51 protein-coding genes, 3 tRNA genes and 2 pseudogenes (2 of these 56 cut by a window edge) are annotated in these 57,671 nt (G+C 34.1%); 25 read left to right on the top strand and 31 right to left on the bottom strand.

The genetic code is table 11. The features are described from left to right. Positions 1–532, top strand: the 3' portion of a protein-coding gene (locus phytr_RS00695; protein ID WP_106873976.1) for a hypothetical protein. The gene continues 176 nt to the left of window position 1, outside the view; 532 of the gene's 708 nt are visible here — the last part of the coding sequence; its start codon lies off the left edge, out of view; its stop codon occupies positions 530–532. 593 nt (positions 533–1,125) lie between these two features. On the opposite strand, the gene phytr_RS00690 is transcribed toward phytr_RS00695, so the two are convergent. Together phytr_RS00690 and phytr_RS00685 are read right to left on the bottom strand one after the other, a co-directional pair. Further along, positions 1,126–3,219 (bottom strand): ankyrin repeat domain-containing protein, encoded by a 2,094-nt coding sequence (locus phytr_RS00690; protein WP_106873975.1) that lies wholly within the window; start codon positions 3,217–3,219, stop codon positions 1,126–1,128. 186 nt (positions 3,220–3,405) lie between these two features. Then, a complete protein-coding gene (locus phytr_RS00685) occupies positions 3,406–4,935 on the bottom strand; it encodes a YifB family Mg chelatase-like AAA ATPase (RefSeq protein ID WP_106873974.1) in 1,530 nt (509 codons plus the stop codon). 93 nt (positions 4,936–5,028) lie between these two features. On the opposite strand from phytr_RS00685, the gene phytr_RS00680 reads away from it, so the two are divergent. The 5 genes from phytr_RS00680 to phytr_RS00660 all read left to right on the top strand — a co-directional run bounded on the left by phytr_RS00680 (position 5,029) and on the right by phytr_RS00660 (position 10,188). Next, complete coding sequence (locus tag phytr_RS00680; RefSeq protein ID WP_106873973.1) at positions 5,029–5,391, top strand: DUF2628 domain-containing protein; 363 nt, start codon at positions 5,029–5,031, stop codon at positions 5,389–5,391. Next, positions 5,384–5,728 carry an HIT domain-containing protein gene (locus phytr_RS00675; RefSeq protein WP_106873972.1) on the top strand — a complete coding sequence of 115 codons (345 nt, stop codon included), beginning with the start codon at positions 5,384–5,386 and terminating at the stop codon, positions 5,726–5,728. The genes phytr_RS00680 and phytr_RS00675 overlap by 8 nt, the downstream gene beginning before the upstream one ends. Before the next feature lie 2 nt (positions 5,729–5,730). Continuing rightward, positions 5,731–6,723, top strand: a complete 993-nt coding sequence (gene asd, locus phytr_RS00670) for an aspartate-semialdehyde dehydrogenase (protein WP_106873971.1) — start codon at positions 5,731–5,733, stop codon at positions 6,721–6,723. A gap of 131 nt (positions 6,724–6,854) precedes the next feature. Next, complete coding sequence (locus tag phytr_RS00665) at positions 6,855–8,615, top strand: type I secretion system permease/ATPase (RefSeq protein WP_106873970.1); 1,761 nt, start codon at positions 6,855–6,857, stop codon at positions 8,613–8,615. A 4-nt stretch (positions 8,616–8,619) separates the two neighbouring features. Further along, positions 8,620–10,188: an HlyD family type I secretion periplasmic adaptor subunit gene (locus phytr_RS00660; protein WP_106873969.1), complete on the top strand. Its 1,569-nt coding sequence runs from the start codon at positions 8,620–8,622 to the stop codon at positions 10,186–10,188. 172 nt (positions 10,189–10,360) lie between these two features. On the opposite strand, the gene phytr_RS00655 is transcribed toward phytr_RS00660, so the two are convergent. Continuing rightward, positions 10,361–11,188 (bottom strand): hypothetical protein, encoded by an 828-nt coding sequence (locus tag phytr_RS00655; protein WP_106873968.1) that lies wholly within the window; start codon positions 11,186–11,188, stop codon positions 10,361–10,363. Between the two features lie 216 nt (positions 11,189–11,404). On the opposite strand from phytr_RS00655, the gene phytr_RS00650 reads away from it, so the two are divergent. Then, positions 11,405–11,479, top strand: a tRNA-Gly gene (locus phytr_RS00650). Between the two features lie 78 nt (positions 11,480–11,557). On the opposite strand, the gene phytr_RS00645 is transcribed toward phytr_RS00650, so the two are convergent. Next, the gene (locus phytr_RS00645; RefSeq protein ID WP_106873967.1) at positions 11,558–12,799 is read right to left on the bottom strand and encodes a polyhydroxyalkanoate depolymerase; all 1,242 of its coding nucleotides are present in this window, start codon (positions 12,797–12,799) and stop codon (positions 11,558–11,560) included. 453 nt (positions 12,800–13,252) lie between these two features. Between phytr_RS00645 and phytr_RS00640 the strand changes: the two genes are divergently transcribed. Both phytr_RS00640 and phytr_RS00635 read left to right on the top strand, forming a co-directional pair. After that, positions 13,253–13,846: an SCO family protein gene (locus phytr_RS00640; protein WP_106873966.1), complete on the top strand. Its 594-nt coding sequence runs from the start codon at positions 13,253–13,255 to the stop codon at positions 13,844–13,846. Positions 13,847–13,848: 2 nt separating this feature from the next. After that, complete coding sequence (locus phytr_RS00635) at positions 13,849–14,532, top strand: inositol monophosphatase family protein (protein WP_106873965.1); 684 nt, start codon at positions 13,849–13,851, stop codon at positions 14,530–14,532. Between the two features lie 77 nt (positions 14,533–14,609). Here phytr_RS00635 and phytr_RS00630 read toward each other — a convergent pair whose 3' ends face one another. Further along, a complete protein-coding gene (locus phytr_RS00630; RefSeq protein ID WP_106873964.1) occupies positions 14,610–14,951 on the bottom strand; it encodes a hypothetical protein in 342 nt (113 codons plus the stop codon). Between the two features lie 204 nt (positions 14,952–15,155). On the opposite strand from phytr_RS00630, the gene phytr_RS00625 reads away from it, so the two are divergent. After that, on the top strand, positions 15,156–15,575 hold the full coding sequence (locus phytr_RS00625) for a hypothetical protein (protein WP_106873963.1): 420 nt from the start codon (positions 15,156–15,158) through the stop codon (positions 15,573–15,575). 65 nt (positions 15,576–15,640) lie between these two features. Here phytr_RS00625 and phytr_RS00620 read toward each other — a convergent pair whose 3' ends face one another. The 9 genes from phytr_RS00620 to phytr_RS00580 form a co-directional block, all read right to left on the bottom strand. Next, on the bottom strand, positions 15,641–18,286 hold the full coding sequence (locus phytr_RS00620) for a hypothetical protein (RefSeq protein WP_158706811.1): 2,646 nt from the start codon (positions 18,284–18,286) through the stop codon (positions 15,641–15,643). 237 nt (positions 18,287–18,523) lie between these two features. Beyond that, on the bottom strand, positions 18,524–19,075 hold the full coding sequence (frr, locus tag phytr_RS00615) for a ribosome recycling factor (RefSeq protein WP_106873961.1): 552 nt from the start codon (positions 19,073–19,075) through the stop codon (positions 18,524–18,526). Between the two features lie 2 nt (positions 19,076–19,077). Continuing rightward, on the bottom strand, positions 19,078–19,782 hold the full coding sequence (gene pyrH / locus phytr_RS00610; protein ID WP_106873960.1) for a UMP kinase: 705 nt from the start codon (positions 19,780–19,782) through the stop codon (positions 19,078–19,080). A 28-nt stretch (positions 19,783–19,810) separates the two neighbouring features. Further along, positions 19,811–21,361: a hypothetical protein gene (locus phytr_RS00605; RefSeq protein ID WP_106873959.1), complete on the bottom strand. Its 1,551-nt coding sequence runs from the start codon at positions 21,359–21,361 to the stop codon at positions 19,811–19,813. Continuing rightward, a complete protein-coding gene (locus phytr_RS00600; protein ID WP_106873958.1) occupies positions 21,333–21,791 on the bottom strand; it encodes a PopZ family protein in 459 nt (152 codons plus the stop codon). Before phytr_RS00600 ends, phytr_RS00605 begins: the two co-directional genes overlap by 29 nt. A 2-nt stretch (positions 21,792–21,793) precedes the next feature. Further along, positions 21,794–23,170: a TolC family protein gene (locus phytr_RS00595; RefSeq protein ID WP_158706810.1), complete on the bottom strand. Its 1,377-nt coding sequence runs from the start codon at positions 23,168–23,170 to the stop codon at positions 21,794–21,796. 164 nt (positions 23,171–23,334) lie between these two features. Next, positions 23,335–23,673 (bottom strand): frataxin domain-containing protein, encoded by a 339-nt coding sequence (locus phytr_RS00590; RefSeq protein ID WP_106873956.1) that lies wholly within the window; start codon positions 23,671–23,673, stop codon positions 23,335–23,337. A gap of 13 nt (positions 23,674–23,686) precedes the next feature. Then, positions 23,687–23,762: transfer RNA gene (locus phytr_RS00585), tRNA-Thr, on the bottom strand. Continuing rightward, complete coding sequence (locus phytr_RS00580) at positions 23,753–25,231, bottom strand: Npt1/Npt2 family nucleotide transporter (RefSeq protein ID WP_267895094.1); 1,479 nt, start codon at positions 25,229–25,231, stop codon at positions 23,753–23,755. Before phytr_RS00580 ends, phytr_RS00585 begins: the two co-directional genes overlap by 10 nt. 202 nt (positions 25,232–25,433) lie before the next feature. Between phytr_RS00580 and phytr_RS00575 the strand changes: the two genes are divergently transcribed. Then, on the top strand, positions 25,434–26,033 hold the full coding sequence (locus phytr_RS00575; protein ID WP_106873954.1) for a hypothetical protein: 600 nt from the start codon (positions 25,434–25,436) through the stop codon (positions 26,031–26,033). Between the two features lie 124 nt (positions 26,034–26,157). Next, positions 26,158–26,889: a peptidoglycan-associated lipoprotein Pal gene (gene pal / locus phytr_RS00570; protein WP_106873953.1), complete on the top strand. Its 732-nt coding sequence runs from the start codon at positions 26,158–26,160 to the stop codon at positions 26,887–26,889. A gap of 338 nt (positions 26,890–27,227) precedes the next feature. On the opposite strand, the pseudogene phytr_RS06560 reads toward pal, so the two are convergent. From phytr_RS06560 to phytr_RS06510, 5 genes and pseudogenes are all read right to left on the bottom strand, one after another. After that, positions 27,228–27,509: pseudogene (locus phytr_RS06560) on the bottom strand (IS481 family transposase); the annotation flags it as partial. A 153-nt stretch (positions 27,510–27,662) separates the two neighbouring features. Further along, positions 27,663–29,012 carry an ankyrin repeat domain-containing protein gene (locus tag phytr_RS00560; RefSeq protein ID WP_106873952.1) on the bottom strand — a complete coding sequence of 450 codons (1,350 nt, stop codon included), beginning with the start codon at positions 29,010–29,012 and terminating at the stop codon, positions 27,663–27,665. A gap of 80 nt (positions 29,013–29,092) precedes the next feature. Further along, positions 29,093–30,508, bottom strand: a complete 1,416-nt coding sequence (locus tag phytr_RS00555) for a nucleic acid/nucleotide deaminase domain-containing protein (protein ID WP_106873951.1) — start codon at positions 30,506–30,508, stop codon at positions 29,093–29,095. A gap of 3 nt (positions 30,509–30,511) precedes the next feature. After that, positions 30,512–31,366, bottom strand: a complete 855-nt coding sequence (locus tag phytr_RS00550) for an ankyrin repeat domain-containing protein (RefSeq protein ID WP_106873950.1) — start codon at positions 31,364–31,366, stop codon at positions 30,512–30,514. Between the two features lie 194 nt (positions 31,367–31,560). Further along, positions 31,561–31,710 (bottom strand): annotated as a pseudogene (locus phytr_RS06510) (IS1 family transposase); the annotation flags it as partial. Between the two features lie 632 nt (positions 31,711–32,342). Between phytr_RS06510 and phytr_RS00545 the strand changes: the two are divergent. Beyond that, complete coding sequence (locus phytr_RS00545; RefSeq protein WP_106873949.1) at positions 32,343–33,011, top strand: outer membrane protein; 669 nt, start codon at positions 32,343–32,345, stop codon at positions 33,009–33,011. 785 nt (positions 33,012–33,796) lie between these two features. Continuing rightward, positions 33,797–34,252: a hypothetical protein gene (locus tag phytr_RS00540; protein ID WP_106873948.1), complete on the top strand. Its 456-nt coding sequence runs from the start codon at positions 33,797–33,799 to the stop codon at positions 34,250–34,252. A 320-nt stretch (positions 34,253–34,572) separates the two neighbouring features. On the opposite strand, the gene dnaQ is transcribed toward phytr_RS00540, so the two are convergent. From dnaQ to grxC, 4 genes are read right to left on the bottom strand one after another with little or no spacing between them, the layout of a single operon-like run. After that, on the bottom strand, positions 34,573–35,265 hold the full coding sequence (dnaQ, locus tag phytr_RS00535; protein ID WP_106873947.1) for a DNA polymerase III subunit epsilon: 693 nt from the start codon (positions 35,263–35,265) through the stop codon (positions 34,573–34,575). Positions 35,266–35,278: 13 nt separating this feature from the next. Next, positions 35,279–36,043: a signal peptidase I gene (gene lepB, locus phytr_RS00530; RefSeq protein ID WP_106873946.1), complete on the bottom strand. Its 765-nt coding sequence runs from the start codon at positions 36,041–36,043 to the stop codon at positions 35,279–35,281. Next, complete coding sequence (gene ppdK / locus phytr_RS00525; protein ID WP_106873945.1) at positions 36,033–38,627, bottom strand: pyruvate, phosphate dikinase; 2,595 nt, start codon at positions 38,625–38,627, stop codon at positions 36,033–36,035. The genes lepB and ppdK overlap by 11 nt, the downstream gene beginning before the upstream one ends. Before the next feature lie 2 nt (positions 38,628–38,629). After that, positions 38,630–38,926 (bottom strand): glutaredoxin 3, encoded by a 297-nt coding sequence (gene grxC, locus phytr_RS00520; protein ID WP_106875021.1) that lies wholly within the window; start codon positions 38,924–38,926, stop codon positions 38,630–38,632. 178 nt (positions 38,927–39,104) lie between these two features. Between grxC and dcd the strand changes: the two genes are divergently transcribed. From dcd to phytr_RS00505, 3 genes are all read left to right on the top strand, one after another. Beyond that, a complete protein-coding gene (dcd, locus tag phytr_RS00515) occupies positions 39,105–39,674 on the top strand; it encodes a dCTP deaminase (RefSeq protein WP_106873944.1) in 570 nt (189 codons plus the stop codon). A gap of 2 nt (positions 39,675–39,676) precedes the next feature. Then, complete coding sequence (gene secB, locus phytr_RS00510; RefSeq protein ID WP_106873943.1) at positions 39,677–40,153, top strand: protein-export chaperone SecB; 477 nt, start codon at positions 39,677–39,679, stop codon at positions 40,151–40,153. A gap of 515 nt (positions 40,154–40,668) precedes the next feature. Then, on the top strand, positions 40,669–41,781 hold the full coding sequence (locus phytr_RS00505) for an ankyrin repeat domain-containing protein (RefSeq protein WP_106873942.1): 1,113 nt from the start codon (positions 40,669–40,671) through the stop codon (positions 41,779–41,781). 263 nt (positions 41,782–42,044) lie between these two features. Here phytr_RS00505 and phytr_RS00500 read toward each other — a convergent pair whose 3' ends face one another. Genes phytr_RS00500 through phytr_RS00490 form a run of 3 tightly spaced genes read right to left on the bottom strand, consistent with a single transcriptional unit; the run spans position 42,045 to position 45,979 of the window. Further along, complete coding sequence (locus tag phytr_RS00500; protein ID WP_106873941.1) at positions 42,045–43,127, bottom strand: Rpn family recombination-promoting nuclease/putative transposase; 1,083 nt, start codon at positions 43,125–43,127, stop codon at positions 42,045–42,047. Then, entirely contained in the window at positions 43,128–44,843 is a 1,716-nt protein-coding gene (gene argS, locus phytr_RS00495; protein ID WP_106873940.1) for an arginine--tRNA ligase, read from the bottom strand. Further along, positions 44,840–45,979 (bottom strand): deoxyguanosinetriphosphate triphosphohydrolase, encoded by a 1,140-nt coding sequence (locus phytr_RS00490; protein WP_106873939.1) that lies wholly within the window; start codon positions 45,977–45,979, stop codon positions 44,840–44,842. The genes argS and phytr_RS00490 overlap by 4 nt, the downstream gene beginning before the upstream one ends. 57 nt (positions 45,980–46,036) lie before the next feature. On the opposite strand from phytr_RS00490, the gene phytr_RS00485 reads away from it, so the two are divergent. From phytr_RS00485 to phytr_RS00460, 6 genes are all read left to right on the top strand, one after another. Next, positions 46,037–46,366, top strand: coding sequence for a HesB/IscA family protein (locus phytr_RS00485; RefSeq protein WP_106873938.1), 330 nt, complete (start codon positions 46,037–46,039; stop codon positions 46,364–46,366). Between the two features lie 3 nt (positions 46,367–46,369). Continuing rightward, positions 46,370–47,092, top strand: a complete 723-nt coding sequence (gene kdsB / locus phytr_RS00480) for a 3-deoxy-manno-octulosonate cytidylyltransferase (protein WP_106873937.1) — start codon at positions 46,370–46,372, stop codon at positions 47,090–47,092. Between the two features lie 71 nt (positions 47,093–47,163). Further along, positions 47,164–48,915, top strand: coding sequence for a monovalent cation:proton antiporter-2 (CPA2) family protein (locus phytr_RS00475; RefSeq protein ID WP_106873936.1), 1,752 nt, complete (start codon positions 47,164–47,166; stop codon positions 48,913–48,915). Next, positions 48,887–49,405, top strand: a complete 519-nt coding sequence (locus tag phytr_RS00470) for an SH3 domain-containing protein (RefSeq protein ID WP_106873935.1) — start codon at positions 48,887–48,889, stop codon at positions 49,403–49,405. Before phytr_RS00475 ends, phytr_RS00470 begins: the two co-directional genes overlap by 29 nt. After that, positions 49,399–50,028 (top strand): CatB-related O-acetyltransferase, encoded by a 630-nt coding sequence (locus tag phytr_RS00465; RefSeq protein WP_106873934.1) that lies wholly within the window; start codon positions 49,399–49,401, stop codon positions 50,026–50,028. Before phytr_RS00470 ends, phytr_RS00465 begins: the two co-directional genes overlap by 7 nt. A gap of 122 nt (positions 50,029–50,150) precedes the next feature. Further along, on the top strand, positions 50,151–51,632 hold the full coding sequence (locus phytr_RS00460) for an ankyrin repeat domain-containing protein (protein WP_106873933.1): 1,482 nt from the start codon (positions 50,151–50,153) through the stop codon (positions 51,630–51,632). A gap of 157 nt (positions 51,633–51,789) precedes the next feature. Here phytr_RS00460 and phytr_RS00455 read toward each other — a convergent pair whose 3' ends face one another. From phytr_RS00455 to phytr_RS00445, 3 genes are all read right to left on the bottom strand, one after another. Further along, positions 51,790–53,115 carry a hypothetical protein gene (locus tag phytr_RS00455; RefSeq protein WP_106873932.1) on the bottom strand — a complete coding sequence of 442 codons (1,326 nt, stop codon included), beginning with the start codon at positions 53,113–53,115 and terminating at the stop codon, positions 51,790–51,792. Positions 53,116–53,128: 13 nt separating this feature from the next. Then, positions 53,129–53,833 carry a hypothetical protein gene (locus phytr_RS00450; protein WP_106873931.1) on the bottom strand — a complete coding sequence of 235 codons (705 nt, stop codon included), beginning with the start codon at positions 53,831–53,833 and terminating at the stop codon, positions 53,129–53,131. A gap of 166 nt (positions 53,834–53,999) precedes the next feature. Further along, positions 54,000–54,998, bottom strand: a complete 999-nt coding sequence (locus phytr_RS00445; RefSeq protein WP_106873930.1) for a hypothetical protein — start codon at positions 54,996–54,998, stop codon at positions 54,000–54,002. A 136-nt stretch (positions 54,999–55,134) separates the two neighbouring features. On the opposite strand from phytr_RS00445, the gene phytr_RS00440 reads away from it, so the two are divergent. Both phytr_RS00440 and phytr_RS00435 read left to right on the top strand, forming a co-directional pair. After that, positions 55,135–55,224: transfer RNA gene (locus tag phytr_RS00440), tRNA-Ser, on the top strand. Positions 55,225–55,227: 3 nt separating this feature from the next. Next, complete coding sequence (locus tag phytr_RS00435) at positions 55,228–55,899, top strand: RlmE family RNA methyltransferase (protein ID WP_106873929.1); 672 nt, start codon at positions 55,228–55,230, stop codon at positions 55,897–55,899. A 9-nt stretch (positions 55,900–55,908) separates the two neighbouring features. Here phytr_RS00435 and phytr_RS00430 read toward each other — a convergent pair whose 3' ends face one another. Together phytr_RS00430 and dacB are read right to left on the bottom strand one after the other, a co-directional pair. Further along, a complete protein-coding gene (locus phytr_RS00430) occupies positions 55,909–56,916 on the bottom strand; it encodes a hypothetical protein (protein ID WP_106873928.1) in 1,008 nt (335 codons plus the stop codon). A 102-nt stretch (positions 56,917–57,018) separates the two neighbouring features. After that, positions 57,019–57,671, bottom strand: the 3' portion of a protein-coding gene (gene dacB / locus phytr_RS00425) for a D-alanyl-D-alanine carboxypeptidase/D-alanyl-D-alanine endopeptidase (RefSeq protein ID WP_106873927.1). It continues 598 nt past the right edge of the window; only the last 653 of its 1,251 coding nucleotides appear in the window; the start codon falls outside the window, past its right edge — the gene reads right to left on this strand; the stop codon is at positions 57,019–57,021.

Genomic DNA, 57,671 nt, shown 5'->3' with positions numbered 1-57,671 from the left:
AGAGTTCCATATAAAATTTCTCAACCTTACCATTGGCGCTCATACATATTGGCTTGTAACAGACTGTAATTTTAATCCTTTAATTGAATATCATGGCATGGCGATTAAAGCAGAAGCGCCTCAAAAGGCACTTGTAATATCTGGTGGGACCTTTTTGGAGAATGGTGACTTAGTAAAGGTGTTTAGACACTCACATGCAGGCGCAGATAATGTATTAACCTATAGAAAAGCGCACAATATTTTTGAATCCCATAGTCTGTATAATAAAGCCCAACCTTTCAGAGTAGTGACGAGCGAGAGAGAAGAAGTGATTAATATAATAGAGTCCTTCGAAAGGTCAGGATCAATATGGAATAGCAAAACTATAGAATATAATATACTTGGAGGAGAATATAATATATTTGGAGGAAATTCTAATAATACCCGCAAGGTATCTAACAGCAATGGTGTTACGTTTACATTAGGATGCTTGGCTGTGATATCCAACCAGATTCGATGGATCGTCTCTCTAGTCATTTTGCCCCCGGTCTAGAAAATAAATGCGCGTTATTAACCGATAATACTGATTCGGGTATAGATTTAGCTGGTCATGATTCAGAATTTAGCTGGTGATGATTCAGAATATATTTCTTAGAGCTTATCTGAATACTGATTATCTAATTCTGTCGCATCTGTTTTTAGTTTTGTGTTTTGCCACATAATGTAAGATTTTAGAAAAACTATGCGGCCATTAATATAGCAAAATTCTCAAAAGTAGAAACGTTATTATCCGAACCAATAATCTGTTTTTTCTGTATCATACGAACAATACTTAACAAAGAGTTTAAAGAGAAATGGATTAATAAAATCACCGAAAATCCTAAATCTCTCAATAGCAAGGGAAAATAGTTACTGCTTCACCCTATACTCCATCTGCCTGTAGTGTAGCGCCTCGCTAATATGACTACTATTAACCACATCTATATATTTCACTATTCCAGCTATCAGCCTCACGCCATTATAAGGTCTTTTAAATGGCCTGTAGGCTATTTATTGAAGCAAAAATCATTTATGCCTCTACATCAATACATAATGATCTTTGTAGGAATACAGCCACTACCCCACTAGTTTTAGGTCGCACTTCTCCTATAAATCCAAATCTAGCCCCTCATCATTTTGTCCCGCAAGGATAACGGCAATATGTTCATCTAAATCTAGGGCTAAAAGGCTATCATTAACCATATTTTTTTCACCTATCTCATGATTATGTATTTCTAATCCCTTATCTCGTTCTTCTCTACTTAGTTTTATCTTTTTATTTGGACGCTCTTCATTTGTAGCTTCATTTAAAGTATCTCGCGATAGTTCCTCTGGATGTTCTAATAATGTCATTTGATGTATATTGTCTTCTTTCAGCTTGGGAAGGGATTCGTCAACATTCTTCCATAGGTTTTTTAACATACCATCCGATAAAGAAGGAGTAAGTTTAGTATTTTCTTTCAATTTATTTAGCTCTAAACATATCTCTATCTGCTTTTTCTTATCCAGAATGTCTGAAGTTATATCGTCTTGAGCTTGCGTAATACACCGAACCAATAAGCTAAACTGAGAAGAAAGCTTCTCTTGACTTATAAATACCTTAGCTCCATCCTGAACATGATCTTGTACTGAAGCAGAAATAGTATTTGCTATCAAAGTAATTTTTTCTGCATTACTACAAATATTTAAAATATCATCTTTTTGTTCTAAAAAAGTTCTCAAATCCTCAAAATCTATGTCAGCACCCCCAAGGATTAATCTTTTTATTACTGCTTTATGGTTATTCTTAAATGCAATATTTAGAGGAGTTGCACCATCTAAGTTTCGTATATTAAGGTCAGCTTCACACTCTTTTAAGCATTGTATCGCTGCACTACGATCATTTTCTGCAGACCAATGTGTAGGAGTGTACCCATTATTGCTTCTAGCATTAACGTCAGCTCCAAAACTCTTTAAGCATCTTATGGTCGCAATATGACCAATAAGTGCCGCTCCACAGATAGGGGTAATTCCTGCGTTTTCTTTCACATTCACATCAACTCCACGTGCTGTTAAGAAAAATATTGCATCAATATGGCCATTGAGAGCAGCATAATGTATAGGAGTAACTCCTTTATTATCTTTCGCATTAACATCAGCTCCTAATTCTGTCAAGCATTGCATTACCTCAATATGACCATTCAGAGCAGCACGGTGTATAGGCGTAGTGCCCTCATCATCTTTCTCATTAACATCAGCTTTACATTCTTTCACTAAATACTTTATTACCTCAACCTCTCTACATTCAACAGCCTTGTGCAAACCTGTTTTATTCTCTCTACCTTGACAGCTTTCTAAATACCCTATTATTTCAATATGACTATTGACCTTAGCAAGATCCAGAGGTGTACGCCCTTCATTATTTTTTACACTAATATAAGCTCCAAATTTTATTAACTGTTTTAGCACCTCAATATGACCATGTTGGGCAGCCAAATGCAATGGAGTGCATCCTGCATCATCTTTCGCATTGAAATCAGCTCCGAATCTTTCCGAGCAGAGTGCTTCGTTAACATAACCATATTTAGCAGCTACATGCATAACTGTACTCCCTACATTATCTTTAACATTAACATCAGCTCCAAATCTTCCTAAGCAGAGAGCTACACCAATATGACCATATTGAACAGCCACATGCAACGGAGTGAGTCCCATATAATCTTTTGCACTGAAATCAGCTCTCAATATTTCTAAGCAGCGAATTGAATTGATGTTACCATATTTAGCAGCCACATGCAGCGGAGCGCTTCCTGTATCATCTTTTGCATCAACATTAGCCCCAGAGCTTTTTAAGTGTTTTATCATTAAAGTAATAGGAGCATTTACCCCAAAATGCATAGGCGTACATCCTGTATTATTTTTTGCATTAACATCAGCTCCAAATTTTGTTAAGCATTTTGCTGCCTTAATAAGATTATATTGAGCGGCTACATGCAACGGTGTACATCCCATATCATCAATCGCATTAACATCAACATTAAATTTCCGTATTAAACATTCTATCATTTCCGCTTTGCCATACCGCGTCGCAAAATGCAAAACACTTTTACCCTGATCATCTTTTAGTTGTGTAATATCACCCACTCTTTTTATTACCTTCTCCAATGAATCAATTTTTCTACTTTTTATTGCACTAGAAACCTTTTGAAATATATTATCCATTTTTAAATCTTAATTCGTTTTTAATTATATTCTAGCAAATAATGTGAAATATTAATAATAACAATATTAGATGTTTTAGTTATCAAGATCCGTTTAAATAATATTTGAATCTAATTTATCCAAAAATGAAAGAACCTTAAACCAATTATTCCAAGATTCTATTTGAAAAATTTAAAAATAAACCCTCTATGACTGCTTCATCCTATACTCCATTTGACGATAGTGCAGGGCTTCACTAATATGGCTACTATTGACGGTATCCGTCCCCTCTAAATCGGCTATAGTTCTAGCTACGCGCATTATTCTATTATACGCTCTCATAGACAATTTAAACTTATTTGCCGCGTTGTTTAATAAATTCTCTGCCACACTATCTGGAGCTGCAAATATTTTTAAAGCTTCACCCTCTAATTTTGCATTAGACCTAACCGAATACTTTGCATAACGCTCTTGCTGCATTTGCCTTACAGCTTTAACCCTGGCCGCGATTTTTGCAGAACTTTCAGCATTTTCTTCCATTTGTACTCCATAATTCGTAATTGCAGGAACAGATACGTGTATATCAAAACGATCCATAATTGGACCTGATATCTTGAGCTGGTAATCCATCGCACACGAAGGTGCCCTTCTACATGCTTTATCGACATCCTCAACATAACCGCATTTACAAGGATTCATAGCAGCTACAAGCTGAAAGTTTGATGGATACCTCACGTGTGAATCGACCCGCGAGATTAAAACACTACCGGTCTCTATTGGCTGCCTAAGACTATCAATAACAGCTTTTGGAAATTCTGGCAATTCATCTAAAAACAATACACCATTATGGGCCAAAGAGATTTCTCCAGGCTTTACCTTGCGAGATACTCCTCCTCCAACCATTGCAGCCATAGAACATGAATGATGGGGCGCTCTGAAGGGTCTATTATAATTAAGAGCTCCATCATTAATGATTCCTGCAATGCTAGAAATTATACTGCACTCTAATACTTCTTCTGCCGTCATTAATGGCAAAAGCCCCGGCAAGGCTGCTGCAAGCATAGATTTACCAGTACCAGGGGCTCCAAACATCAACAAATTATGTCCACCCGCAGCCGTAATCTCTAGAGCTCTTTTTGCAGCCTCTTGCCCCCTAATATTTGCAATATCTGGGTAGGTTGCTTGATCAAACTCATTACTTCCACCCACTTCAGGCTGATTTAGAACCGCCGTACCTTTGAAGTGATTGACCAACTCGAGTAAATTTTTAGGGGCTAAAATATCTTTATTACCCGACCATGCAGCTTCCTTACCATTAGCATAAGGACAAATTAATCCTTTGCCATTACCATTGGCGGCAATAGCTGTTGGCAATACGCCAGAAATTGGCAATAACCCACCTTCTAAAGATAACTCTCCAACAATCAAATAATCCCTTATCTCATCTTTAGGCAAAATGTCAAACCCAGCTAAAATTGCACATGCTATAGGTAAATCAAAATGACTTCCTTCTTTAATTAAATCAGCTGGAGCTAGATTTATGAGTATTTTCTTAGCTGGCAAGGAAAGACCAAAAGAATTTAGCGCAGCGCGTACCCTTTCTTTGGATTCAGAAATTGTTTTATCCGCAAGACCTACGATTGTAAAAGAAGGAAGACCGGAGGTAATTTGAAGCTGCACATCGACTTCTGTAACTTCTATGCCGTTAAAAGCAACACTTAGAGTATGAACTATCATCTGTTTTTTAAGAGAATTTTTGCAAAGTTTGTCAATTTATAGTATTATCTAGGCAGTATATTATAAGTTTATATAAATATCAAAAACCTATTAATGAAAATATTTGCGATATATTGTAGCAAATTCGATAAGAACCATATAATCCCGATTCAAGAAGGATTCAGTTTTTCTGCGCTCATCTTTGGTATATTCTGGGCCATATATTACCGTATTTGGACAGCAGTCATAGTAACATTTTTAATAGCCGTTATTTGTACCTTTTTTACTTCACAATTAGGTGGCACCGCTTGCTTTTTTTTAAATAATTTAATGATGCTCGTCTATGGCTTTTTCGGTCAAGACATGCTAGCTTATAAATTATCCAATCAGTATTACTTTGCAGATATAGTTCTTGCCTACAATGAAGAAGAAGCTGAAGTAAAGTATCGCAATTATCAATACCATCGATATGTATGATTCAAATAACGTCTTTGCAAAAATCATTAAAGGCGAAATAAGTGCAAATAAGATATACGAAGATCAAAACGTCATAGCATTTTATGATCTCTATCCAGTTGCCCCCACGCATGTTTTAATAATACCTAAAAAGCAATATAAGGACTATAAAGACTTCGCAGAAAATGCTCCAAAAGAAGAAGTAGCTGATTTTTTTATTAAAGTAAATCATGTAGCTGACCTCTTGAAATTAGAATCATATAGACTAATTACAAATTATGGAAGCCGTAGTGGGCAGAGCGTTTTTCACTTTCATGTTCACATTATAGGAGGCCAGCAAATTACTAACCTAATTTAATTATGACGAAAAAATATAACGTGGCGGTTGTAGGAGCAAGTGGAGCGGTAGGAAAAGAGACCTTAGAAATACTTGCCGAACGCAAATTTCCAATTAACAAAATTTTTGCTATAGCCTCAGATAACTCTTTGGGCAAAAAAATAAGCTTTGGCGATGAAAGTCTGCATATAGACATGATAGACGATATAAACTGGGATGAAATCGATATTATCTTTACCGCCGCTGGGTCTAAAGTAACAAATATCATTACGAGCAAGAACCTATCCAAGGCGATTATTATTGATAAGACTTCAGTATACCGGCTTGATGAACAAGTGCCATTAGTAGTACCAGAAGTAAATGCTAATTACATAAGATTTTATAAAAAGAAGAACATTATTTCTAACCCAAATTGCTGCGTTATACCATTAGCTTTAACTCTACAACCCTTATCTAAAGTCTCTCCAATTAAAAGAGTAGTTATATCAACATATCAATCAGTTTCTGGCGCCGGCAAGAACGCTATGGAGGCTTTATATAATCAAACGAGAAAAAAATTTGTTTATACTGAAGATGAAGAACAAAACGAACAAAACTATGCTTTCAATGTAATCGCAAAAATTGGTCCAGTTGAAGATAACGGATACACAGGAGAAGAAAATAAAATTATTAAAGAACTGCAGAGGATACTAGGAGATAAGATTCAAATTACTGCAACATCCGTTAGAGTTCCCGTGTTTGTTGGACATAGTTTCTCGATTAACGTTGAATTTACCGATGATATAAAGATCAATGATCTTAAGGACTCCTTAAAACAAAACCCTTGGATTGTTTTGCAAGATGAACATGTCGAGCCTGCAGATATATCAGGTACTGATCACGTATTTGTCTCACGCTTAAGAAAAGATACCTCGCATCCCAAAGCATTTAACATGTGGATAGTATCGGATAATCTTCGCAGAGGAGCTGCGCTTAACTCAGTACAGATTGCAGAAAAATTGATAAGTATGCTTTAAATATGCTACGAAACAAAATATTCAAGCGATAAAATTAAAATATTTAAAGCATTTAGCAGTATTTTATGCTATCATGTTATAGCAAATATTCAATAAGGCCTTCAATAAGCCAATAAATTTTATAGATAAAAATGAAGCAAATTCCAATCGTAGATTCTGTAATCAAAGATCTCAATCCACTGCAAGAAGCTCTGCGCGAAGCACGTAAAGTTTTTATTGTAGTAGCTGCTTTTTCAGCCTGTTCAAACCTATTAATGTTGATTACACCTTTATACTCCTTGCAAGTACTTGATAGAGTTATTGGCAGCGGAAACCTTAACACATTATTGATGCTATCTCTTATCATTGGTCTTATATACTTTATATATGCCATGGTACAAGTAGCAAGATCTTTTACATTAATTAAGATTGGCGAATGGTTAGAAAATAGAGTTGCACCAGCTCTATTTAAAAACTCAGTTGCTGCTGCAGCACTCAAGCCTACACTTGGAGCAAGCCAGATTTTACGCGACTTCCAAACAGTTAAAACCTTTTTAACCAGTACGGGGCTCAACACAATCCTAGATTCCCCTTGGACCATTGCGTACGTTGTTGCTTTGTATATGATCCACCCTTATATGGGAAATATTGCGGTGATAGGAAGTATAATAATAATGGTTTTTGCTTTTATTAACGCAATTGCAACAACAAAAGTTTTAAATGAAGCAACAGAATATCAGATCAAAAGTTTAAATCAAGCAGAAATCGCAACCCGTAATGCTGAAGTTGTAGAAGCGATGGGTATGATGAGAAACGTTGCTCATAACTGGCATCAGTTTAACAAGCAGTCCTTAGCAAGGCAATCAGTTGCAAGCTATAGAAGTAGCGTTATGTCTAACACCGCACGCTATATTCGTAATGTTATCTCAATGATGGTCACATACTGGGCTGCATACGTAATTGTAACTACTAACAGCGTACAAATGACCACCGGTGGAATGATTGCAAGTTCTATTCTCGTAGGTAAAGCTCTCGCGCCTTTTGATAACTTTATTGAGTTGTGGAAAAGCATAACAAACGCTATGAAGGCATTCGCTCGGATTAATTTTGCGATCAAATCTGTAAATCTGCGCGATGATTCCATGCCTATTCCTTCAGTCAAAGGACAAGTTAGCGTAGAAAAACTTTTCTATGCGCATGCGGTTAAAAATCCATTAGAATTTTTATTAAATCCTAAATATATAATCAAAGATGTTTCATTTGAACTTGCATCAGGCGAAGTACTTGCAATTATAGGACACAGCGCCGCAGGTAAATCAACACTCGCAAAGCTTTTAGTTGGAGTTTGGAAGCCGTTGGCAGGATCTGTACGTCTAGATAGCGCTGAGGTTTATAATTGGAATCGTGAAAACTTTGGTCAGCATATTGGCTATTTACCTCAGGGCATTGAATTATTCAGCGGAACCATAAAGGAGAACATAGCAAGAATGAAAGATACTTTTGATCCAGATAAGGTAATTGAAGCAGCTAAAATGGCTGGTGCTCATGATATGATTCTGAAATTACCGAACGGATATGATTCTGACATTGGTATTGCAGGATCTAATCTTTCGGGAGGACAAAAGCAAAGAGTTGGTCTTGCAAGGGCTTTTTATGGTGATCCAAAATTAGTTATCCTTGATGAGCCAAATGCAAACCTGGATGAAGAAGGAGAAAATGCTTTATCAAAATCTTTAATTGAAGCCAAAAATAAGGGCATCACCGTAATTGTTATCTCACATAGACCCTCAGTCCTGTCCGTCGTAGATAGAATCTTAATATTGCATGGCGGTGAGGTTACATCTTATGGCACAAGAGATGAAGTATTAAGAAAAATTAACATGTCCAAAGGCGGCATAATACACGTAAATTAATTTTATGAGCGATAATAAACAACAAATAAATTTTGCTGAACTTCAAAAAGTTCTAGCAGCTATGCAACAAAAAAAACAGGGCCAAGAAAATCCCGAAGAACCTAAACCAAAACGCAGTTTTACCGATTGGATTAAGCTAATTATCCAATACTCAGTTGATTTTGCAAAATTTATGATTCATTTTGTAGATCGGTTTATTAACTACATCTCAAGAAGCCAAGATCCTGAAAGGAGCGATATCATGCAATATACCAGATCTCCCATACTATTTGGTGGAATTGTGGTATTTATTTTTGTATTTTTAGGAGGTATTTGGGCTACTAATGCTCCTCTTGATAGCGCAGCACACGCAACTGGTACCTTAATATCTGTTAGCAATAAACAAATAGCACAATTCTCTGGACGCGATAGAGGTATTGTGAAAAATATTCTGGTTAAACAAGGGGACAAAGTTAAAGCAAACGACATATTGATAGAATTTGATGAAACTCATGCTAAACAACAATACGATATCATCCTCAACCGCTATTTACACTCTTTGGCTCTCGAAAGCAGGTTAGTGGCGGAAAGAGATAAACTACAAAGGATTAGTTTTGATCCTTTGATGTTCCAGTTACAAAGTCCTGAAGTAGTTAAAATGATGGAGGTTCAAACTAATACTTTTAACTCAAGAAAAGAAAATAACGATAAAATATATACATCTGTGCAAAAAGAGATTCAAAAGCTGAACCAAAAAATAATTGCACTCGAAGAAAATAAAAAGTCAACAATTAAGCAACAAGAACTTATTACAAATAGAGTAAAATCTTTTCAGAATTTAGTAGCAAAAGGTTATGCTTCCCAAAACCAGTTAGACGAATTTGAAATTAAAGCATCAGCCGCCAAATCTGATATAGCACGTCTTGATTCTGAAATAGCGAGCGCAGAGCAAGATATAGCTAAATTAGAAATCAGCATCAGTCGACAGGCAGACGAGTTCATGACCAGCATTTTACAAGAGCTTAAAGAAACACAGACTAAAGTAAATGAATTAAAAGAACATTTCGCTGGCACTAAGGATGAACTAGAAAGATGTAAAATACGCTCTCCTATTGATGGCAAAGTCAATGAAATTCACGTTCATACTATAGGCGCAGTGGTTAATCCATCTCAACCAGTAGCAGAAGTAACTCCAACCAAAGATAAACTAATCATAGACGCCAAGATTCAACATAATCACATAGGATCAGTTGCTGTTGGACAAAAGGCAAAATTAAAATTTCTAGCATTTAAGTCCAGAACCTCACCTACATTTATAGGGACTGTAACATCAATTTCACCAGATACAATTCTTGATCCTCAGATGGCTCAACAAGCTAGAGCAACGGGTAAATCTCCTTCTGGAGGATACTATTATGCAGCAACTATTGAACTTGATATGGAAAATTTTGAAAAGCTGGCAAAGCCTATGAAGTTAAAGCTAGTACCTGGCATGATGGCTGATATTAATATTGTAACTGGAACAAGAACCTTATTTAGATATCTGATAGATCCAATTGCTGACCAAGCTTTTAGATCCTTAAACGAGAAATAAAAACAAATAACTAACTGCGCATCTATAACAAAAAAACCCTCCATAAACAGGAGGGTAGTGAGTTAGGATAGCTTTTTTGTGATTCTTATGCCACCATCAGTTTACCGCAACATCTCATTTAAATTACGCGCATCAAGCAGAAAGAAATAAAGCCTCGATGCGAGTATACTTATTATCTTCCACGATCTTCTGGTTTTTTCTCTCCCGAAAATAAATTTTCAACCCATTTTCCAGCCTTACTTACAGCCCCCGCGGCTCCCTTCGCAGCCCCAGCTAAATCATTTCCTAATTCACCAACAGGATCTTTTATTCTGTCTGTCAAAGCCCGCATAGCTTTACCAAATCCTTTTTGTTCTTTCTCTTTATTAGAAATAGTTGCAGCAGATATCATTTCAGCACCTTCTAATACACGCAAAACCTGTTGTTGTGGGTTAATAGCAGGATCAAATTTTGATGCCAATTGATCCATGGGCGCTTCAACCGTAACCCATTCAAGCTCAAGTGGTATTTCTTGATCATGTCTAACTATGATGACTTCCGTATGAGGTTTATTTTTGTCATAAGTGACCAAATCTCGTAGGCTATCTTGTAATATGTTGCAAGTATATTTTCCAAATGATATTAACTTAGAAGTCGCAAATTCACCTGGCGCTTTCAATGCTTGTTCCACCTGATCTGCTACGTACCATAAAGTTTCATGACGTATACCTTCAGCTAACTTTTTTACTCCATCAACAATATGTATTCCCTTTTCTTTCAAACTTGTTTTTGGGGTGCTGTCAACAGTCAACGAATCATTAGAGACTTTGTCGATTACGTCTGCCCCATTGCCTCTTGCTTCCATTTCCCTTAATTCTTCAATATATTGTGATAATCGTTCCAATGGCATCTTAAGAGCATCCATATATTCTTCGTTTACCTTTACACCCAATATTGTTTCATTCCCTTGCTGCCCACCTTGTTGTTGATTTGGATCATCTGGATTTTGATTTCTTCTCATATTATAACCTTATAAAATTATCAATATAAGTTCATTGTACCTTGGATAAAGCTTTTGGCCTTTAAAGTAAGCTATATTTCAAAAATTTTTCTAAAAACGTTGTACAAAGACATTTAAAACTAAGAGAATCAAACAGAATTGCCAAAAAATAGAGTGTAAAATTCCCACTATTACCCTTGAAAAAAGCCTAGATTTATTATATCATTCTAATTTGAAGCGGGTATAGCTCAGTGGTAGAGCATTACCTTGCCAAGGTAAGGGTCGTGGGTTCGAATCCCATTGCCCGCTCCATTCGACCCTAAATTATTCCTTATCTACTACAAATTAAAACTCCAAAATCTCTTAAAACAATTAACGTATTGACGAAGCTTATTTTGAGTTATGCTTATAGACAAATTCCTTAATCGCAGGTGCTATGATGGTTTTAAAGCGTCTACCACTAAACACACCATAATGCCCCACTCCTTCCTGTAAATGATAAGCTTTTTTGTCATCTGGTAAATTTTTGCACAGATGAAGAGCAGCCCTTGTTTGACCTATACCAGTAATGTCATCTTCTTCTCCCTCTACGCAAAAGAGCGCAGTATCTTTAATTGCTTCAAGATTAATTCTTCTATCGTTTAAGTGTAAAATACCTTTGGGCAAAGAATGTTTGTGGAATATTTCTTCAACAGTCTGTAAGTAAAATTCTTCTGTCAAATCTAATACACTAAAATAGTTATTATAAAAACGCTTACGTTTGTTAAATTCTTCCATATCGCCCCGCAAAACAGCCTGATACATTTTTAAATGAGAACTTGCATGATCCTGCAGGTGTATACTCATGAATGCCATAAGCTGCAAAAATCCTGGATAAACTTTACGCATAAATCCTGGATAATTTGCTGGAACTCTAACAATCATATTATCTGCGAACCATTTAAGATCATAAGAATTAGCAAACTTATTCACAGGAGTTGGACTTTCCCTAACATCAATAGGTCCAGCCATAAGAGTTACAGATTTAGGTACATGCGGGCTATTGTCTTCTGCTAAAATAGCAGTTGCAGCAATAACAGGTACTGCAGGCTGACAAACTCCTAAAATATTAAGAGGACCTTCAATATGATTAATAAAATCAATAATATATTGAACATAATCTCCAAGACTGAAGTATCCATCACTTAAAGGAACCAATGAAGCATCAAACCAATCTGTTACGTATACATCAAAATTAGGTAATAATACCTTAATAGTATCAGATAATAAGGAAGCATGATGACCAGCTAAAGGAGGTACAACAAGTAATTTAGGCAATTTTTTCCTTATATTTGTTTTGATATGTAATAGGTTGCAAAATGGTTTAGTTAAGACTTTATGACGCGTTACTTTTAGAGGAGCATCTCCTACTATGATATTATCGAGATGAAAACAGTGATCATCATATTCATGGCTTAGGCGCTCTAAAATCGTAAAAAATGCCTGACTATCTTTACGCAAAGAACTATGATGACCTATAAAATTAGGATCAGAAAGAAGATTTAATATATAACGCGCTCCATGATGAACTGGTAGATATGGTAATTTACTTAATTCAAAGAATGAATACAAAAAATTGTTTGAGAAAAACATAAGATATACCTTAATAAGTCTTGAAGTACTATTCGATAAAATACTCCCATAGTTTACATAATAAAGCTAAATACCTTAAATAAGATGATATAAGGCTTAAAACCATTTAAATAATTTTGCTATGTTGCTTATAATACCCCTTAAAAGAGTTGAATAAATAATTATTAAGTTACAGAATTAAAATGGCAAACTTACTATTTCCATAAATTCTAAGTTATCAAAAAATTAAATAGTCAATAAAATTCATTAAAGACATCTTTGAAATTAGCTTTGATATTCATAAAAGCTTTGATATCATCTTAATGAGCTGTTTATAACCAAATATTAATGTTAGGGCAAGCTAGTCATTAAGAAATCTTGTTTTATAAATGATAAGACAAGATTTGATTAAAAGATAAATCGCAAGATCTATTTTTTATCCTCACAATTACAAATTTATTAAATAATTAGCACATGTTAAGAAGCATACTTTTTTTGGGAATTATAATATCATCCGTTTTTGTAGCACACTACTTCACTAAAGGTATAATAAGTAAACAAGCTCCTATACAAATTGTAGACCTAGGACCATCTTTATGGGATTTCACACTTACTGATCATGACAATCAGATTTTCGACTCTAAAACACTATTAGGCAAAACAACTCTTGTATACTTTGGCTTCACATTTTCCCCAGATTCCTGTCCTGCTGCACTTGGAAAAATGTCAAAAGTTTTAGCAGAACTAAATAAACACGACCTAACAATCCAAGGGTTGTTTATTACCATTGACTCAGCAAGAGACAACACCCAAGAGATCAAAGAATACTTAAAATCATTTAATCACAATATAATAGGCCTGACAGGGAATCCCATAGAAATAGATAAAGTCGCCAAAACCTTCAAGGTCCATTATGCATATGATGATAAGTCTGATCCTGAAAATTATTTAATCAATCATTCTTCCTTCATCTACGCCATAAATAGTAAAGGACAACTCATAAAAACTTTCAGTCCAAATGATTCTGCAGAAGAAATTTTAAATTTTACCAAGACCAATCTACACTAATTATGAACTTTTTAATACAAATCATCAAAAAAACCACTACCCCCTTATTGCGCGATTACAAAGAGATCTCATTCCTAAAAAACTCTTTGGCAAGCAGCCAAAAATTTGTACTAAATGCTCAAAAACGTAATCAAGAGATATTAATATCAAATTTCACTGAATATTTTCCTGATTATACCGTTATTCACAACCCATCAGATATTCCTCCAAATGTCCCTTACATCTTATTAGACCCTTTGGAAGGTATTAACAATATGCAGAATGGATTACCTTTCTTCGGCATTACAGCTATCATACATACCCCAAATAAACCTACAATAGGTTTAATCAGCTTGCCTTGCTTAGACTATTTTATTAGCGCCCAAGCAGGAGAACCACCTTTGATAGAAAATATAAAAGAAGGACTTAAAAATAAATCTAAATTATCTACTGCGAGTAACTTAGTTTTAGTCAATAACGTTTCTAATAACTTATTGACGGAATTTCCTAATACATCAAATATAAGAGCATTGGGAAGTATCACATATGCATTATTATTAATGTTACAAGGCAAAGCAGGTGCGCTCGTCATAGATCATGCAAATCTAATGGGTATAAAAATATGCGACTTGTTCGTATTAAACAGTGGAGGATTTAAAACTAAAACCCAAGATTTTTACATCTATAGTAATAAGAAATTTAGTTAAGAATAAAATTTTATTAAAACCAATATCATAATCTATTGTAACTATATTTTGTTCTATATCTTTTATATAAATTGAGTTTAGTGACTTGGAATATCCCCTAACACATTTGCCTCTTCTTCGGGTTTTAATTCTACCCCTAATACTTCTAAAAGCTCCCCTAAATTAGTATTAACAAGAGCACCAAGTTGACTAAAATCTGTAAAATCTCTCAAAATCTCTGGAACTCTATCCAATGATAATGAGTGATCATGACTATCATATACTTTATATTTTACTTTATATGTTGGTCTACCAGAATCTGTGTATGATTGTGCGCTTAAATAGGGATGTAGCGTAAATATTTCTCCTTGTACCTTAATTGTGAAAAGCATAGCTGTAGTTGAGGCTTGATTTTCTTCTTGTGTAGAAGATGCGCCCATAATTTTGACCGTGTATAATTAAACTTATATTTAAACTATTACATTTTATTACAGGTATCAATAATCTTTTTAATCACTTAAAAAATTATAAAACTTATCCAGACATTAAAATTTAGTCAATTGGAAATGATTTTGCTTTTTATATTGACTTGTTTATATAATAAAAACTATTATATTAAATATATAATTAATTAGTAGTATTTTATGTTTGACGAATATGCTTCAGAATTTCCATATACTTCTTGCGCCATTTCACTAGCTACATACTTAATCAAAAAACAAACTGAATCAATAAAAAGTATTTCGGATACTGATGAGAAATATAAGTTAAACAAAGTAAATATTGCACTTAATGCAATACTTACTGCCTCTTCATTGGCCGCTCTCCCTTACTTTACCACTAAATTCAGTGGCATGTCTGAATTAAGTAAAGGGTACCATGGAAATGATTCAGCAGACTCGTTTATTAAACACTGCAACGTCCTAATGGGTGCTGCGGGGTCATTTTTAGGTATCGCAGCTTGTACAGAAGGAATTGGCCATGCATTAGAGCATATGGGATTAGGTACCTTTTTAGGAGGACAAACTATAGAAAATAATCCTAACCCCGAGTACATACAATAGGCCATATTTGATTTTACCTTCAAAATAAATAGAACATTTATTTTGAAGAGAATCAGCTAGCTACCCTAAACTGCGAAAGGTACTTCAACTTGCCCTAATTCCTCAGTTGGCCAAAAGGGCATTGTCTCATCCTGTGACTCCATTTCTTCTGCAGATACGCTAGAATCGCTAGCACTTTGATTAATATCAGATCTTTTTAATGATTTACAACCACTACTAATAAAATCATCCATTTTTTGATGGCTCCAAATATCAAAAAATGTAACTAAAGATACTATATCGTCAGTAGCGTCAGTTTCTTCACCTATAGGCCTTAACTTCTTATTGCTCATTCTAATCTTCCAGTAATTATTCTTAAGGTATATCATACCTTCAGACTCTGAATCCTTAGCAACTCCCTTCTCCCTTAGTATATAATCTAATTTTCCATATAAATCAGGATTCTTTTTTAGTTTATTCAAAAAATTGGGCGCAAATCTTACATACAATTCATCTTCTTTAATTGTTATTACATCTTCTGAAGAAGACGTAATCTCTTCACCCTTATAATTCCATACATAAACCTTTTTTATTCCTAAAATTTCCCGCTCTTGTAAAGCTTTTTTAGCGCCTTTTAACTTTTTATAATATTGATCTAGGGCAAGCGCAATTTGTCTACTCTCATCTTCAGTAAACTCAATTGGTTCCTCATCTATAACCTCCTCAATAGGCCTTTTGAGAGTTTTAGCTTGCTCCTTTGACTCATCAATCTCATTTTTAGGTGGGACAATGGCAGATGCAGAGCTTTTTTCATCGGCAATTGATGGCTGGGATACTATTTTTTTAGAAGATTCCTTAATTTCTAAACTATTATCGCGTAATACTTCTCGTATAGGCTTTGGGGCTTGAATTTTACTGAGTTTTATCTTATTAATAATTTCCTCTATAGACTCTACATAGCTACTGAATTGCTCAAATAGGTGATATAAATCAAACTCGTTTGCAAACTTCTCTATAGAGTACATATTCTTCTTGTAGCTTAAACCCAACTCCATAGATTTTAATACCATATCGCCCTTTATTAACATTAAATGACGTTTCAGGTTACAAGATTTCATCTTATCACTAACAAATATCTTTACTGCTGTATCCAAATGTCTATGAGCTGTTTTTAAATATTTACGCTTTTCTTCTCGACTTAGATCATCATTCCAGCAAAAACTCAAATACAACCCTACAAAACCTACATTAATAAGAAGCTCATCTTGATACGATTCCTCCTTCATCATTTTTTCTAGTTTGCTCATTTTGTCTAGACTTATATTTCCTGGATAAATATGCCTATAAGATAAAATACCAAGCATTTTACGTTTTATTGCACTTCTAAGGAAATCATCAGACACTTCTGGGTTTGCATCCCAATCCATAATTAGAAGTAACGCACGATCAAAATCACTGTTCGCATAAAAGAAAAGTTCATTAATTGCAAAAGATATATTAATCGCTCTATTTAATTCATCTTTGCCATTTAACAGCTCGTTTATTCTACTCTTCTTGTGGCAATACTCCTCATACATTACAACATTAAGTGAATGCACAGCGTGACTACCTTGAACAATCCAAGATTGAAGTTCCGCTTTTAAATCACCCGTTAGAAATAGCGCTAGTGCTTTATCTATGTATGTAGTGTTGGTTTGAATTGTAAATAATACTTTCTCCAATATTGCACCAATACTCTGTAATTCAGCATCAGGGAAAACTTTTAATACTGATGATGCCATGTTTATAGCTTTTTCTAAATCATTCTTACGCAAATAACAACCTGCAATATTATTTGATGCTTCAAAGACTAGTGTTTTATATACAGGTTTAATATCATTTATAGTACTATGTTTTGTTAGGAATTTTTCCACTGCTTTACTTACATCTATTACTAACTCATTTCTCAGTTCAGACTCTTTACCAGAATTTTCAAAGGCATCTATGAAGGATACTAGAGCTTTGGTTTTAAAAAGAAGTTCTTCAAAAGGGTCTAAGGGTTTGTTTTCTATTGATCTCAAAACTACTTTAAATAAAAGAGGATCACTAAACTTCCTCAACAAATTTAGTAATGCTTTCGTATGGATATATTTATTAAAAGATAATCCTTCTGAATTACCATCTAATAAGTCATATGGTGTACTTAAAAATTTATTCATATCCATAACTGTAAAACCCTCCCCTGTTAAAATTTTATATGTAATGCAAGCTTGAGGGGCGAGAATAACATATGCGCAAGACAAACTTTCAAACGAACACTCTGGGTTATATTTAATATTTTTTATCTCCTCTCTACTAGCTCCACACATATCACGAAATTTAGTATCCTCAATGCGCTCTAACAGATATGATGGACTGACTCCTTGCTCTACTAAAAATTTCAAGACTTTTTTAACACTATCTTTATTTATTTTTAGCTTTAGTGAGGTATGTTTTTGAATAATCATGCAAACATTTTTGGCCAATACTTTAAATATTTCTTGTCTTTCTTCTTCAGATAACTCTTCAAAATTTTCATCCTTGAATAGCTCTTTTACAACCTCTAAGTATGGCTGATGTGTAGCATGTACAACTAATAAACTAAAAGCCTCAATTAATGCTTCAAGATAGATTTGATTTGCTATTTTAGTTAAAGGTATTAATCTACCTGAATTCGCTGAGATTCTAGCACCTAGTCTATCTTTCTTTCCCATAGCCATTTCCCTGTATGATGGTATTATTTCTTAAAATAACATAATGTTTAAAAATATAGAAATAATTTGACTAAACACATATATTTAAAACACTATAGTTAATTAACTACAGATAATGACCCAAAGATTTTAAAAATTCACTTTATTAGAATTGTTTGTACTCAAACATAAATTGTTTGGCAAAGAATATTTGCGGGATACAAAATTAAATGAGAAAGATTCTCATTTAATTTAAAGTTAGATAGAGCTAATTTCTTTTTTCTTATCTTCCAAAATTTTATTAATTTTAGAAGTAAAGTCATCAGTAACAGTCTGAAGCTTATTACTAAGTGAATGCACCTCATCTTCTGAAATATGTTCTATCTTTTTTAGGTCGGCTATGATATCTCGACGTACATTACGTACGGCAACTTTTGCTTCTTCTGCATATTTTGATGCAACATGAATAAGTTCCTTACGTCTCTCTTCACTCAGACTTGGAAGATTAATGCGAATTAAATTCCCATCAACAACGGGCATCAAGCCAAGATTTGCCTCTACTATAGCTTTTTGGATATTTTTAAGCAAAGCTTTATCCCATGGCTGTATTACGATAGTTCTTGCGTCGGGGGTTGTGATGGTCGCAAGACGGGCAATTTGTTGTCTTTGCTCATACGCTTCAACTTGAACTGGTTCAACAAATTCTGGTGAAGCCCGACCAGCTCTAATACCTCTTAAATGTTTAATAAAAGAATTTATAGCCCCTTCCATACGGCTATCTGCTTGTTTTAATAATTCATTTTTCTCCATTTTTACCTCTCTTCAAAAATTTTTGTAAATTTACCTTTGTTATCTAAAACGTTTGACAAACTATTTTGATTTTTAATCGAAAATACTATAATTGGCAAGCAATTTTCTTTCGCAAGACCAATTGCCGCCATATCCATAATTCGCAAATTATCTTCTAATACTTTTTGGTAAGTAAGTTTTTCAAATCTAGTAGCATTAGGATTTTTGACCGGATCAGCTGAATATACTCCATCTATTTTAGTAGCTTTGAGCAATACATCACAATTCATCTCAACAGCACGAAGCACCGCAGCAGTATCGGTCGTGAAAAATGGATTTCCAGAACCTGCGGCAAAAATAACTACTCTGCCCTTTTCTAAATGACGCTGAGCTTTTCTCTTAATATAAGGCTCACATATAGTGCTCATAGGAATTGCGGATAAAACTCTCGTAGAAAGACCAATACGCTCTAGAATATTTTGCAACGCAAGCGCATTAATAATCGTACCAAGCATTCCAATGTAGTCAGCCGTCACTCTTTCCATACCAAAAGCCGCGGCCTGTTCACCCCGATATATGTTACCCCCTCCTACTACAATGCAAATCTGCACTTTTTTATCTACAACCGTTTTAATGTCTTGGGCAATGCTTTGAATAAAGTCAATGTCATGACCAAACTGCCTTTGCCCCATTAAAGACTCACCAGAAAGTTTTAGCAATACCCTCATACGTTGGAACTGACCTTAATATACATTATTAATTTCTGCGTTTGATTTTCTTATCTAAATGATATTTATAATAGTTATCCAAATAACCTTTTATGTCTACAGCTTTTTCTTTTTCTCTTTTAGTTGAAAATTTACTCCAGAAAAGTTTCACATATTTACTGTAACTCAAACGATCTAAAGAATCATCATAATCTTTTGCTTTTATTATTTTTAGTTCTTGTTCTTCAAAATCAAGCACTTGTTTTTCTCTTAAATCATGATTTTTCTCTTTAATAGAGTAAGCTTTAGTATGAGATGCTAGCTGAATTTTCTTAGGTTTTATGACATAAGCAGGTTTTTTAATATCTTTTTCAGGTACTTTAGCTTGACTAATCTCTATCTCCATTGGTGTTAAATCTATAGGATCTAAGCTCTTTTGTTGACCCTTTTTCTTAAATGACCAAAGCCTTTTAAATGACCAAATTGGCTTTTTAGAAAATGTATTATTTTTTGCATGCTGCGTAGCTTGAGATTCTTTCTTCTTCTTAAACGACCAAATATTTTTTACTTCAAATTTTTTCTTTTTCTGATCATCAGAAATATCTGTTTGCTCAGTTTTACCTTTTTTAAACGACCAAATCCTTTTAAATGACCAAATAGGTTTTTTAGCTTTTGCTGTCTGTATTTGGTTTGGCTCAAAGGTATATGGAACTTTTTTTGATTGAATAGGCTTTTTAACAATACTATAACCCTTGATCCTATCCTGTAATGTCCAACCAGAAGGTTTTTGTATAGGAGTTTTGATAGGTCCTATTTGAGACGTCTCAGGCTTTTGAATATTTTGGCTAACTGTTGAGACCCCAGTTTGAACCTTATCTATGCCTTGGTTATTAGATACACCGATAGGATTTTGAGAAGGTAAATTAGAAGCTATTACTGGCTGCTTACTTACATCAACTACTTCACGCTTAATACTAGGCGCCTGCTGTGCCATTTCCGCTTTTGGTAGGCTTGTATTAGGAATATTTGTTTTAGGACCAGGAGGTGGTAAGGTAGGTATATTCAAAGTAGCTTTTTGACGAGGCCCTGGAGGCGGCAAAGCCGGAACAGAAGGTTTTACGACAGGCGTATCTTGGATATCTGGTTTTGATGCTGTTGTTACTTGAGACTCAGGCTTGATTTTAGGCTCATCTGGTATAGGCAATTTTACTGGAGGACTTGAGGCCGTTTGAGTATCTATAGAAGGAACAGAAGGAGACGGCTTAACGGTCTCTTGGATTTTATCTTTAGAAACTTCGGATACTTTAGGCGAAGTTGGAGTTTTAGAGTTTTCAATTTTGGCTGAATCCGGCTTTATATCAGAAGTAGATATAGCAGACGGTGCACTTGGAATAGTATTGCTAGTTACGTCTGGCTTGTTAGGCACGATAGGAACTATTAAATTCTTATTGGAATTTTGGGAAGCATCATCAGGGTTTTGTAACACCGTACTTATCTTAGGTAGCTGCACTCCCCCGGTATCTAAAAAACTATTATCTTTAGCCTCATCAGCTATAATTGGTGAAATAAAGCTATAAATTAGGAGAATTATTCTTAACATTAAGTTTTTTTATCTCTTTTTTTACCAAACCACTAACAATTTGTGGCAGGTTATCGTTTAGCCAACCTTTTAAACCAGCTTGGTTATTTTCCAATTGGTTTTTTATATCGGCAAGCTCATTCAGAATTCTAGCATTAATTGCTCCAATATCCTCAAACGCTGAGAGATTATAAACAGATTCTCCGTCAGTTATAGCACTTTTATCGCATATTCCCTCAGAAATACACTCAGTAAGTTCATATATATCTTCGTCAAAATTTTCCTTATTACCAACTTGCTGCAACCCTTTAGATATCTTTTTTTCAATCTTTAGCTGGCAATCAGTATCTTTATCAGAACAATTTTCAACCGTCTGAGCTTTAGTATCCCTACCAGCAATAACTTTTTTTATTGAACTTAAAATTTGATCTATGGAGAGTTCTTCTTTCATAACTAAAAATGAACAAGTGGTGCTTTAATTTTACGTAATTCTTTGTTTGGATCAAAATAGTCTACTTTAAGCTGTAGTTTTTTTGCAGTTAATTCACCCATAAACATTTTCATTTGATACGCTTGAAAAATATAATTACGCAATACTGTTGCTTTATTAATTTTTACCTTAGTCAAATCACTTTCTACTTTTAAAACTGCTAAAATATCTTTGAGACCAAGTTTAAATTCTTGCATTGTGCCATCAAATGCTAGCTGCTGAGCCTCTAAAGCAACAGTAGCGGATTCTAAAGCGGATCTAAGAGATTGTAAAGATTCCCATAAAAATATAATCTGTGAATCAATTTGTCTAGCTTGGTAATCTGCAGCATAAGCAGCTTTTCTAGCCTGATATTTGGTTTGACGCAGCTTAGAATAGGATGCGCCTCCTTTACTAAAAATAGGAATAGAAAGAGTCAACGCTGAAGTAACTCCGCTTCTATTATAGGAGCTTCTGGTTTCAGGATCGTTGTGGGTTCTAGTAAAGGCAAATTGCAAATCTAAAGAAGGCAATAAACTACCTGCAACTGCTGCAATTTGTGCTTTTGATGATTTTGCGTTTTGTCTTGCATACTCCAAGCTCGGGCTAAATTCTAGTACTTTAGCCTTAAATTCAGCTAAACTTGCTGGTAAATTCGGTAATTTTGAGGATTCAGTCTCACTAGGCACTATACCAATTTTTTCCAGAAAATCTGCTTTTTTACCTTCAAGATCTGAGAATGCTTGGGCTTGCTCTGACTTTGCATTTGATAAACCACTTTGAGCTATTGCTACTTCAGTATTATTTGCTTCCCCAACTTTTAATTTAGCTTCAATGGCTTCAACATTTTTAGAGTTAAAGTTCACACTAGCATTGCTTGCATCGTACTTAGCTTTAGCCAATTCATAGTCCAAGTAAGCAGTTACAGCATCAAATAGGACTTTTTGTTCTTGACTTTCTAGCTGGGCTCTTGCTGCTTTAAAGGCTAAGTTAACAGCTTTCACAGTGGCATAAGTCTGACCATTGAATAGATTCTGCTTAACTGCTAAAGTATTCTGTACTACACGCTTCTTAGTCTTTGAGACATCAATACCTAAAGCTTCTAGTATAGGATCATTATTACTATCTTTATACCTACTTTTTGGTCTAGATAATGAGTGATCTACCTCAACTTGCGCCGATATATCAGGAAAATATCCGGATCTTGCTTCAGCACAGCCTTCAGCACTGACCAAAAAATCCATCCTATATTGTTTTAGAGTTTGATTTGTGTTGTAAGTAGATATCAAAGCTTCTTCTAAAGTAGTAGCATAGCTTGCGTGAGTAAGAACCATAGCAAGTATTGCGGATTTTATTTTCATAAATTTTAAATTTTTTATTTTCAACATTATACTAAAAACCATATCTCTGCAACCCGATTTGTCAAACTGCTTACTTATAAGCTACAGGTACAACGCAACTATACATTGAAACTATACATCTTAGAATTTCACATTGATAAATTTTGCAGCTAAAATACAATATTTTATCTTTGAGAAATGGTTATACCCTCACAAAAATTAGATAGCTCTTTTATAAGTATTTGGTCTAAAAATACTCCACTACCGTTAACCCACTTCTCTTCTACTAACTTAAATCTATCAGGTCCACTTAAAGGAGATACAAACCATATTTCTCTATAAGTGCCGTGCTTACTGATTATATAAGGGTTATTTTGCCCTTCCACGCTAAGAACAACTTTATCATCAAAAATATCAACACCAATTATTCCTTGCTTATCATTTTCTTCAATTGATGTAACAAGATTTTCTATAAATTTATCAGCATGGGAAGTGAAAAGGTCGTAATCTATGTAATACTTCATAGTCTAATAATTCTGGTGCCGACAAAGGGATTTGAACCCCTGACCCGCACATTACGAATGTGCTGCTCTGGCCTCTGAGCTATGTCGGCTTAGTTGTAATTTCTTTGTATGAAACGGAAAGCTCTCGTACCGCCCATAACCATACTATACATACTATACCAAATACGTACATTAAGTACATAGATATTGAGCTATAAGAGGCACTAGGTATGGCTATAAACACAATTGACTGCATTAGCGAACTTGCAGATTTACCTATTTTAGTGGCAATTAATTCAACAGCAGCCTTCCCTTTTGTTTTCAGTTCATCTGACAAAGGCACGTATGCCATCTCTTTTGTAATATCAAAAAATGTATACTTTGTGGATTTACTCAAAGTTGTTTGCAATATGCCGCAATATATCACAATCATCAAAGGATCTTGCACTAAAAATAAATTCACAAGCCCCATTTTAACATCTGGAAAGTTCATTGCAGCAAAAAATAACATTCCTGTGCTAGTTAGAACAATAGGAGTAATTACCGCAGCACAAAACCATCCAAATTTTCTAACAACACTGGAATTAATTAAAACTAGAATTAGGGTCAGAATACCTGTATAACTCAAATACCTACCTGCAAAAGAAGCAAAATCTGCAACATTATTATAATGTTTTGCAGCCTCCGCCTTTAAGGGAGATTCAGCTATATTAATAGCCGCTCCGTAGCAAATCATAATAATTGCAATCAATCTAATGTACCTCGAAGACAAAATCATCGAAACACTTTCCTTCAGTGTTATCTTTTGTTTTTTAACTTTAAATTCAATCTCTTTTTCTTTAACAGAGGTTTTGTTGTTTAAAAACCAAAAGCAAGACATACCTAATAAAACCAGAACTACCACAAAAGATATAACAACCTTCACAGCCATTTCGTTAAGACATATAGCATTGGGCCCCGCAAGTAATCTACTTACATCAGGCAGTTTACTTAAAAAAGCACCCGATAAAACAAGCCCAGTTTGCCCAAATAAACCAAATAAAGGATAAAAACGACTTGACTGTTCCACGCTAGTGATTTGGTTGACAAATTGCCAAAACAGCAAACTTACAACTACACTAGGCCATAGCTCAGATATAATGTAAAACAATGAAAAGCCCCATTTTGCCCCTATCAAGATAAACCACTTCCAATGAGGATGAGCAGCAATTAAAGAATGCATTTGATCAGCGTTTAAGTGCAAAGCCTCATGATTTGGAAATATTACGAATGCAAAGAAAATGAAAAACGAAAGAAAAGAGGCTAGAATTGTGTAGAATATTTTTCTGGAGTCGAAAATATTCACAGCCTTCATATAGCAAAAAGCGACAAAAAAAGCCGTTGGCATTACTCCCCAAAACTTAAGAAAGGATATGATTTCTGTTCCTATTAAAGCGTTAATGATACTGTCTTTGAGGGCTCGAATAAGATTTTGGATGAATAAAATACAAAACATCATCCCAGTGATTGAAAGGAAGACCGGCATTTCCTCCCTACGCACGGGCCACATATAGGCCCAAAATTTTTTGATTGACGACACTTAGAGTTAATTTATGTTACACATTGTGCTCCTAAGGCACAAATCACAACTCTTAAAAATACCAAAAAACCTAAATCATTGTCAACAAATAACAATTTCAAAATATCTTCATATTATTTGATTTTATTAAATACAAACATTTTAAAAATGTGGTTTAGTATGTACCAAGTAAAAAGCTCATTTAATTAGAGGGGCAAACAAAATGATTAGACTAATATTATTTATTATAACAACCATAACCCTAAGTGGATGTTCTAACCCATTTCAAACGTATTTTAAACATTCTGCCAATCAAAAACTAATTGACGCAAAAGGTTTCAAAGGTAAAAAACGCATGCCAATGTACAATCAAAAGTATATCACAAAGGCTAAAAATAACGTCACAACCTCAAATCCAAGTAATACTGAAGAAGAACAAGATCAAGCAAATCCTTATTATGATCAAGATGAATTACGCAACTACTACCAAGCAAATCGCAAAATGTACGAAGATATGCTAGAGATGAACAACAACAAGAAATATTGGAGTAAGCCTTTAAATACAAAACCCAAATCAGAAGTAAGCTTGAGCGAAATAGAAAAAGATGTTCAAAAAGGAGAAGAGAATAAGCAAATCAAGTCAGAACTTGCAGAGATTAAAAAAATGCTTAAAAAAACCATGGATGACTTGTCAAACGTCAAAAGTAAAGAGCAGGCACAAAAACAATCTGATGCCACAACTAATTTACTCAACTCCATTTTAGAACCTAAAGTTACAGCTGGACCCTGCAATCCAACTGGTCAAAATTCACCAGCACAATAAAAATATGTCATTTTAGCATCACTGTAAAAGTTTTTTATAAAATGCCTATTGAAATCTTACAAACTATAGTATTATACTTATAAACATGTATTAAAGTAACCTTAAATTTTATACAGAAAATATTATGTTCACAAGAAATCTTAGTACCAAAATCGTTTTAACAGTCTCTTCACTCGTTCTTTTATCAGGATGCTGCAGCAAAAAAAAGGCTCATGCACTTGGTGATCTTCCAAGAGAATTTGCAGTTGCAGTGAAAGATAGAGTCCATTTTGATTTTGACAGCTCAAATTTATCACAAGAATCCAAGGACACTTTAGATAAACAGGCTGCCTGGATCTTAAATCACAACTTTGGACGCTATTCCGTAGCAGGACATGCTGATGAAAGAGGTACAAGAGAGTACAACCTTGCTTTAGGTGAAAGAAGAGCTAACAGTGTTAAAAAATATTTAGTATCAAGAGGTATTGATCCTAAAATTATCAGCACAGTCTCCTTTGGTAAAGAAAAACCATTGGCTTTAGGGCATGATGAAGAATCTTGGACACAAAATCGTAGAGCTGTTACATCTCATAAATTAAGTGCAGCACCAGAAGGCGAAAAAGCTCCAAAGGTACATCCTGCTAAAAAAGCTACAAAACCAAAGTTTAAATCTAAAGTTGGCCAAAAAGCATATGAACACGCTATAAAGGCAGAAGAAGCAACAAAACACAAAGCGTCACAAGCTAAAGAGGCAGCAAAAGAAAAAGCATCACAAGCTAAAGAAGCTGTGAAAGAAAAAGTACACGACGCAGCTGAAGCTGTAGAGCAAAAAGCTCAGGATGTAAAAGAAGCCACAACTCCAAATACTAACGAGTAAGCCTTTCTTTTTGATTCATTATAAAAGCGTCTTCTAACTCAGAGGACGCTTTTTTTATTTCTAGTAACCTAAACCGTAATTCCTCCGCACAAATTGGACAGAGTGTTAAGAGAGTTTTTTCGTATAATCAATTCAAATCTCTCAGAGATTTATTCCTCACCACTTACGGCATGTAATTAAAGGATGAGTAAATATATTCATAAAAGCCTTATCGTAACAGTATTGATATATCATTTAGCGTTTCTAACTAAGTACCAACGTGTGGTATTTTTAAAAGAGTTGATATGGTACTGTTAACAAAGACACTTCCTAAAATTACTTAAATCATTACGTAACTAAACTGACCTAACTATAGGTGATATCAATATACTCATTTTTGCTCATCTAAGACTCTGAATTGCCCTCAAACCTTCTGCTCTATAGCCAAATCACACACAGCTTTTTCGATATAATCTTCTACTCTATTAACGAGTATCGGCTTCTTACGACTAATCTCTATTAACGCTTCTTTTCCCCCAGTTTTTATAAAGCTCTTTAAAGCGATAATAGCTATCACAACAACTTATAAGCATTTGAAACGTCTTAGCTAATTCCAAAAAAACTATTTTGGGTTGGATCATTTTCTGGTTTTAGTTCATAAGTTTAACCTTCCATTATATTTATGTAGCGCTAAATGTCAGATTAAATTTTAACCATTACAGCTTAGATGCATCCACTATTTCTTATTCCAATCTCACCCAATTATGTTTGCAATAGCCTAATGCCCTCAAGGTTTATACATAATTTTCTATGATCTCACTTGCATCTCCCACAAGATCACATCCATATTTAGGAGAAGATAAAGTCAATGATTCAAATGATACGTGTATGTTTGAGCATTTTTCTGGCTCCGGAATACTATTAGACATATTTGATGGCACCACATCCTGTACTTCTTGGGCAACAATCGAATGATTTGTAAAACCATAAGAATTATCGTTTGCCCCTTTAGCAATTAAACTGAAGCTATATTTATCTCCTACACCAAGCCAAGAAATGATGTTTTGCAAAATTATTAACGGACGTATATTAGCTAGTATGCTACCATCAGAGATTTTATTAATATGTTTTTGCAACAACCCCGCAACTTCAAAATCTATGTTAATTTCATCTATTTCTACTACCTTTGTATCTACAACTGCACACAACTCAACATCATCTTTTCTGAGCTGTTTAGTTAATTTAAGTATTTTTTTAGTAACATCTATCTCACCTTGATATATTAATTTTTCACGGTCGCTCATATGATCTATTGAATCTAAAGCAATTGAAGGTATTAGATTTTGCAAGTTAGTAGATAAATTCTCTTTTTGTTCTTGAGGAAATTTTAATTGTTGCGGCAGATTGCTTAAATGATTTAAAAGATTCACACAAGCTCTAATGAAATGATTATCATTCAATTCTTGGATCCACACATCAGAAATTATATCTTCAATATGTTTAGAAAGAAAATCACTCGCACCCATTTGAAGCACATCCATATCTGATCCATAAGATAGCAACAATCCCACTTCCTTAATATATCTAAACATATCTGAATCTTCAGTAAACTTTACATATTCCAACCCGTCATAAATATTTTGTAACGGAATTGATATAGGTAAATTTCCTGCATAGTCTTTAATATTAGGATCAGCTCCGTTTGCAAGTAGAATACTAGATATCTCAAAGCTATTGTAAACAGCTATATGCAAAGGCGTTTCAAGCTTGAGATTTTGTTCATTTATTTTACAATCATGGCTAATTAACCACCGAACTAATGCATGGGTCTCTTCACTAAGCTGACAATCTTCAACTGAACTTATTATGTGCAATAAATTATTTCCTTCAAGGTTGGTTTCGCCAATTTTATTCCTCACATCTTCGTAATTCTTATGTAGCCACCTTACTATATTTAATCTTGAACACTTAACAGCGTACTCCAATAATGAATAATTTGAATCATCTGATATCGCAGTTGGATAAAATTTCTCAACGTTCTCTTTAATCCACTTTAAGGCACTTATGTTGTTAGACTCAACTGCATCAAAAGCTAAACTTACGGGATCAATATTATTTGGCTGAGATTTTATTAGTGTTGTCATAATTTAAGAATAGCTTATCTAATAATATTATAATAACACTCTTTACTATTTAGCAACAAGCTTAATTACTTTTCTACGTCTTATCCTTCTTCAACACCCTCACCTACAGTATCAACAGTTCCAAAAGTTATGTCATAATCATCCATGTCAGTTGTCTCATTTTCTGATAGATCATCTGACTCTGCCTCACTTACAACAATTTCAGCATGAGAAGCATCTATTTTAGACTCAGTAATTTCCACATCATCATAAAAGAACGCCTCTTTAATTTCTTTCTTTAATGTTTCTAATGCTTTTAATCGATCCGATATCTTTTTGGCAATTGGTTTAGTCAAGGGTTTTATTATGTCATTAATTTTGCTAAGCAAAGTGATCTCTTCTTCCAGTGTCTCATCAGATGATTCTTGCCTCATAAGAACAGGAGCAGATTTATGCTTACCTGAAGTTGAATTAATTTCCTCCTCCACTTCCTTAAGTACTTCATCTATTTCTGATTTAAGAGTTTTGTCAGGCAATATCCAACCAATATAAAAAGTATTGTGAGTACCGCGAGTGATGACTTTTAAGTCTGGGATTTTATCTTTTAATAGGTCCAGAGTACGATGACATAAATAGCAACATAACTTACTTATACCCATATAAAATTCAAATGTCGTTCTAGATCCTTCTCTGAAATCTTTTAAAGCTTTCTTTAACAAAACCATTTCCGCATGCAGCCCTTCTGGATTATTTAAGATTTCAATCTCTACTGTTTTTAGCGAATTATCATCCTGAGCTTCTTTTTTAAGGGTTACAACAGATTTTAATACATCTTTTACAGGTCTTTTCAAAAAATTCAAAAGAGACTCATTGCGCAAACTAGACTGCTCATTAGTAGCATTCTCTTCGGCCACCTCTGAAAGCAAATGGAAATAGTCCTCTGCTATTGAGCAGCATAAACGTTTAAACTCCTCAGATTTTATAGAATCCAACTTGAATCCTATCAATTCGTTCCTATGTTGCGTAATTTTTGCAATTAATTCTAAGGTTTTTGAGTTTGTTCTCAATGATCCAACAAATGTATTATTTGGATCAAAAAGTTTCTTAAAATCATCATTAAAAGCTATATACATACCTATTAAGGCAGGAATATTTTTACTTTTCATGTGGGTTTGACCATCATCTGCTATAAAATTATTGATAAAACCTGCAGCAGATTGTACCATCTTCCAAACCTTAAGAGATATGTTATTATTATATGAAACATAAAATTTATGTTTTTTGTCCACATCACGCATTACAGCAGTACATGGGGTTTGTAAATTTAAAATAGCAGCAAGAGCATCCAGGACTCTATAATCATATTCTGTTTTCTCATGATAATCTATTGCGCCTCCCATACGTGGTGGATGTTGGTTCTTATCTTTCGAACAAACCCTGCCTTGACTGTTCATATATATTAAAGACTGTTTTGGTTTGTTATACCATTTTAAGCCATTACCTCTACCTTGTATCATGCTTTAAAATCCTTTTGAGTACCAATTTATATTCCAGCCTTCATGATCCAAAACGCCAATAGTCTGTCTTGTATCTTCTGATAAGCAAACTTTTAGAGAATAATCTTCATCATTCCCAGCTATCTCTGGAGGAGAATATATAAGACCTGCACAATGAGTTATATCTAATCCCAACTCAGCATCGATTTCTTCAATGCAATTTAATAATCCTATATCATCAATTTTTTTAGCCACTTCGTTTAATTGAGCAGGAGCTTGATTCTTGATTTTTTCCAATAACAATTCTGTAGCTAAAGTAAATAAACCTTTACTAAGAGCAAGAGACAAAGGAGAGTGACTTAATTTATTTGTTTTGAGCGGATCAGCTCCTTGATCTAGTAAGCGCTTAATATTTTCTATGTCTCTTCTATCGGTAGCACGGTATAGTAAAGTTTCTCCATACATATATTCCTTATCTACATCTTCTTGTATGCTATAAAATCTTAGTCTTGCATCTATCAAAAAATTATTTATCTGACTTTTATATTCTGATATCACCCTTTGGAAAGATCTTATATTTGATACCTCAACCTCTTGGGTAGATTCTTTTTTTAACTCCTCTATTGCAGCTTCATGATCTTCTAAAAAATTAAATACATTTTTTAAGTTATCGTATATATCTTGCACTTTCGACTCTTCAAACTTATCATAGGTTGTAAGAGAGTCTAGATCATTCCTAAAATTAATAATTTTTTCTTGAGCCGCCCATTTAGGTTTTTTAGGATTATCGATAAAATCCTTAATCACCTTAATCAAAGTGTTTAATCTATTATATTTTTCATTCCAAATCTCATATTCGGTTCTTATTGTTCTTATCATAAGTCCTACCCTCGTAACAAAATAATTGAAATAATAGTTACTATTATATAATATAATTTTATATAAAGCAAGCTTGGGATAATTTTTTTATATTTAGTAAAGTATTAATTTATGAAATATGCCCAAAGATCAACCTGTTGATTCATGACATACAAAACAGCTTGAACTAAGTAAAATAAATTAAAAAATTGGCATCACACTACTGCAAAGATGTTTAAATGAGATTCGGATAAGAAATAATAAGAAAGTTCAATCATTTCTAGTGATTTTGAATAACAACAAGACCTTCTTCTAAAATGCGATAAGTAATGCCTAACATTATAGTTAATGCTTTCAACTACAGTTGCTTATTTCTTGCTTTGAACAAGTTGCTCTTAGGGAATTAAGCTCCCTTAAATCTTCCAATGGTCTGTACAAAATACTCTAATTTTGCACCTATCAAGCTTAGACAGTAAACTCCTTAATGCCTTCTGACCAAGGGAGACAACTTCAATAGCTAAGAACTTTTTTGTGGTACGATAAAAAGCAAAGCAACAAATTACACCCTTAATAAAAAAATAAGAATCAAAACTTACGTTATTAACCTTCAAATTTTATTCCTATAAGATGAAAATACTAATTAATTGTTATTTTACAAAAGTACTTATTTTAAATTGCTTTATTGTTTTAATATTATGTAATATTTTTATCTAATATCTTAAAACTACTCAAAGCTATTTACTAGAAACCTGATATAATGAGCAATTTAAGCCATAAATGATGTAAGTAAATCACGATTCATTAACAAAATTATTAACCTTTATTTTTTATAAGTGTGATATTTTTGCAACACCGTGATATTCTTGTATCAATTGATAAAGAGGATTTTAGTAGATTATTCTTATAAAATCATATATCATCTGTTAAGTAAGTTATTTCCATTGATATGGAGGGCTACTTATTTTTTATAAACTATTAATTTTTTAAGTAATACAATATGACAAAAATTCAAAAAACGTTTTTAGCTCTTTTAGCTACAGCTACAGCTTTCTCTGCTTCAGCTGAAGGTTCAAAAGAAGGTAACTTTTATTTAAGTGGTGCATTGGGCCTATCTCTACAAAATAAAGTTTCTAAACCGAAAGCAGACGGTTATGACATTAAAGTTAAAACACCTGGAACAGCTTTTGAAATGGGACTTGGAGCTGGTTACTACATCACAGATAATTTCAGAACAGAAATCGTATTTGTAAAACCTTTTTTGAATAAATCAAAAATACAAAATAAGGTGTCTGGCTCAACGGATAATTTCAAAGATGTTACATCATTCAAATTAAGGGTTAACGCCGTACAAATTAGAGGAGCATTTGATTTGATTGATATTTACGATTTAGGTAAAGCATATGTTACTGGAGGTATTGGGCTATCAAATGTTAGTGGTAAAGCGGTTGACTCTGATGGTGAATTAATAGGAAAATTCAAAAATTCTTACAATTTCGGCTGGGTTATTGGTGCAGGTGCTCAATTTGATGTAGCTGATAATACCAAACTAGGTTTAGAGTACAATTACAGCGATCATGGCAAAGCTAAACCTAAAGATAAAACTCTTGATTACAAAACTTCTGTCCGTGGTCACAGCATCTTAGCAAAATTAAGATTTGATATCTAATCTTGCTTTCTTAAGTCTTCCAGAGCTCTTTGGCTCTGGTTGACCTCTAATGATCATTATCTTCTCCTATTAAACTGAAAATTTTTACAAACTTACTACCTACTTAGGTATTGCTAACATACAAATATATTTGCCAATAAATAGAGAAACTAAGAGCACAACCATTGTAGTGCATTTGCTATAACGTTTGGTTTTTCTATGGAAATGCTCTAATGAGTAACGTAGCTTACTATTCAAGCCTTTGACTGTATAAATTTCTGCATTTGTGGCCTTATGGCGATCTTGAGGCAAAAATCCCTCGTAAGATTACCTATGATCTATAAAAAATGATTAATACGAAGCCTTTTTCTTTGGTTATAGAGACTCTTGCCTGTTTTGATTCCTCAACAAAAAACCAGCTTTGGTTGACTCAGAACAGCCACGTTTAAGACAATCTATAAAAATATCTTTAAAGTTTATTCTAAATTAATGCTATTCGTATTCTAAGTTAACACTACTTCTTCCTCATCTACTTTATATAACTTAATTCAAACAGTTGAATTCTTGTACGTAAAAGTTTGTACATTGCACTTAAATAGCCTCTTTATCCATTCTCTATTTTTAACATTTTCATTGCTCAATAACTCTCTTGTCATTTCTGTTAAAAGCTTTAATTGGCTACTATATCTGTAAAATATCATTTAAAAGTATTTAAGTATACTTAATAAATATAAAATTATGCTTCATATTTAAAAATTAATGCGCTATAATACAACTCCAAACTAAATTTAAAAAAATAATATTAGATGAAAGATACTCAAGAAAAATACTCTTCAGCAATGCATGAAGCACAGACCATAAATCAGCAACAACAAAATATTGGATTAGTAGATATAAATAAAACTTTTCTAAATCCGTACGTTGATGAACCTAATTCCCCAAGGTCTAATCAGAGCAAACAGATATGTCTAGATTCCCCCATCCCTACTAAACGCGAACTAGTATGTCCTCCCCGTCCCGAAAAACATCCTAGAGAAGAATCAGAAAGACCTCGTCCAGAAAAAGGGAAGGTATTAGATTTTGGCCCGTCTGATGAATGGTATGAATTCGTACTCGAGGATAATAATCATAGTAATGATAGTGGTGATGAGCAAGATACCATGTCTGTATCGTCTGATGTGTCCGATATAACTCTAGATAGCGGTTTATGTGACACTGAAATCAATGGAATAAATAAAGATTGGGAGAGCTTTGCTGAATGAGGTTGTAAATCCTATGAAACTTTTTGTACTTTTGCATCACTAGACCCTTAGATTGGTAACTAGGTACAGTTAGACGCTGTTAATAAACTAGTTCTTTTGAGGGGTTTTTTAGGAGCAGACGCGCAGAAAACCGGATAATACTAAACATATTTGAGGATTTGAGCACGACTGCAACGTCAAAAACACCAAAAAGAACTAGTTTGTTAACAGCGTCTAGTAAAATATTATTTTTAAGGGTTTGTTTAAAGCAGATATGCCTCAAACTGGTCAATACTAAATATATTTGTAATACCAGCTACGGCTTAACTAGTTAATATGACCTACTTATACTCATTCCAAAGAGCATTTTGCATTTTTCGCACTAATGCTAGGTGTTCTTGCAACTCAAGCTCAGTAGGTTTAATAACTTTAGCTGATAGACTAGTCTGTTTTTGATTCATTTTTTTGATTTCTTTAAAGTCTGCTTGCATCTCGAAAGTACATTGCTGCTGCAAAGAACTTATACTCATGAAGTAATAGACTCCAGCAAGCAGTTCAGCATCTTTTAGAGCGCCATGGAGCTTTCTGTTAGATAAATCAAGCTTAAACCTTTCACATAAAGCATCGAGAGAAACTTTTTTTCCAGGATATAGACTTCTGGCTAATTGAAGAGTATCAACAACTTTAATAGAAGAGCATAAAGGCCCTTTACCAATAGTAATCAGCTCATGATTCAAAAACTTCACATCAAATGCAGCATTATGAATTACTAGAGTCGACCCTTTGACGAAGTCTAAGAATTCATCAGCTACAATATCAAATGTTGGCTTGTCAGATAGAAAACTTTCTGATATCCCATGCACGTTGTATGCTTCTATTGGCATACTGCGCAAAGGATTTATATAATAATGAAATTTATCACCTGTCGGAATCTTGTTTTTAAGCTTTATGGCTCCGATTTCTACTATCTTATGACCGCTTTTTGGATCAAGACCGGTTGTCTCTGTATCTAATACTATCTCTTCTAATACCATTTAACTAATTTTTTTAAATATATACAATTCTAAATATCCTACTAGGACTCAGGGATAACACCCAAGGAATGAAACGAGTCAAGATATATAATGGATTATAGTCATAATTACCCTGATTATCAACTTTTGGAAATAAGCTACTTTTGGACGAGAAATATATGATTTTTGCCTTGGCTATTAAATTTTCTTCAGGAACATATCCTAAAGTATACCTACTATCTAAAGAATTATCCCTATTATCACCTAAAAAGAAGTAATGCCCAGGGGGCACCTCGAACACTTTTGTATTTCTTCTCCAAGATGTAGGATCTAGCAAAATATTATAAGTCTTACCATTAGGTAGCTTTTCTTGATACTCATTATATTCTCGTATTTTTCCATCCTCACCCAATTTATGTTTACCAATATATGTTGTATGGACCATTTTACCATTAATATGCAGCACTCCACCAACCATTTGTATCCGATCACCTGGAAGCCCAATAAGTCTTTTGATGTACCTTATATCCATATGATGAGGAGGCCTAAAAATTACTATATCCCCACGCTCAGGCTTCCAGTTAGGCCATCTTCCAGATATAATATTTGGACTAAAAGGAATAGAAAAATTGCTATATCCATAATCATATTTTGTAGCAAAAACATAGTCACCCTCAAGAAGCGTAGCATTCATTGAGCCTGATGGAATATAAAATGGCTCAAAAATCAGTACCCTAATAATTAATACTATTGCCAATACTTCAAGTATTTCAAAAATATAACTTTTTTTACGCGCCATAATTATTCCTTATTACTGCTTGAGCTGCAGCTAATCTTGCTATTAAAATTCTGAAGGGCGAGCAGCTGATATAACTTAAATCCAAACTATTTAAAAAATTTATGGATTTAGGATCTGCCGCATGCTCCCCACACACACTAAACGAGAGAGAAGGTTTTACTGATCTAGCTTTTTCGCAGGCAATCTTCATAATCTCACCTACCCCTTCTTCATCAATTGATAGGAAAGGATTCTCAAGAATCCCTAAATCTTTATAAACCACCCCAAATGAATCATAATCATCTCGAGAAATGCCATAAACCGTTTGGGTTAAGTCATTCGTCCCAAAACTAAAATAATCCACATGCATCGCAAGCTTATCAGCAATTAAAGCAGCTCTTGGCAACTCTATCATAATACCTAACCTATATTGGATCAATTGTCCATAGCTGCCCTGAATTTTTAAAGACACTTCGCGTATCAAATTACTTATCCTGATGACCTCGTTTTCATTCGAAATAAATGGAATCATAATCTCTAAATGAATGTTCAAGTTTTTAACTTTTCTAACTTCCACTAGAGCTTCAAAAATTGCTTCGGCTTGCATCTCATAAAGCTCCGGATAAGTCATACCTAAACGCACGCCCCGATTCCCAAGCATTGGATTTTTTTCTGATATAGCCTTAATTTTTTCAATTACAAAGTCTAAATCCATTTCCAAAGTCTGAGCAATATTATTTGCATCATCCAAAGATATAAATTCATGCAAGGGCGGATCAAATAATCTTACATTAACATTCGCTCCATCTAAAATCGCAAACATCTCTTTAAAGTCTTTTTTATGAAGTTTAAATAAATCTCTTATATAATTTGACCTCTCTTCAGGTTTGCTTACTAAAATAATTTTACGAATCAGTTTTAATCTTTCAGCTTCAAAGAGCATATGCTCACTTCTTGCAAGTCCAACACCCTCCGCACCAAATTTTAACGCATATGAAATGTCCAAGGCACTTTCAGCATTGACTCTTACTTTGACTTTACGAATACTGTCAGCCCATTTCATAAATTCCTCAAATTCTGACGAAAATTCCTCAAAGCTTAGATCCACCTGTCCTAATATAATGTTACCCGTTGAACCATCAATAGTAATATAACAGCTACTTGCATCAAGAATAGTATCTTTAATTTTTATAATTCTTGCATCCAAATCTATCGTGAAATTTGCACCAGAAACACAAGGCTTACCCATACCCCTTGCAATCACAGCAGCATGAGATGTATACCCACCTTTACTTGTTAAAATGCCATTAGCAAAGTGCATCCCTCTAATATCTTCAGGGCTTGTATCTATCCGAACTAAAATGCAATTCCCACCTCTCTTATTAATTGTTTCAGCCTCTTCAGCAGTAAATGCGATTATACCACTTGCAGCACCAGGCGAAGCAGCTAAACCTTTGCCAATAATTTGAGTTTCTGAATCATACTTCACTGATGAGTGCATCAAGTGAGACAGAGATTCTGGAGCAACGCGCAAAAGAGCTTGTTCTTTTGATATTAAACCTTCATGGACAAGATCTATTGCTATTTTGATACTAGCCGCTGTTGTTCTTTTGGCATTTCTGGTTTGCAACAAATAAAGCTTATTATTTTCGACTGTAAACTCAATATCTTGAACATCTTTATAATGCGTCTCTAGCTTATCTGTTAAGATTTTTAACTCCGCATAAAGCTCAGGCATTTGATTAACCATACTATGCGGATTTGATTTATCATTGATCGGGTTAGGATGTCCTGTGCCAGATACTATATCTTCTCCTTGAGCATTCAATAAAAATTCTCCATATATTTCCTTTGCACCATTAATAGGGTTACGAGAAAAAACAACACCTGTACCTGAATGGTCATTCATATTTCCAAAAACCATTGTTTGTACTATCACAGCAGTGCCCTGTTTTTCACAAATATTGTAGATCTTCCTATACGTAGCAGCCTTTTCAAAATTCCAAGAATCCAAAACAGCAACAATGGATTTTTTTAACTGTCCAAACACATCACTGTGGTCATATCCAGGGCTATTATCATTAATTAATTCCTCAAAAGATACAATTGTCTGTTGCAAGCTATCTTTTTTGCAAGCCCCAAACTTATTACTAGGTATTTTAAGAGCAAGACTGCCATATATGTGCAAAAACCTTTTATACGTATCTTGAGCAAAAATAGGACTCACATTTTTAGACAAACCATCTGCTATCTTTCTATTGATTCCTACGTTTAAAATAGTATCCATCATGCCAGGCATAGACTCCTTTGCACCAGATCTGACAGAAAGAAGCAGAGGAGATTTGCTATCGCCAAAAACTTTACCGTTTTGAGACTCTAAAACTTTGATAGCCTTACGCAATTGCTCATCAAAGTCATTAGGCAAAGTCTTATTATTGTCGTAATAATATTTGCACAACTGGCTTGACAAGATGAATCCTGGCGGGACCCTGAAACCTTGATCTGCTAAGTGAGACAAATTAGCCCCCTTATTTCCTAATAAGTCAGGATCATAACCTCTTAAACTTTTAAATCCGTCACAACCAAAGTAATTTATAAACTCCATTTTTATTGTAACTTTTCCTCTAATCCTAATTTTTCATCTAATTGTCCCTTAGCATCAAGAGCATATAATGAATCACATCCACCTATATATTCACCTTTGATAAATATCTGCGGCACGGTCGTCGATCCATTAGTTTTAAGCACTAAAGCTCGCTTTAAATCTTCCTTACCTTCTATATCTATTTCTTTATAATCCACTTTTTTACTATCAAGAAGATTCTTAGCCTTTGTACAATATGAACAAGATTCTTTTGTAAAGATAATAACTTTATGCGTACTAGTATCTATTACATATTCCATTTTTAATTCCTTTATATAGTCTGTTACTACGAGAATGGTAATTCCTAAAACGATTAGTTTTGCAATTATCCAAATTAATGTTTGCAAATTTTGCAATATTCGCATTATTATATTTATTGTAAATTTCAATCGTACAACTTAATAGGATAACAGATAGTTATCAGAGTCAAAGCTTTTTATGTCAATACTTTCTGATGTAGAAATTGCAGAAATATCGCTGCAAAATAGCATGATATCACCTTTTACCCAAGATCAAGTAAGAGTTGATGCAAATAACAAAAAAATTATTTCTTACGGCCTTTCTTCATATGGGTATGACGCAAGGGTTGCGGATGAATTTGAAATCTTTACTAACGTGAACTCTGCCATTGTAGATCCTAAAGCACTCGACAGAGCTAGCTTAGTAAGCAAAAAAACAGACGTCTGCATTATACCCCCCAATAGCTTTGCACTTGGACGTACGGTTGAATATTTCAAAATCCCTCGTGATGTCTTAGTTATATGCGTTGGAAAATCAACGTATGCCCGTTGCGGTATAGTTGTCAACGTTACGCCCCTTGAACCTGAATGGGAAGGTCATGTAACTTTAGAATTTTCCAATACAACTTCCCTACCTGCAAAAATTTATGCAGGAGAAGGAGCTTGCCAGTTTATCTTCTTTAAAGCACAAAAAGGATGTAAAATATCTTATGCAGATAGAGGTGGTAAGTATATGAAACAAACCGGTGTAACTTTACCTATTATTTAATTATGTCTCAAGAAACAGAACAAGATTTACCCCAAATTTCAGTTAGTGCTCAATATATTAAAGATTTATCTTTTGAAAACGCCGCTATTCCTGGAAGTATTAAAATTGAAAATCCACCAACTATAGATTTAAATTTAGATATTAATGTATCGAAGTTATCGGAAACAGATTTTTTTGAAGTAGCATTAACTGTTCATGTTAAAGCTATGCATAATGCTGATGTATTGTTTATTCTGGAAGTAATTTATGCCGGAATCTTCCACCTAGCAAATATTGCTCCTGAGAAGCAAAACATGGCTCTAGGAGTACATTGTGCCTCTATGTTATTCCCTTATTTACGTAAAATCGTAGCAGATACGACCCAATATGGAGGTTTCCAACCACTTATGATGGACCCTATAGATTTTTCAAGACTATATCTAAAGCGTATGCAAGAAAATCAAAATAACTCAGAAAGTGATAAAAACCCAAAAAATTAAGCTTTAAAGCATTGTGCACTCAAAGATATTTAAGGGATATTTTGAGAAGCAAAAGCTCATAATTTAATTATCTTCAAAGGTCTTGCATAACAACAAGACCTTCTTCTAAAGTTGATCAGATAATGCCTAGAGTTAGTATTAATTCCCTCAGCTAAATTTTTTGCAACGCACTTTGGTTTATGTTGTAAAATTAGAAAGAAAAACAGAATTACTTAAGGCACTTCAAACAAAAAAACTAAATTATTTATTTCTTGAAAAATTCACTTGATAATAACTATCCCTTTACTTACAACTCTCACTGTTAACAATTTTGTGCGATGAAAAAATCTAAGTATTTGCTGATATTAAATTTTAGCAATTCATACGAATGCGCTTCATACCAACCTATATGGAATACGAATATTAGAAAAATTAAAAAGTCGAAGTAGAAAAGTTGCACTTTCAGGTTAATTGAGTACGTGTACTTTTTAATACCTTTTAGTTATTATTTATTCATAAACCTAAAAAACGATCGTATGAAAAAGTTCATAAATATGCTGGGGAACAAAAATAATGACGCTCAAAAATTAGCAGATGCAATAAAAATGCCGGAGAATAAATATTCAAGCAAATCTCTAATAAAACCCCATATTAGAATTGAAGATAGAGAAGCAAAACTAAGCATTATTGAAAAGGAAATGAATGATTTATTAAAATCATTGGAAAATACAGAAGCTACAAAAGAAGGAATAGCAGCTCTAAATGATGAATTTAAAGTTATTATGACTAAAATTCGATCTCAACCTAATCTCCAAGAGGCTCTAGATAATATGCTTTTGGTCGCCGTTCATTACGACGATATAAAGACGATGGATATTATCATTAGAGCTGGAGCTGATGTAAATGCAAAAGATATGGCAAATCATACCCTCTTAGATAAGGCAATATGTGCTGATAAAAATAGAGCTGCATTGGTGTTATTGACTAATAATGCGAAGATTGACATAACAAAACCATTTCACGTAAATTATCTCTCTAGTTCCACGATGTTATATATATTTGAATATGGTAATTCTTATCAGAAATTTAAAGCTTGGCTCAATATTTTTAACACTTTTAGGCAAGTTTCAGACGATCCACAGTATACTCAATTGTCTCAGAAAATTACAAAAAGTTTAGCAATAGCTTGGAATCATATTGATTTAGATGAACTAAAAATGACTTTTATAGCCAAAAAAATTGGAGATATATCAAACCCTACAGTTGATTTATATAATGCACTTGAATTTTATCGCAATAACAAAGATAAATATAAGGAATCTAATACTGAACTTTATGATCTATTACAGAAATTAGTTCCTGAATTAGAAGAGTCAGTTAATCAACTCAATAATTACAAAGCTAATTTAATGTTTATACACATTAAATCCGAAGCCCAAACTTCCGAATTTAAGACAATAATCGAGAAGTGTATAGCTGAATGCCGCAGTTTACAAGATGAGGTTTTCTTAGAAGAGTTTTTACGCCATTATTTTTTTCAAAGCGACGAGTTAACAGATGCAATTCCCATACTTTGCGAAGAAATAGAGGTCGCACACCTAGGCAGCGACTCTATAGTTGAAATGGAACTTACAAGTAAGGCTAATTGACCCTCTGTTTTACCTTTTTCTGCACATACTTCAAACTCTCTTTCTAACTCAGCCTCCTTTAATTTTGCCGAAATGTATTCTTCGCGTCTGGCAGGGCCTTTCATAATCCTTTTCATAACTCTATATGCATCTTGAATTACAGGATCAGCGTCACTTAGTATACCTTTAGGAGCTATCAATATTGCTAGGTGGATCTTGTCTATACCTAAAGGGTTTTATGAGATGCAAGATTTTATTAAAAAAATAAAACCCTAAATCTAACATTAACTTGAGGACATATTTTCAGCACTTCCGGCTTCATTCAACGTTTCACCTAAAAGAAGTTTTGATACGTCATCTAAGCTATGATTTGTTGGATGCTCCAACATATATTTTTCGGCAGCGGTAATTTTTTCTTCATTAAAAGTTGATCCAAATATCTTAGTTAAAAACTCATGCTGCAATGGTATGACTAAGGCTTTATAAAAATCCTCTAGTTTTCCTTCAATGATACCTTCAGCTTTACCTTCTGCTCTATTTTTTTCTATTTCTCTCTCATCTTCAGCCTTTTTTAATTCTGCCGAAATGTATTCTTCACGCTTAGCGGGATCTTCCATAATATTTTTCATAACTCTGTATGCATTTTGAATTATAGGATCAATGTCACTTGGTATACTTGTCATTATAGGACAATTTAACAAGAAATCCAACCATTGCTCTTTTGGCGTATACTCCTCTCTTTTCTTTTGTGCGATGCTTTCAGCAAATCTATCAAGTTCAAAAAATACCCAATGCAATTTATTCTGCGGCACTTCCTGACCCAAACCTTTAATGCAAGGTACAACAACTTTTTCATACGAATCATCTTCTACCCCATCTTTAAAAATTGCATCCTGTCCTTTAAATATATTTTCTTTTGCTATAATTAGTATGTAGGTATCTCTAAGTTTAAGATGATATTTTGCCGAATCCCCCCTTTGAACATGTCCCATCGTAAGCAAAGACATATAGGTCTGCATCCTCGATAAAAAGTAGTCTTTATGTCTTTTTTGCATTTCTATGGCTATCTCCTTTCCGGAGCTAGTGATGCATTTAATATCTACGGCACTACGAACTTCTGTTAAGCTGAATTTTTGTAAATCTACACTTAAACTTACCAGTTCAGTAATTGCATTATCACCTTCAAAGCCCAATAAAGTATTTAAAAAATGAATTGGTATTTGTGTATATTCGTTGTTGCCAAGGAGAATTTTAAAGGCTAAGTCATTAGTTGGATCAGCAAAGTTGAGACGCTCTACTTCTGCCCTAACGACCGCCTCCAAATCTTGATCTGTAGTATCTAGATCATCAAATTTTCTTTTTGGCATTTACATTCGCTCCATAGGCTTAACGCCTATCAGACCAAGTCCATTTGCAATAATGATTTTAATACTTGCAGCTAAGGTAAAACGAGCTGCTGTGAGTTGAGGATTGTTTTCTACTATAAAACGATACGACTGACCATCTTTACAAAGCTGCCACAAACCATGAAAGCTTGCCGCTAAGCTTTGGAGATAAAATACGATTCGGTGAGGTTCAAAAGTTTTTACAGCGCCTTCTAATACTTTAGGCCAAGAGGCAAGCTTTTTTATTAAACTTATCTCCTCTTCTAAGGATAAAAGTGATAAATCAAATTTTCCTTCTTCAAAAATTGTGCGCACATCTTCAGGAGCACTATTTAGAATCGAATTTGTACGCACGTGTGCGTATTGGACGTAAAATACAGGATTATCTTTTGAATAATCCACAACTTGATCAACATCAAAATCAATTATCGCATCATTCTTACGCGTAAGCATCATGAAACGCAAAGCATCAGCACCCACTAGCTCCATAATGTCACTTGCACATAAGAAATTACCACTCCTCTTAGACATCTTAATAGCCTGCCCTCCTTTCATGTAATTAACTAGCTGGCAAGTAGTAATGATGCAATCTACGGATTTATCTATCGCAGCGCATACAGCTTTAGCTCTTTTAATATAGCCGACATGATCAGCGCCCAAAACAAGAATTAGCTTATTAAATCCGCGCTCGATTTTATCTTTAAAATATGCAACTTCGGCAGCGAAATATGTCCAGCTTTTATCCCTCTTCTGAAGTGAGCGATCTTGGTCATCGCCAAATTCGGTACTTTTAAACAAAAGTTGCTCTTCAGGGTTAAAATCTTCCAATTCTCTTCCCTTAGGAGATGGAAGAGTACCTTGATATATAAAACCCTTTCCTCTAAGTTCTTCTATAACTTTAGAAATTTTATTTTGATCGTGCAAAAAAGTCTTCTCGGAGAAAAAGATATCATGATGTATGCCTAGGGCAGCCAAATCATCTTTGATTAAGGCCATCATTTCTTTAACAGCAAATTTCTTAATTATCTCCGCATCTTTTTCTAAAGATAAGTCTTGATGTTCTTTTGCTAATTTTTTTCCTATAGGAATAAGATATTCTCCTGGGTATAAACCTTCAGGAATTTTTACCTCCTTTCCCGTTAAGGCTTCTTGATAGCGCAAAAATAAACTTGTGGCCAAAATATCTAACTGAGAACCCGCATCGTTAATATAAAACTCACGCACCACATCGTATCCAGCATATTGCAAAATATTTGCTAAGGCATCACCGTATATGGCTCCCCGCGTATGCCCTATGTGCATCGGCCCTGTAGGATTACAAGATACGTACTCAACGTTAACTCTTACTCCTTGCCCAATATCTTCTTGTCCATATTTTTCTTTTAACTCTAAAATCTCTTTCAACCCCTTTTGCCATCTTGCAACCTTAAGGTCAAAATTTACGAAACCTGGGCCTGCAATTTCACATTTAGCCACATCAGGATGAGTTTGTAGATAATCGCAAATGCTTTGAGCAATAACCTTAGGAGCTTTTTTTAGCTTACCAGCCAAAACCATTGCAGCGTTTGTCGAAAGATCACCATGACCTTGTTCACGAGGCATTTCAACTATAATATTTTCAACAAATCCCTCTTCTATATCAAAAGTTTGCTTAAGACCCTTGTTTATAACTCCCTGAAATTCCTTAAATACACTCATACTGATGAAGAGAAGAACGATTGATGCTCACGAATTGCATATCTATCAGTCATTCCCGCTATGTAGTCAGCAACAACTCTAGCTTTATTTTGACCTTTAATATATTTTTGCCACTCAACAGGCATACAAAAAGGATTTTCCATGTAAAGATTAAATAAATCTTTAACGATTTGACTTGATTTGAAAGCCTCAATTATTATGCGTCTATGACCATAAAACCTTTGCTGTAAGAAACTCTGTACTTCCTCCACAATTTTACCAATAGCAGGCGAAAAAGCTATAACAGGCCTATTAAATTTTCTTATATCATCAGGCGAAGTTAGCTGATTGTTATGGATATTGTTAGAAGATTGTTCAATTACATCATATACAAGCGTCTTAGTGAAAAGCCTGACGCTTTCGTAAATTAACATGTGTGAGTTGATGTTTGGAAATTGGATTTTGATTTCAGCAATATTCTTTTTAAAAAATTCAATGCTGCACACATCTTCAATACTGAACATCCCAGCCCTAATACCATCCTCTAAATCATGCGAATTATATGCAATATCATCAGAAAGAGAGGCAACTTGCGCCTCAGCTGAAGAATATGTATTTAACTGTAAATCCACTTCCTTATTGTAATTAAAGACCGATGCTCTAGATTCATCATATGCCTTTATTGGACCATTATGTTTTGCAACACCTTCTATAATCTCCCAGGACAAATTCAAACCATCAAAGGCTGTATACATTTTTTCAACTTGTGTAATCAGCTTAATAGTAAAGTCATTATGGAAAAATCCTCCCTGCTCCCTCATACACTCATTAAGGGCAGATTCCCCTGCATGTCCAAAAGGAGGATGACCAAGGTCGTGAGACAAAGCAATACATTCGGCTAAATCTTCACATAATGATAGCTTACGAGCGATGATTCTTGCAATATTTGCAGCCTCAATAGAATGAATCAAGCGATTGCGATAATGATCACCCTGATGATTTACAAAGACTTGCGTTTTGTACTCTAGTCTTTTAAATGCATTAGAGTGGATGATTCTTTCTCTGTCTTTTTCAAAGCAACTTCTATATAGGTCGGGTAGTTCAAAAAATCTTCTGCCTCTTGTATTTTCAGGCCTACTTGCGTATGATGCTAACATATTATTACCTAAAGTGTTATAATAGCACTATTATTACTTTTTATCTTTCTATAGTAAATGGTAGATTTTAATATTCAAGTAACTTCCAGCGCGATAAAACGCGTCAAAACCTTGCTAGCCAAAAGGGGCGATGCAAAATTAAGAATCTCTGTCGAAAGCGGAGGCTGCTCTGGCATGCAGTATAAATATGAATTTGTCCAAGAAATAGAAGAAGGTGATCAGGTAATAAAAAAAGAGGGCATAGTAATACTTATAGATCCTATTTCACGTGAATTTTTAGAAGGCTCTATAGTTGATTATGTACAAAATTTGGGAAGTGCTTATTTTGAAATACGCAACCCTCAAGCATCCGCTAAATGTGGTTGTGGTAATTCTTTTGCAGTATAAATTATGAAAATCAATAACGCCGCCGTTGTAATTCCATCAAGGATAGGTTCAACTCGTCTTCTAAGAAAACCTTTAATCAAGATCGGCGATCTAACAATGATAGAAAAGGCCGTAGTTAATGCTCTTGATAGCGATGTAGAAAAAGTTTATGTTACAACTGATTCACCTTTAATCTCAGACTTACTTAATCCTTACCCGATTGAAGTTATTATAGTTAATGAAGAGTGTCAAACTGGAACAGACCGAGTCTTTTTGGCTACTCAAAAAGCAGGAATAGAGCAAGATGTCATAATTAACCTGCAAGGTGATATGCCATTTATGGATCCCACCATTATCACTAAAGTTGCAAAACTTGCTTTAGAAAGCGATTTTGATATATGCACTGCAGTTTCAAAAAAAGGTTTAGACTATGCGCAGAATAAATCTAATGTTAAGGTAGTTGTTACGCCTAATGGCAGAGCCTTATACTTTTCCCGCTCTTTGATACCATCCAATACTGAAGAATTCTTATGTCATGTTGGAATTTATGCATATAAAAAACAAGCTCTGAAAAAATTTTATTCTCTTCCTCAATCTGATCTAGAAAAGCTTGAATCTCTAGAGCAACTACGTGCTTTAGAAAATGGTATGAGCATAGGAGTATGTTACGTAGAAAATATGCCCGTATCTATTGACACACAAGAAGACCTAGATTATTTATTAGCTTCTTTACAAAACGCAAGTTAGACTAACTTTTTTCTTCGATTTCTTGAGGCTTTGTGCTAGAATAAAACGTAATTTATTTCACGCAAGGCCCAATGGAAAACTTAGACGCTCTTCACTCCGCAACTGATTTAGGCATTTTGCCTAGTGTATTACTACTTATCTGCACTGCCATCGTTGTTGTTGTTACCTTTAAATCCTTAAGGCTAAGCCCTGTACTTGGCTACTTGGTAGCTGGTGGCTTAATAGGTGATCATGGATTTAAGATTGTTACTTCTAATCAAGTAAGTTTTTTGGCAGAATGCGGAGTTGTTTTCTTACTTTTTGCTATTGGACTTGAACTGTCGTTTGAGCGTTTAAAAACGATGCGCAAGTATGTCTTTGGTCTAGGTTCTTTGCAGGTAATACTAACTAGCCTTGCAGTCGGGCTTATAAGCCTCTATTTCTTAAAAGATAACAGTACTGCTTTCATTATTGGCTGCGGACTAGCATTATCTTCGACAGCAATTGTGCTGCAAGTGTTGGAAGAGAACCAACATCAAAACACACAACTAGGTAGAATCTCGCTCTCTATCTTAATTCAACAAGACTTTATCGTTGTCCCTTTGCTCGTTATCGTACCTCTGTTATCGCAAGACAGCAAGTCAATAGCTTACGCCGTTATGATATCATTTTCTAAAGCTATCGTTTCACTTCTTGTAATTTTTATCTGCGGTAGACTGTTTTTGCGCCCTATTTTTAGATTAATCTCTTCTGATAGCGTCCAGGTCAATAACGAAATTTTTATCGCTGCAACCTTATTAATTTGTCTAAGTGCAGCATGGACTACTGAGGCACTTGGTCTATCAATGGCTCTTGGAGCGTTTATCGCAGGTATATTGGTTGCAGAAACGGAATTCAGACTTCCAGCAGAAGATAGTATCTACCCATTCAAAGGATTATTACTAGGACTATTCTTCATGTCAGTTGGCATGCAGATCAATATTATTGAGATGTACAAAGAACTAGGCAGCATCCTATTTTTCTCATTTACCTTGATTTTCATTAAGGCATTAATTATTGCCGGACTTTGTCGCTTATTCGGCTTCAGTAGAGGAGTTGCAATATCAACCGGAATGCTACTATCACAAGGAGGCGAGTTTGCTTTCATCTTATTTAACCTCGCAATGAGTAATGGAGTCATCAGCCATAAAACAGGTAGAATTCTCTTGTTAGTAGTTACCTGCAGTATGGCCCTTACACCTCTTTTAGCTATGCTTGGAAATAGACTTGCTGATTTCTTTGATAATAAGAAGATGAAAAACCTGGATATTACTGCCCACAACACTGCAGATCTAAAAAATCACGTTGTCATAGCTGGATTTGGAGAGGTTGGCGCAATGGCAGCAAAAATGATGAAGTTCCAGAATCTGAATTACATAGTTGTGGATATTGATAGAGACGTAGTGCAAGCTGGATCTGACCAAGGCGTGCCAATATTTAAAGGTGATGTCAGTCAGCTAGAGACTCTTCAAGCTTTAAGCTTAGAGCGAGCATCGGTAGTGATTATTACAATACGTAATATGGTTACGGTAAAAAGAGCTTTGAGCAGTATTTCAGCTAATTTTCCAAACGTAAACATAGTTATCAGGTCTCCTAACCTTAAAAATGCTAACGCATTATACAAAGCGGGGGCCCATGTTATCATACCTGAGCATTATGAAAATGGTTTGCAACTAGGCGGCGCTGCTTTAAAACATCTTGGGATTAGCGATTACGAAGTGGCAAGAATCAAAGGACAATTTAGGACAAACCTTTACAGCATTAATAAAGAGAACTATGAAGAATATATTTTGGAAAAAAACTAGCATAGTTCTTTTATCTTTATTAGCTCTTTTAGCCCAAGCTGCTACTCAGTTTATGAGTATTAAATCGAATAAAGTAAACGCCCGAGTTGGTCCAGGTACTAATTATCCCGTATCATTCGTATTTTTAAAAGCTGGCGAGCCTGTAGAGGTTATAGCTGCCTTTAACTCTTGGAGGCAAATCAAAGATATCGATGGAGATACAGCATGGGTCCACGTTAGCTTACTTTCATCTAAAAGATCAATAATAATAAAAGAATCTTTGATTAACGCATTTTTATTTCAATTCCCAGGTAAACGTCACAGCGCATCCGTAGAACCGAAAGTCAGATGTGCTTTTTTAAATTATTGTTATAAAGAATGGTGTCATGTGAGGTGCCAAGGTCATAAAGGATGGATAGCACGAGATTTTTTATGGGGTATCCATGATAATGAATTTATTGATACAAGCAGCGTTAAAATGTATCTCAAAATACTTGGTAATTTATGGTAAACAAATATCCAAATCCTGACAATTTATATCCTCTTGAAGGAGTCGAAAGAACTATATTTTTAAAAAATATTATCACCAATCCTCAAATTATCGTAGGGGATTATACTTATTACGATGATCCTGAGGATATTTATAATTTTGAAAAAAACGTTCTTTACCTATTCGAATTTATGGGAGATAAGCTGATTATCGGCAAATTTTGTCAGCTTGCAACCGGCATCAGGTTTATCATGAATGGATCAAATCATGATATGGATGGTATTTCAACTTATCCTTTCAAGGTTTTTGGTGGAGCATGGGCGGGTACTAAAATGAACGCGATTAGCAAAGGAGATACCGTGATTGGAAATGATGTGTGGATCGGAAACTCCGTAACAATTATGCAAGGGATAAAGGTTGGAGATGGAGCAATTATTGGAACAAATAGCTTAGTTACAAAAAACATCGAGCCTTATACAATCGTTGGAGGTAATCCAGCTAAAGTCATACGCAAAAGATTTGACGATAAAACTATAGAATTTTTATTGAGGTTACGCTGGTGGGATTGGAATATAGAAAAAATCACAACTAATTTAGACCATATTACTTCAGGTAATATCGAGGCTTTAAGAAAATTATCATAAATCTCTGATTGCTTATAAACTAATTTATTATTCTTTTATTAGATTATCTAACTTTATATTGACTTAAAGCTATATAATCTTTAGGATTATAGTTGGTTACTTAATAATTAAACTTATATATCATGACTAATCACAGCCAAGACAATAATTCTATACAAAAAGTTAATAAAAAGTTATTTAAAGCAATAAAAGCAAGGTCTATATCCAAAAACGAAATTAAAGAATTAGTTGAAAAACAAGGAGCTGATGTTAACGCCAAAGATGATACAGGATCAACAGCTTTACATGAAGTTGTAAAACACTTTTTCAACTCTGAGAACATAATTGATTATTTAATAAAAAAAGGGGCAAATCCTAACGCAAAAGACCAAGATGATCTTACTCCTTTACAACAAGCTATCAAAGTAGGTAATTGTAAAATAGCTCAATATCTAATAGATCAAGGAGCTGATTTTGAGGTAAAAGATCAAGATGGATTCACTCCTTTACAACAGCTTATCACAGAAAGGAGTAGTGACGTCCTTTATCTAGACCAATATTTACTGAAAAAAGGAGCTGACGTTAACACTAAAGACAATCGGGAATCAACCCCTTTACATAAAGCAGCATATTTTCACAATTCGCAATTAGCCTCACAAATAATATCTTTAGGAGCTGACGTTAACGCTAAAGACAATCAAGCATCAACCCCTTTGCATGAATTAGCCAAAAGAAGTGTATACAACCTGGGCAGCAGCAATATATTTAGTGTTTTAGTAAACGCAAAAGCTAAAATTGATGAATCAGACAATGAAGGGTTTACACCTTTACTACGTGCTGCACAAAGTGACAATGCAGCTATGATGAATGGTTTGTTATCTTGTGGGGCAAACATTACAGCAACAAATAATCGAGGCGAAAGCATATTAGATATAGCTGTCAAAAATCAAAATGATAATATTATAAGTGTATTATTGACCCAAAATATTGAAGAACTAAATATACCATCTGATAGCTCTTACTTATTTGCATTACTGAGGGCTAACGGAAAAGACTCAATTCATCCACCAAAAGCACTTAGTAACCTAAAATTGATTCAAGAAGCTTATGAAAACTTACCAGATACAGATTGGCGTAAACATCGCTTACTAGAAGAGATAGAAACCCAACAAACAACCTTATTAGAAGAACTGGACAAATATAAGGTATATGAATATTACCTAAAACAACCTCCTCAAAAGATATACGAGAACAAGGGATCTACATTTAATTTTATTGAGGGCAAATATGTGCCACTTGACTTAATTTACGCACGTCAGAAAGTAGGGTGGTCAGAATTCAAATTGTTGAAAGAAGAGCATATAGCTAGATTCAAAGATAGCGACCTATCTATCAATAAAGCTCAGGAGGATTATACTAATAGTCAGTCAATTACTTTCCAAGTACCAGATCAAGCTACTTTTTCCCCATTTGCACTTATTCCTCTCTTACGTCCATTTGTATCATGGTTAACAAGTAAAATCAGTGCACCATACGTAGCAGATACTTCAAGTGAACCTACTGTTAAGGTCGATACTCCAAACATAGGAGAAGCAACAGAACAACTAGGTGAAATTGAATTATAATCCATTTAGATTAATGCATCATGACTTACTGTAATCGTTATTACGACTTATGGTAAGTCATCTATCAACGAAACTTAACCAACTCGCTTTTTTATTTCAATACACCACTATTAATAAGTTCATACTCTCAAGGTAATAGTAAGAGCTCATATTAAATCTAACCAATTATACTTTCAATGTAAAATTCACCCGTTGGACGTAAATCATCTTGATCACTTTTTGTTACCCCGACTCCCTCTCCCCATTTTTCGCATCCATTTTCTATTTCACCAACTACGTTCGTAAAATCCTTACCGCCATTAATATTATAACGATTAATCTCGACACAGCCTCTTTCTAAAATCTCACGAGCATTATCCAAGTAAAACTTAGCTTCAAATGCCCCCCCTTTAATAATTTCTGTTATAGCTCCTTTAAGCTCACTAGTAAGTCCCTTTTCAATATTTAGTGCAAAAGAGTCTAATTTTTGTCCTACTTGCGGAACATTCTTCTTGATAAAATCTTTAATGTCACCTGGAATCTTTTTAAGTCTAATATTTTGTACTATATGCTCCAATCCTTTAATAATCCCTGCATCTCCCAATTGCTTAGAGTATCCTAGCATTTCTCCCAAATTTAATTTTTTACTTATCTCCACCTCTTCATCTCTTAACTTATCTTCGCTTATAATACTAATTGCTAATTCTTTGGAATAAGTGTTGTGAACGAACTTCAATAGCTCCCTCTTGAAAACACGCTCAATTTCAGCGTGGCCCTGCTCTATTATTTGAAGTATTATTTCAGGAGTGGCACTCAGGGTATTTTGCAACATTACCAGCTCTTCGTGCTTTTTTTGACTTAAATTAATAGTATACTTTGACATCAAAATGGCAAATTCTTTAAACAACTCCATTTTAAGAGCCATTATTAACTCCCCTTTCTTTTCATCAGCACAATTTTCTAATGATACAATTAATGACTTTACTGTATCTTCTTGTATAGATTTTAACTCCTCACGGCACTGCTTATCTAAATTACCAATGGAGTAATCTATATCGTATCCGGCAAATTTTTTCATATAATCCGAACACCTTCTTACTTTAAATTTATCCATAACATCAACTTGACCACAAGAACTTAAAAACTTTTTCACGCAATCCTTAGGACCATAAAATCCAGCAGTAATCATACCAGATTTGGTAATTGTTATGCCCTTGATTACTAGACCCTCATAATGATGGCAATCTTTAAGTTCTTCCCAAATCTTGGCAAGCTTTTCTCTAAACGCAATTTCTTGCACAAGCTCACTACTCTTGAAATCCGCAAGATTTTTTATGCCGTACTTACCTGTCCATTTTTCAAAAGTGAGAGGTAAAATGTACCCTATATCTCTAAAATCATTGGGATGAAAGTGATATATACCTATAGTACTCATTCTATGAGTTTGAGATCTAAGCTCTAAAATATCTTTGTAATACTCATCACTTGATTTGAGTTCCGTCATAACACATTACCTATTAAAATTCAATTTTATGGACTATATCTACTCCAACTAAATTAGCAAAATTCTCTAATAAAATGTTAGTTTCAGTTTCGATTTTTTTCAAATCAGAAATGTTATAAAGATCTATTTTAGATATACACTGCTCCATATACTTGCTACATTCTTCTAAACGAAACCTATGATCTTTATCATTGTCTTCAATATACCTAGAAGCCAGATTGATGAATTTTTTAGAAATATCACGTTGTTTAGATATCATTCGAATATGCAATTCATCTTGCAGAGACTTTAATTTTTCTTTGACTTCAGCATCTTTGATATCACCTATATCTAAATTAATCCATGATGACCTTAACCCATCTTCACTCCAAGCATATAATCGCTTCATAGCATATGTGGGTCTTTCTTTGTCAGATACTCTTTGTCCTGAAATTTTAAATTTCTCTTCACAGTAATATTTCTGAAGAATTTTCATTTCATCATTCATCTTTCGAAACTCTTGATAGCGTAATTTCTCTAGATTTGCATGTAAATTTGTTTTAGCTAGCGCATCCAAGCTGTTGACTAGTTCCAAAAACTTATCAGATATTTTCTTTTTAAGCTGCTTTATATCAAATGTATTAATATGTGGCTCTGAATCCATAACACCATCCATATTATCTAACAGCAGGCCATCTTCCTTAGAAGGTTTATTATTAATAGTATTTTGGTATGCCATATTAAAACCTTAAATTTCACGACGTTTAATAAACTAGTTATTGTAAGCAGTTTCTACATACTAAGTAACGAAATCTTTAAAATAACCAGTGTATTAAGGTTGTTTCGTTAGAAAAAAGTTAAAAATACTTTTTAAAACTGCAGTTTAAATAATAACATAAAAGTTTTTAAATTTCCATTTCTGTAACCTCTTCTTCTGATACACCTAATACTGCGTTTACAACTTCACAAAAAGTGTGACAATCTTCTGTAACCCTATTAAAATCTGCACTAACCTTACATGCTTTAATTTTATCAAAAGCCTCCTCAAGATATTCATTACATGCATCAATAACCGTACCTACATCATTCCAGCTGTTAGAAGATAGATTTTCTGCTATTAACAAATACTTCTCCCATATTTGCTTTTGACCTTGGGTTAAATTTGGAACTTTAGCTATTGAGGTTTTCTTTTCATCACAAATATTGATATATTCTAGATCCTTGTAAAGTACCTCATCCCGCATCTCACACTTTAATTTATCTGCCATTTCCTCAAACGCTTTATTCAATCTTTTTTGGGTTACTTCAGGAACATAGGTTTTTAACTTACTGATTTGAGTGATAATATGATTTTTTAATTCACTTTGCTTTAATTTTAAATTATCCTCCAGCCATATCACATACTCTGGATTATCATACGTAAATCTCTGCTGCTGCTCCAAAATATTAAAAAAATCAGCTAGATACAGATCTAACTTGAAGTTTTCAAACTCTTTTAAAATACTTAATGTATAGTCAGAACACTCCGCCCTACCATCTGATTCAATAAACTCTTTTAACTCATCAATATCACCAAGATATGCCGCTAATATCATATTAGCTTGACTCAGTTTGCAACTCTTAATAGATTTGCCTTCATAAGCATGATAATCTGATAACTCTTGCCAAATCATCTGAAAATATTCTCTAATTGCAATCTCTTGAATTGTTTTATTTTTTAGGAAATCATCTAAACTTCTCACTCCATATTTACCAGTCCATAAACCTTGAGATATATATCCCACTTTTTTCAGTTGTTTCTCAGAAATTTGATATAAACCATAATGATGACCGTTTTGAGCGTCTAATTGAGTATTTGATAACTTTTTTGCTAATGCTTTATAATATTTACTGATAAATTCCATACTCACCTTAATTAGTTATTTGTGGAATTAAGGTTTTAACACATTTTTGTTAATATACAAAACACAAAATTATAATAATTTAAGCTGTGTATTTATACACGCCGTAAAATATGCTATAATTTTGTTTCATATATAAGGAGAGATGGCCGAGCGGTTTAAGGCGCACGCCTGGAAAGCGTGTTCATGCGGAAGTGTGTCAGGGGTTCGAATCCCCTTCTCTCCGCCATAAATATATTATGCTTATGCACATAAAGATAAAAAAAAAGTTAAACCATCATCTCGAAAATGGATTCAAAGGCAACTAACAGATCAATATGTATTGCAAGCTCAAAAAGATGGTTATAAAAGTAGAGCAGCATATAAGTTGCTACAAATTCACGAAAAATTCCAAATATTCAAAAAAGGCAATATCACAATTGATCTTGGAGCAGCCCCAGGTGGTTGGAGCCAGATAGCAGCAAAACTATCAAATGCCACTTCTACAAATAAACTAGTAATAGCTCTTGACCTATTACCTATGGATAAAATTGCCGGAGTGAGCAATATTTGCGGTAATTTTTTAGATGAGCAAATACAAAACAAAATATGGACTCAATTAGGAGACCACCAAGCAGATGCGGTAATAAGCGATATGGCCCCAAATACTACAGGTGAGCGTTCTACTGATTACTTACGTATTATGCATTTATGTTCTGAGGCTTTTAGCTTTGCTCAAAAAGCACTAAAACCAGGGGGTAGTTTTATAGCCAAAGTTTTTCGAGGAGGAACTGATCATAATATTTTAAAAGAAATCAAAAATCATTTTACTACAGTAAAGCATTTTAAGCCCCTTGCTAGTAGGCAAGAGTCTACGGAAATGTACTTAATTGCTCTAGGCTTTAAGAATCTTTTGAACAGCTGATAGTGCCTATTAAAATACATCCATAAATTCATTTTCATCATCACTTGAATCTTCACCAATTAATTTTATAGTAAATACTTTTGTTGTATCTACTGAAGTATTAAACGTTCTAAGCGGCGTTGGATCGGTTTTATATGATGAAGATTCTGAAGAAAGCTCGTATTTTGGTATAGAAGGCTTTTTTAATTCTAGATTAAGCGGTTTAGAATTTGATATACCTTCTATCTTTAAATCCTTGATCACAGTTGAATTTGAAGCCTCTTTCATTTCGGACGGTATAGACACTTTTAACTCTAAGATCTTATCTTTACTGATACGTGGAGCATTTTTGGGTTCCGAAGTTTCTAGCACCTCAAAAGTCGAAAGGGGTCTTGGATTTACAGCTGCTGGCTTAGTAAAATTAGCAGCTGGCTTTATACCTGATGTATTTTTTTGTTGACTCAATTTATCCGAAGGTGATTGTATGGGTTGATTAGTTTGAATCCCGATAGTATTTTGCGAAACTGGAGCAGGTTCAAGGATGTACTTAACTCCATCTATCATAAAGCCTCCTAGTATCGGTATTATTTCATAAGTATGATTTGGAGGACCATACAAATCTGTTTGAGTTTCCTTATTGTCAACTGGTTTGATATCAGTATGATGATATAAGTCTAATATCGGTTTATTCCTAATAGGGACAGGAAGCGCATACGGCATACGATGAATCATTACAGGAGGACTGAGCGGTTTAAATGACGTATTAGTTGCAAATGATTTGTGATGTGTGGGCAGATTATCAAACGTAGGAGAGTTAAAACGAGATGCCGAAGATTGCTCAGGAGTAGGAGGCAATCCAGGCCAATAATCAGGAGATGCAACCAGTGGCAATTCAGGTGAAGGAGTAGGAGTTGGGAGTTCGGGTGAAGGTGTATTTCCAGAACGATAATGTAAAACAGGCGAACCTAGATCAGAGTCAGTATCAATACTTAACTTTTTATGATCAGCGTTATCTGGCAAATCTTTATCTTTAGACATAGCAATTATTCACCTGAATTACGTAATATAAAATTATTATCCTAGATATATAAATATATTGTCAACATAAATTACGAAAATAGTATTTAAGCAAATAATATTTTAATTATTTAGACGTAAGGACAAAAAATTATCAATTACCCCAAACATATCATTTGAAGGAGGGGCGAAACTATTCGTCATAATGACAAATGTTTTTGATTTACTATAGCCACATAAACAGCTAAGTCCTTTCATATTACCGGTTTTGGCTTTGAGGTCAGCTGGAAGATTTAAACGCCTAGCAAGTGTGCTTTGTTCTTCTCCTGGATAAGGTAATAAGTCGATAAAATCAGGGACTTGATAGCCTCTTTTGAGTAATTCAAATAGCTGATAGGGTTGAACCTGATTGTATCTGGATAAACCCGAACCATCCAATATAGTGGAGTCTTTAAAATCAAGGTTGTAATGTTTTTTTATCAATTTCTTTATAGCACTATCACCATCTTGCCATTGATTAATTCGTAGCATTGTTAAATATAGGCTATCAAAAACTAAATTATCAGATTGCTTTAGAGCTGGTTTTAATATTTCTACAAGAGGCTCGGAATCAATTTGGTTGATCAGTTTACCATAATTAAACGTCTTAGTTGATATCTGAATTTTTCCCTTAATACCTAACCCATCAAGCAACTTTTGAATTTTTTGAATAATAAATGGTTGAATTTGTTCTGGTGCAACTTGGAATTTATGTACTTCATTAATATTTATGTTTC

The sequence above is a fragment of the Candidatus Phycorickettsia trachydisci genome, assembly GCF_003015145.1.
Classification (GTDB): Bacteria; Pseudomonadota; Alphaproteobacteria; order Rickettsiales; family Rickettsiaceae; genus Phycorickettsia; species Phycorickettsia trachydisci.
This window is presented reverse-complemented; position numbering and strand designations above follow the sequence as displayed.

Excerpts from the sequence above, each read along its gene's own strand:
- phytr_RS00635 (WP_106873965.1), top strand. The coding sequence starts at position 13,849 with ATGAACTTTTTAATACAAATCATCAAAAAAACCACTACCCCCTTATTG.
- pyrH (WP_106873960.1), bottom strand. The coding sequence starts at position 19,782 with ATGAGGGTATTGCTAAAACTTTCTGGTGAGTCTTTAATGGGGCAAAGG.
- phytr_RS00465 (WP_106873934.1), top strand. The coding sequence starts at position 49,399 with ATGGTAAACAAATATCCAAATCCTGACAATTTATATCCTCTTGAAGGA.
- phytr_RS00630 (WP_106873964.1), bottom strand. The coding sequence starts at position 14,951 with ATGGGCGCATCTTCTACACAAGAAGAAAATCAAGCCTCAACTACAGCT.
- phytr_RS00685 (WP_106873974.1), bottom strand. The coding sequence starts at position 4,935 with ATGATAGTTCATACTCTAAGTGTTGCTTTTAACGGCATAGAAGTTACA.
- phytr_RS00655 (WP_106873968.1), bottom strand. The coding sequence starts at position 11,188 with ATGAGAAGAAATCAAAATCCAGATGATCCAAATCAACAACAAGGTGGG.
- kdsB (WP_106873937.1), top strand. The coding sequence starts at position 46,370 with ATGAAAATCAATAACGCCGCCGTTGTAATTCCATCAAGGATAGGTTCA.
- phytr_RS00640 (WP_106873966.1), top strand. The coding sequence starts at position 13,253 with ATGTTAAGAAGCATACTTTTTTTGGGAATTATAATATCATCCGTTTTT.
- frr (WP_106873961.1), bottom strand. The coding sequence starts at position 19,075 with ATGGAGAAAAATGAATTATTAAAACAAGCAGATAGCCGTATGGAAGGG.
- phytr_RS00450 (WP_106873931.1), bottom strand. The coding sequence starts at position 53,833 with ATGGCATACCAAAATACTATTAATAATAAACCTTCTAAGGAAGATGGC.
- phytr_RS00690 (WP_106873975.1), bottom strand. The coding sequence starts at position 3,219 with ATGGATAATATATTTCAAAAGGTTTCTAGTGCAATAAAAAGTAGAAAA.
- phytr_RS00455 (WP_106873932.1), bottom strand. The coding sequence starts at position 53,115 with ATGACGGAACTCAAATCAAGTGATGAGTATTACAAAGATATTTTAGAG.
- phytr_RS00550 (WP_106873950.1), bottom strand. The coding sequence starts at position 31,366 with ATGATAAGAACAATAAGAACCGAATATGAGATTTGGAATGAAAAATAT.
- pal (WP_106873953.1), top strand. The coding sequence starts at position 26,158 with ATGTTCACAAGAAATCTTAGTACCAAAATCGTTTTAACAGTCTCTTCA.
- phytr_RS00575 (WP_106873954.1), top strand. The coding sequence starts at position 25,434 with ATGATTAGACTAATATTATTTATTATAACAACCATAACCCTAAGTGGA.
- phytr_RS00560 (WP_106873952.1), bottom strand. The coding sequence starts at position 29,012 with ATGACAACACTAATAAAATCTCAGCCAAATAATATTGATCCCGTAAGT.
- phytr_RS00645 (WP_106873967.1), bottom strand. The coding sequence starts at position 12,799 with ATGTTTTTCTCAAACAATTTTTTGTATTCATTCTTTGAATTAAGTAAA.
- asd (WP_106873971.1), top strand. The coding sequence starts at position 5,731 with ATGACGAAAAAATATAACGTGGCGGTTGTAGGAGCAAGTGGAGCGGTA.
- phytr_RS00665 (WP_106873970.1), top strand. The coding sequence starts at position 6,855 with ATGAAGCAAATTCCAATCGTAGATTCTGTAATCAAAGATCTCAATCCA.
- phytr_RS00590 (WP_106873956.1), bottom strand. The coding sequence starts at position 23,673 with ATGAAGTATTACATAGATTACGACCTTTTCACTTCCCATGCTGATAAA.
- phytr_RS00605 (WP_106873959.1), bottom strand. The coding sequence starts at position 21,361 with ATGTTAAGAATAATTCTCCTAATTTATAGCTTTATTTCACCAATTATA.
- phytr_RS00555 (WP_106873951.1), bottom strand. The coding sequence starts at position 30,508 with ATGATACAAGGTAGAGGTAATGGCTTAAAATGGTATAACAAACCAAAA.
- dcd (WP_106873944.1), top strand. The coding sequence starts at position 39,105 with ATGTCAATACTTTCTGATGTAGAAATTGCAGAAATATCGCTGCAAAAT.
- phytr_RS00545 (WP_106873949.1), top strand. The coding sequence starts at position 32,343 with ATGACAAAAATTCAAAAAACGTTTTTAGCTCTTTTAGCTACAGCTACA.
- phytr_RS00680 (WP_106873973.1), top strand. The coding sequence starts at position 5,029 with ATGAAAATATTTGCGATATATTGTAGCAAATTCGATAAGAACCATATA.
- phytr_RS00470 (WP_106873935.1), top strand. The coding sequence starts at position 48,887 with ATGAAGAATATATTTTGGAAAAAAACTAGCATAGTTCTTTTATCTTTA.
- phytr_RS00540 (WP_106873948.1), top strand. The coding sequence starts at position 33,797 with ATGAAAGATACTCAAGAAAAATACTCTTCAGCAATGCATGAAGCACAG.
- argS (WP_106873940.1), bottom strand. The coding sequence starts at position 44,843 with ATGAGTGTATTTAAGGAATTTCAGGGAGTTATAAACAAGGGTCTTAAG.
- ppdK (WP_106873945.1), bottom strand. The coding sequence starts at position 38,627 with ATGGAGTTTATAAATTACTTTGGTTGTGACGGATTTAAAAGTTTAAGA.
- phytr_RS00485 (WP_106873938.1), top strand. The coding sequence starts at position 46,037 with ATGGTAGATTTTAATATTCAAGTAACTTCCAGCGCGATAAAACGCGTC.
- secB (WP_106873943.1), top strand. The coding sequence starts at position 39,677 with ATGTCTCAAGAAACAGAACAAGATTTACCCCAAATTTCAGTTAGTGCT.
- phytr_RS00490 (WP_106873939.1), bottom strand. The coding sequence starts at position 45,979 with ATGTTAGCATCATACGCAAGTAGGCCTGAAAATACAAGAGGCAGAAGA.
- lepB (WP_106873946.1), bottom strand. The coding sequence starts at position 36,043 with ATGGCGCGTAAAAAAAGTTATATTTTTGAAATACTTGAAGTATTGGCA.
- phytr_RS00660 (WP_106873969.1), top strand. The coding sequence starts at position 8,620 with ATGAGCGATAATAAACAACAAATAAATTTTGCTGAACTTCAAAAAGTT.
- phytr_RS00475 (WP_106873936.1), top strand. The coding sequence starts at position 47,164 with ATGGAAAACTTAGACGCTCTTCACTCCGCAACTGATTTAGGCATTTTG.
- dnaQ (WP_106873947.1), bottom strand. The coding sequence starts at position 35,265 with ATGGTATTAGAAGAGATAGTATTAGATACAGAGACAACCGGTCTTGAT.
- phytr_RS00445 (WP_106873930.1), bottom strand. The coding sequence starts at position 54,998 with ATGGAATTTATCAGTAAATATTATAAAGCATTAGCAAAAAAGTTATCA.
- phytr_RS00600 (WP_106873958.1), bottom strand. The coding sequence starts at position 21,791 with ATGAAAGAAGAACTCTCCATAGATCAAATTTTAAGTTCAATAAAAAAA.
- phytr_RS00430 (WP_106873928.1), bottom strand. The coding sequence starts at position 56,916 with ATGTCTAAAGATAAAGATTTGCCAGATAACGCTGATCATAAAAAGTTA.
- phytr_RS00595 (WP_158706810.1), bottom strand. The coding sequence starts at position 23,170 with ATGAAAATAAAATCCGCAATACTTGCTATGGTTCTTACTCACGCAAGC.
- phytr_RS00500 (WP_106873941.1), bottom strand. The coding sequence starts at position 43,127 with ATGCCAAAAAGAAAATTTGATGATCTAGATACTACAGATCAAGATTTG.
- grxC (WP_106875021.1), bottom strand. The coding sequence starts at position 38,926 with ATGGAATATGTAATAGATACTAGTACGCATAAAGTTATTATCTTTACA.
- phytr_RS00675 (WP_106873972.1), top strand. The coding sequence starts at position 5,384 with ATGTATGATTCAAATAACGTCTTTGCAAAAATCATTAAAGGCGAAATA.
- phytr_RS00625 (WP_106873963.1), top strand. The coding sequence starts at position 15,156 with ATGTTTGACGAATATGCTTCAGAATTTCCATATACTTCTTGCGCCATT.
- phytr_RS00620 (WP_158706811.1), bottom strand. The coding sequence starts at position 18,286 with ATGGGAAAGAAAGATAGACTAGGTGCTAGAATCTCAGCGAATTCAGGT.
- phytr_RS00505 (WP_106873942.1), top strand. The coding sequence starts at position 40,669 with ATGAAAAAGTTCATAAATATGCTGGGGAACAAAAATAATGACGCTCAA.
- phytr_RS00460 (WP_106873933.1), top strand. The coding sequence starts at position 50,151 with ATGACTAATCACAGCCAAGACAATAATTCTATACAAAAAGTTAATAAA.